The following is a 48,567-nucleotide window of genomic DNA, read 5'->3' as shown; positions in this document are numbered from 1 at the left end:
AGTAGTGGCTGGATTTTCCGGGACGCTCTCGCAGTAGTGGCTGGATTTTCCGGGACGCTCTCGCAGTAGTGGCTGGATTTTCCGGGACGCTCTCGCAGTAGTGGCTGGATTCTCCGGGACGCTCTCGCAGTAGTGGCTGGATTCTCCGGGACGCTCTCGCAGTAGTGGTCAGAAATTTGCGGACGCTATCGCGAGAGCGTTCGGAAAAAACTAGCCATTGCTGCGAGAGGGTCGGGGAAAAACTGACCACTACTGCGAGAGCGTCGGAAGGGCTACTGCATGCTGAATTGGTATTCGGCTGGGACGTCTTCGCCGGGGCACACCTCACGCCACAGGTCAGTCAGGGAGTTCACGCCCTCGCGCAGATCGGCCACCTCAACACCCGCCTTGAGGATGGCCGCGGCGGCGGCGCTGTCACCCGTTCGGGCATGGGCCAGGGCCGTCAGGAATCTGACCCGCCCCAGCGCGGACAGGGACTGCGGTGCCCGGCCAGCCAACGCCAGTGCCAACTCCGGGTTGCCGTTGTCCACGGCCATGGTCATGGCCTCCACGAGAAGCCAGCGATCATCGGCCTCCAGTGCACATGCGCTACTAAATTGAGCCAGGCCGCCGGCGGTATCGCCCGCAGCCATCAACGCCAAGGCCAGCCCGCGCAGGGCCAACTTCCGGCTGCGGGGACTGAGCGGAGACCCTGATCTCTGGGATCCGGCCAGAACGTTGCGATACAGCTCCGCAACAACCGCCAGGTCCTCGGCGCTGGCCGAAGCCCGCGCGTGGACCATGACTGCATGGTGGAAGGCCGCCTCGGCGCTGGCGTTGCGGCCGGCCGCGAGCAGGTCCTCCCAGTCGAGGCCGCGCACAAAGGACCCGGCACCACCAAAGGGCTGTCCGGATGCGTCGGAGGCGGAAGCCTCAAAGGGCTTTTCCACGATGCCTTCGTTGTTCTTGAGCAGCGCCAGCCACGGCTCCTGATCGGCAGTAAGGGTCTCCGGCGCAAACGGGGTCCCGGACTCATCCAACCAGTCCATCGTGGCGTGCCGGCGGCGCACCGCCTCCAGGGCACCCCAGCCACTGCCGGCCACGACCAAATCCGTCGGCGGCAGATCTGCCCAGCGTCCGGCGTCGGACAGGGCATCCGCGATGGCGGCCTCGGAAACCAGAGCCTCGACGCGCTTCGCCCCGTGGGTCACGGCATCATCCCAGGGACCGGCCGCGAGCACGGGATCAAGGGCGGCGTTGCCGTAGGCTTCCACCCACTGCCAGCTGGCGCCGGCGGGCATGGGCACGTGCTCAAACTGGGTTTGGGCCAGCCCGGCCTGGATTTCCGCGTAGTGGCGCGGCTCCCCGGAGACCGTGGGCGTGAGCCATTCCTGCCAGCGGTGCCCGCCCACGCTCTCACCCCAGATGAACAGCTTCCGGCCGCGCAGCTGGACGGAAGACACCAGCGCCAGCCCGTCCCCTTCGCCGTCGGCGGCAACCTCCCAGCGGCGCTCCTGCGGCGCGATGTCGAAGAAGAAGTCGGCGGCCTGGGCGTTGTTGACGGGCCAGGTGGCATCCTTGCCGTGGAAATGGGTGGCATCCACGCGGGTCATGGAGCCGTCGTAGTCGGTGGCGTAGGATTCCTTCGCGGGGGCAATCACGCGCGTGGCGGGAGTCTGCGGGACGGCCGCGTTGGTCCACCAGTACATGGGCACGGTTTTGTCATTCGGGTTCTGGATGCGAACCGCCACGAACACCACGGGCGAATCTTCCGGCAGCCATGCGTCAATCTGGAACACCACCTCACGCAGCCTGTCAAACTCCCACATACGCAGCACGTCCTGCCCATCGGGCGTTCGCACAATCGCAGAATGCAGGGGCGCGCTCGAGGTGGGCGAGTGCCCGCGTGTGCCAATGTTGTATTCAATCCCGCCCGCAAACCAGGCGTTGCGCAGGGCCAGGTTGCCGAACATGATGCGGTCCTGGGTATGCAGCAGTTCCTTGCCCGTGGCCTTGTCGGTGAGCTCCCAGAGCCGGCCACCAAGTTGCGGCAGGAACAGGGCCCGGACATGCTTATTTTCCTGTACGACGGCGGTTAGTTCAGTGGGGCTGACATCCCGGGTGTAGCTCTCCTGCATGGGATAGGGATAGATGTTGTTCACCTTTCCCCAGCCCACTCCCGCGGCCACCTCTTCCGGGATGCCCTCGCCCACCGTATACGGCGGCTCCAGCAACGGCTGAACGGACGGCATAGGCGAATCCGGACCCAGTTCGGCCAGTTCAATCACGCGGGTGGTGAGCGTCAGGGTGGAAGTCATGCGGGGATCCTGTTCCGGGTTGGGTTCGGTGGCGGGCGCATTGGTTCGGCGGCCCACCAGTGGTTGAAAGGAGCCTACCGGGTTTTGCTGCTTTGTGGGTGCTGCAGCCTTACATCAAGCACATTGCATCAAAACCTGGTCCCGTGCGTCCGGGTATGCGGCGCCGATAGAATTGCCAGCAGGCCCTAACCACCGCCGCACCGTCCAGCGGCATCGAAGCTTTGAAATGGAGAACCTGGTGAACCAATCCGCCTTCCCCCAGCTGCGCCTGAACGTCTCCGCGCTTGAGCGCAACATCAGCACCATGGCCGCGTGGTGCCGGAACAGGAATGTGGTCCTGGCCCCGCACGTGAAAACCACCATGTCCGCACCCATCATTGAGCGCCAGCTTGCCGCCGGCGCCGTCGGGGTGACCGTGGCAACTGTGGACCAGGTCCACACAGTCCTGGCGTGGGGGCACCGGAACGTATTCGTCGCCAACCAGGTGGTGGACGGTTACGGCCTGGGCCGGATCAGGGCGTGGCTGGTGGCTGACCCGGCCCAAAAAATCAGCATTTTCGCCGATTCCGTGGCCGCCGTGGCCGTGGCAGCATCCGTTTTTCAGGGCAGCAGCCGGCCCCTGGACATGTTGATTGATGTGGGCACCTTGGCCGGGCGGACCGGCGTGCGCTCCCTCGGCGAGGCGCGCGAGGTGGCCGCGGCCATCACGGCGGCGCCCGGACTGAGGCTGGTGGGTGTTGCCGGCTACGAGGGCGTGGTGCCCAATTCGCGCGACGCCATCAACCTGGACGCCGTGGACCACCATTGCCAGCTGGTCCACGATATTTACCTTGACCTGGCCGCGCAGTATGAAACGCCCGCCCCGATCTTCTCCATGGGCGGTTCGGCTTTTCCGGACCGCGTGATTGAGTTCCTGCCCTCCGACGCCGATGTTCCCGGCACCGTCAATGTCCTGCGGTCTGGCTGCTACGCCACGCATGACCACGGCACCTATGCGGGCGTCAATCCCATCCCCGGGCTCACCGCCGCGCTGACCATCCGCGCGCTGGTAGTCTCGGCGCCCGAGGATGGCCTGGTGGTGGCGGGTGCCGGCAAGCGGGATCTGCCGTACGACGCCGGCCTGCCGCCTTTCCTGGCCGCGTACACCGCCGCCGGGGATCTGTTGCCCGCGGCCACGGCGAAGGTGCACAAGCTGTTCGACCACCACGCAGTGCTGCTGGGCGCCGAGGGCTTGGCCGTGACGAACATTGTGGAACTGGGCATCTCCCACCCGTGTTCGGCCTTCGACCGCTGGCCGGAGTACCTCGTCACGGATGACGCGGGCGCTGTGGTTGATCTCTGGCGCACCGATTTCCACCGGGAATCCATCGGCGGGTAGCCGGCCGGGCTATGGGTTGCGCCGGGCCACCAACGTCACCACCGTGGCCCGGCCAATCGCGGCACTGACCGCGACCCCTGCAGCAATGGCCAAACTGCCAGGCTCAAACTCAGCCTCGGCGAGCACGAACGCAGCGGCGGACGTGACAGCACCCATGACCAGCGCAAACGCCACGACGTGGAGCCATTGCGCACGGACCCGCCGCAGCGGCCAGGCAAGCAGGATTGCCAACGGCAGGCCCACGATCGCTGCGACGGGGAAGCCATAGATCAGCGCGAAGGGCAGCAGGTACCCGCCGGAAACCAGATCCCCGGAGCTGACACCAGTGACCACCGTCAGGCCCAGGCAGAACACAAAGAACGTCACGAACCAACCAATCAGCACCGCCGGGGCGCCGTAGCGCATGCGAAAGCACTCGGGCGGCACCAGTTCGACCGCGGGGACAGTGTTGGCCTCGTTGCTCATCAAACTACCTCCTTAGTGTTCCCCGCAGCGCTGCGCCCGTTGATGTCCGCGAGCGCGCTGGCAAGGTCCGGGTGCAGCCAGGTGAATCCGGCGGCCTGCAGCGTGCCGGAAGAGACCCAGCGGCTCTTGAGCACCAGCTCTGTCTCGGTGCGGATGAATACCGCGCCAATCATCAGCAGCCACGCCGGCGTGGGCAGCCCGAATGGCACCCGGTTTGCCGCACGCACGGCTGCCATCAGCTCCGCGTTGCTCACCACCTCGGGAGCGGCGATGTTGACAGGCCCGGTGATCTCGCGGTGTTCGTGGAGGAATAGGACTGCCCTAAACAGGTCCTCGACGTGAATCCAACTGTACTTCTGCTGGCCATCGCCCATCCGGCCGCCCAGACCGAGGCGGGCCAAGTTGTTGAAGGGACGCATGACACCGCCGCCCGGTCCCATGGCAATGGTGATGCGCAGGGGAATCTTGCGGGTGTGCGGGGTGTGGGCCGCTGCGAGCGTTTCCTCCCAACCCCGCGCCACGTCCACGGAAAAGCCTGAGCCGAGTTCGCCGTCGTCCTCGTTTTGCGCACGGTCCCGGGCATCCCGGTAGATGGTCCCGGTGCTGGCGTTGAACCAGTCCCGCGGCGGGCGGCTGCACGCGGCCACGGCACGGCCCAGCTCGGCGGTGGTGTCCACGCGCGATCGGATGATTTCAGCCTTATTGGCCGGGGTGTAGCGGCAGGAGACCGACTTTCCGGCCAGGTTGATCAGCAGATCGGCACCGTCCAACACCCCGGTCATTGCGGCGGTATTGCCCCAGAGTGCGTCACCGCAGCGGCCAATGGTGCGGACCCGCCACCCGGCCGCGGAAAAATAGCCGCGAAAGTGGGTGCCGATGAATCCGGATGCCCCGGCGATGACAACGGTTTTCATGACTGCACCTTGGCCTTGAGCGCCAGCGCTTCCTCCACCAGCGGCCTCACCACGGGCAACCTAGAAAAGGACACCAACTTGGCGATCAGGGGCGCAGCCCCATCGATCAGGGTGCGCGTGCGGCGCTGCTGTGCGGAGGTGTCGTAAACCCAGAACAGCACCACACCCATGTAGGCCAGCCACAGCAGTTCAGGCAGCTGCTGTCGGAGGAACTGGGGCACCTTTGTGCCGTCAATGACATCACAGAAAAGTCCGACGGCGTTCTCCCGGGCTTCCCTTGACGCCTCACCAAAAGGACTCAGGGCAGAGCTCGGCGGGAGTGCGCTGGACATGAAGGCGCCGCCGAAGTCGTGGTACGGAGTCAGCGCGTCCACCCCGGCGTGGAGGGCGGCCTTGAGCCTGTCCGCCAAACCGGTGACCCCATTCATGGCCACGGCCGCGGCCGCGCGCTGCTCGGCCACTGACTCCCGGTACAGCTCCAGCACCAGCTCGTCCTTGGACGCGTAGTAGTAGTAGGCGCTGCCCAGTGAGACACCTGCCTCGGCAGCGATGGCCCGCATGGTGGTCTTGGCGAATCCCTTGGCTCGAAACATGCCCAAAGCAGTATCCAAAACCAGGGCCCTGGTTTGAGCGCTCTTGCTATCCATAGCCGAATCCCCCTTTTTGAACGTGTTCAATTATGAGTAAAGCACTCTTTTTGAACATGTTCAACAATGAGTCCGGTTTCGTTCCCTTTCGGGTCACTGCCAGGTCAGGTGCGGGCGGAAGTCTCAGGCTTTCTTGATAACACTTTCTTTGAGATTCTCGTTCTGGATGGAGTCAAGGATCGCGTCGTATTGCTTCGTGAGCAGCAGCTTCGCCTTCGAGTCGACCTTTTCGTTGACGATTTGCTTCTGCAGATCCACAGCACGGTCGAGCATGGCCATATCCGAGTAAGCGGTGAAAACTTTCTCAGTGAGATCTGGAAGTTTGGCATCCCTGTCGCGATTAAGGAACTTGGCTGCGAGATCCGCGGTCACTGCTGCGGGCTTCCATTTCTTCAAGTCGTCGTTCTTGGCACCGTGGGCCTTGACGAGCACATAGGGCCATGGTCCGCGAACCTCATCGCCAGCCTTAAAAGTCCAGCCGTCGCCGTCCCACTCGCCGCTCTTGGCGTGCCGCAGGACTTGATGGCGAGCATCGACATAGAAGTCATTGCCTTTCACTTCCATGAATTTCTTTGGGCCAGAACGGGCGTTGGCCGGCCCTTGGCTCGAAGTGTAGCCGGAGGCCATGCGGTTTTCTGTACCGGACTTCGCCACCAGGTTTTCCTCCGTGAGCAACACGAAACCCGCCTTCTGGACAGGAAAGCCCGGATCGAAGATGGAAAGCGCCCAGTCCATGCTTGTCAACTCTGTTCCGTCGATCCGCTCGTCTAGAAGCGCGATGGTGAGGTCGGCACCTGCTCCGACAACACCTACGATGGCTTGAGCACTGGCCGCCCCTACGGGACCGCCGACAGCTAGGCCGCCGATGAGGATGGGGAGTCTGACAATGTTCGTGGCAGCTTTGGCCCAAGCTTCGACAACATCTTCCGGGAAATAGTCGAACTTCAACTTTACCGAGATGGAAAGGAGAGTAGCGGACTCCGCCGGAGAGTAGTAGATTACTCGATTGCCGGTGCCGTTGTTGAGAGCCACGAATTCCTGCGATTCAACTCCCTCGCCCCACCAGTTCATCGCGAACACGGCGCCAGCAGGCGCGTCAGGATCCCTCACTGTGGACATGACGAGCAACTGGCCACTTTCTCGCTCGGTCTGTCCAACATAAACTGACACCAGTTCCACCTTCAACGGATTGCCAATTCCGATCGGATCGAACTCCACGATGGCATCGCCCCCGGCGATGGCAATGCCCTTGACGTCGACGTCAACCTGAAATGCAACATTGTGTGCTCGTTGCAATTCGACGTTGTGAGCTTTGGATTTCATCCCGTACTCCTTCGTTTCCAGTGGTCTTTGGCAAATGGTAGTCCTGCACCCGGTCCAGGACAAGAGCACGGGATGACCTCCTGTTGGACGCCCGCAGCTGTGCAAGACTAGGCAGCATGTCGGCATCATGGCTCGAACCCTTCATTGCGCCGGGACGCGCCCTGCGCCGGGTCGACGGCGGCCTGCTGTCAGCGCTCGAGGCAGACGACCCCGGGTCCCCCTATGACGGCCGGGCGGCCCTGTACGACCGCGTCATCGGCTCCCGCCTGTACAACCGGCTCGTGTGGGGTTCCTCGCCGCGGTCCTATGCCACGTTTGCGGCCACGGCTGCCGCCAGCGGCCACGGCCCCCTGCTTGATGTGGGCTGCGGGAGTGCCGTCTTCACGGCAGCCGTCTACACCAGCACCGACCGTCCGCTGATACTGCTGGACAGATCTTTGGGCATGCTGGGCCGCGCGGCACAACGCCTGGGGACTGGCGGTTCCGGGGCCGACGGGGTTGCGTTCATGCAAGCCGATTTGTTCGATCTGCCGTTTGCCCCGCAGCAGTTTCAAACGGTGGCGAGCTTTGGCATGCTGCATCTCTTCGATGACCTCACCAACACCCTAGATGTCCTGAAATCACAGGTTTCCCCGGGCGGTTCGCTCTATGCCACCTCTCTGGTCGGCGAGACCGCCAGGGGACGGCGCACCCTGGCCTTACTGCACCGCACAGGAGAAGTGGCCGCCCCGCGCACCGAGCACGAGCTGGCCGCGGCTGCGCACCAAGTCTTGGGACCGGCGTCGTCCATCCACCGCCAAGGGTCCATGGCATTCCTGAGCTGGAGTTCCTGAGCACTCCAGCATGAACCCGCGCCCCTTGTGTCCGCAGGCAAGCCGCGTTAGGTTCAAAAGCACACCCGTTCTGCCCCAACTGGAAGGCAACCCCATGGCTTACATCGCTGTCGGAACTGAAAATAGCACCCCCATTGAGCTTTACTACGAGGATCAGGGGTCCGGCCAGCCGGTGGTGCTGATTCACGGCTACCCCCTCAACGGACACAGCTGGGAGCGCACAACACGTGAACTGCTCGACGCCGGCTACCGCGTCATCACCTACGACCGCCGCGGCTTCGGCCAGTCAAGCAAGGTTGCCGTGGGCTACGACTATGACACCTTCGCGGCTGATCTGAACACAATCCTGGAGACCCTCGATCTGGAGAACACCATTTTGGTGGGATTCTCCATGGGCACCGGCGAGCTGGCGCGCTATGTGGCCACGTTCGGCCACGCACGCGTTGCGAAGCTGGCCTTCCTGGCCTCACTTGAGCCGTTCCTGGTGGCGCGGGAGGACAACCCCGACGGCGTCCCGCAGGAGGTCTTCGACGGCATTGCCAGCAAGGCCAAGGAGGACCGCTTTGCCTGGTTCACTGGATTCTTCAACGATTTCTACAATCTGGGCGACAACCTGGGCACCCGGATCAGCCAGGAGGCCGTGACTGCCAGCTGGAACGTCGCCATCTCGAGCGCACCCGTTGCCGCCTACGCCGTGGTTCCGGCGTGGATCGAGGATTTCCGTGGCGACGTGAAAGCCGTCCGTGCCAGCGGTGTGCCGGCACTGATCCTGCACGGCACGGCGGACAACATCCTGCCCATCGACGCCACCGCCCGCCGTTTCCGCACAGCCCTGCCGGGGGCCGACTATGTGGAAATTGACGGCGCTCCCCACGGTTTGCTGTGGACCCATGCCGAGGAAGTCAACGCGGCGCTACTGGTGTTCCTGCGCAAGTAGCCGGATCCGCACCCTCGCCTCAGGGGGCGGTGGCGCGGTCCCCAACGCTGGCGATGACCAGCTGCTGGTTACCACCGGCCCAACTGACTAAGAGCAGCGGGCCTGCGCCGGGTATTTCGGCTTCACCCAGCGCCCTGTTGAGCAGTAGCGTCATGGGCCCCACCGGGAGAGACGTGACACCTCCAGCTGTGTCAGGCGCGCCCAAGTCCAGTGCAGGCAGTTCGACGTCGGATGCTCCCGTGCTGCTGAGCTGGGCGGTTTCGGGCAGGGTTTCCATTTTCCCGTCCGTTTCCCGGAATTGCGCGGCCTGCGGCTTGCCGCTCAGCAGGGCCGCGGCGAGCTCAGCCACATACACCGGGTCACCGGTAGCGTCGTAGACCCAGCGGTGGCCCAGAACCGAATGCTCCATGGTGCCCACCAGAAATTCCTCGGCTCCAGCCAAGGGCGCGCCGCGGTAGGTCAGTGGGACTTGGTATACCTGGCTGCCGGCACCCACCAGCTGGGTCTCAATGCCCACCTCGCCGTCCGGGTCATCAAAGCGGAAGGACCCCAGCCGCACCAACGCGGAATCACCGCCGCCGAACCATGCCTGCAGCGGAAGCCAAACCGCCAGGAGTTCCATCTTGCTGGGCCGCAGTTCGGCCGCGTATACGATCGCCATGGCCTCAGTCTATTGCGGCCCGGCCCAACCCGCCTCGCGAACGTACAGTTAATGCCGATGTTCCGGAGAAACATCGGCATTAACTGTACGTTCGCGAGGCGGTTGCGAGGCGGTTGCGAGGCGCCGGGTGCTTAGAGGTCCAGGTGGGTGGGCCCGAACATCTTCAACAGCACGTCAACCACCACCACATTGGGACCGTCAGCGGCGAAGCCCTCCTTGAGCGCCTCCCCCACATCCTCGGCCTTCACACGCTTGGCCGGCACTCCAAAGGCTTCCGCCAACTTCACGAAGTCGGGGCGGGCCAACTCGGTGTGCGTGGCCTTGCCGAAGGTGTCGATCATGTATTCACGCAGGATGCCGTAGCCGCCGTCGTCCACAATGAGCCAGGTGACCGGCGCATTGTGCTGCTTGGCGGTGGCCAACTCCGAGATGGAGTACATGGAGGAACCGTCACCGGCAACGGCCAGCACCCGGGACGGCTTGCCTTGGCTTTGCAGGCCAAGTGCTCCGCCGATGGCCGCGGGGAAGCCGTATCCCAGTCCGCCGGCGCCCTGGGCGGAGTGGAATTCGCCGTCCTTGGCGTCCCAGCAGCTCCAGCCCCAGTAGGCGGAGATGGTCATGTCCCAGAAGGTCTGCATGTCGGCGGGCACAGCGTCGCGGATGTCGGCCATGAACTTGCGCTCAAGGCCCAGATCCTGGTCATCCAGTCGCGCCTGCACCTTAGCGAGGGTTTCCGCCACAACGGTCTGCGGGGTGGCACCGTGCCACTGTGCCGTTTCGGCAAAGGGTTCGGTCAACGCCGCATCAAGCATGCTGAGCGCCTGTCCGGCGTCGGCCCTGATGCCCAGTGCGGGGCGGTTGGATTCGAGGACGCGGGGTTCGGCGTCGATCTGGATGATGCGCCCGCGCGGCTCCATGGTGAAGTAGTTGCTGGAGACCTCACCCAGCGAGGATCCAATGACCACCAGCACGTCGGCGTCCTCAAGAACCTCGGTGACGTACCTGTCCTCCACCCACGATTGCAGGGAGAGTTCATGGTTCCAGGGGAAGGCGCCGTTGCCGCCGGGTGTGCAGACCACGGGGGCGTTGAGCTTTTCGGCCAGTGACAGCAGCGAAGCGTGGGCGCGACCTCGCCGGACGCCGCCGCCAGCCACAATGGCCGGGCGCTTGGCAGCCGAGAGCCACTTCACGGCCTCCCGCACCAATTCAACCCGCGGCGGGTTGTCGAAAGGCTCCGCCAGGGCATCCTCGACGGCGGGCACAAAGATGGGATCCAGCAGCACGTTTTGCGGCACTTCGAGCCAGACAGGGCCCTGCGGGGAGGAAACCGCTTCCGTCCACGCATCCTGGATGGCGGAGGGAATGCCCGAGGCGTGCTGGATGAGGCGCTGGCTCTTGGTCACGTTGGCTGCCGATGCCTTCTGGTCATCGAGCTGGTGCAGCATGCCCTTGCGGCGGGCGCCCAGGCCCTCCAGCGGGATCTGGCTGGCCACAACAATCATGGGCACGCCGGTCGCGTAGGCTTCCTGCAGGCCGGCCAGGGCCGTCAGGGCACCGGGGCCGGTGGACAGGAACAGCACGCCCACTTCGCCGGTTGCACGGGAGTAGCCGTCGGCGGAGAACGCCGAGTTGTTCTCCACGCGGGAGGAAATGAAGTGCAGGGGGGAACGGCTCAGGGCGTCAAACAAGCCCAGGGCATGCTGGCCGGGGATACCAAAAACAGTCTTGGCACCGAGTGCAGCGAGGGTCTCCACCACAAGGTCGCCACCGTTGCGCTGAACGTCAGTCATTAGTTTCCGCCTTCGGTGACGTTGGACGACGGCGCGAAGCCAGCTGGCCGGCGTCGTCCTTCAGCATCAAGGGCTTGGGCAGCGTAGCCGTTCGGGGCGCCGAAGCGGTCCCCCGGCACAAAGTTGTCCGCCATCAGGGTCACCAGTTCGTAGCCAACGTGGCTGGCGGCGATGCCAGTCATCTCGGCGTGGTCGTAGGCCGGGGCCACTTCCACGATGTCGGCGCCCACCAAGTTCATGCCGCGGAAACCGCGAATGATCTCAATGAGTTCGCGGCTCGTGATGCCGCCGGCCTCCGGGGTGCCGGTGCCGGGGGCGTGCGCCGGGTCCAGCACGTCAATGTCCACGGAAATGTAAAGCGGGCGGTTGCCGATCCGGTCGCGGATCTTCGCAACGGTTTCCAGCACGCCCTGGTAGTAGACGTCAGCGGCGGTGACAATGCCAAAGCCGAAGCGGTGGTCGTCGTCCAGGTCCTTCTTGCCGTACAGCGGGCCGCGGGTGCCCACGTGGGAGATGGCCTCGGTGTCCAGGATGCCTTCCTCGACGGCGCGGCGGAAGGGGGTACCGTGCGTGTATTCGGCGCCGAAGTAGGTGTCCCAAGTGTCCAGGTGCGCATCAAAGTGGAGCATGGCCACGGGCTCGCCGGCACGCTCGGCGGCGGCACGCAGCAGCGGCAGGGCAATGGTGTGGTCGCCACCGATGGTCAGCAGCTTGGCGCCGCCTGCCGTCAGGTCCAGCGCATTTTGCTGGATGGTTTCAATGGCTTCGTTAATATTGAACGGGTTGACGGCCATGTCGCCGGCGTCGGCCACCTGGCAGTTTTCAAACGGCGAAACGTCCCAGGCCGGGTTGTACGGGCGCAGCAACCGTGAAGCCTCGCGCACGTGGTTGGCGCCGAAGCGGGCCCCCGGGCGGTAGGAGACGCCGCTGTCGAAGGGGACCCCGACGACGGCCACATCGGCCTTGGCGACCTGGTCCAGGCGCGGCAGGCGCGCGTACGTTGCGGCGCCGGCGTAGCGCGGAATCCGGGAGGAGTCGATGGGGCCTAGGTTCCCGTTGGCCTCAATACGGAGCTCTTTCATGGACATCCTCTTTTCATTCTGTACTGGTGTCATTCGCGTTTTTGCCAGGGAGTAGACGTGGGTCACATCCAAGCGGTTGTTCACCATAGTACAACTGATGTTGCCTAATGGGAACCATTTGTTTCCTCTGGGATACATTCCCCCACCTCCGGGTGTGACACGCATCCCACCGCGATCCTTACGCGTAAAGATTTCGTCAAGACCCGGGCCTTTGCTCCACCGCCGGGGCTAATCTCTATAAGCTGCCAATGAAAGGCGCCTCAACGAAAGGCCCATGCGTGACATCGCTTGCAAAAGCTCCTGCCGAACCCGGGGACAACGGGAAGCCCCGCGGCAAGGCCGCCATGCGTCAGTGGCTGCTCGAGGGCATGCCGGAAAGTTCGGGCAAACGCCAGGGACCGCACGGGCGCCCCGCCGCCGACCACAAGCGCCATTCGTGGTGGCAGGTCATGTGCCTGACGGGCCTGGACTACTTCTCCACCCTTGGCTACCAGCCAGCCATAGCCGCTCTGGCCGCTGGCGTGCTGGCACCGTTGGCCACCATTGTGCTGGTTGCTGTCACGCTGCTGGGTGCCCTGCCCGTGTACAAGCGGGTTGCCCGGGAAAGCCCGCACGGCGCCGGGTCCATCGCCATGCTCGAGCGGCTACTCCCGCGCTGGTGGGGCAAACTGTTTGTCCTGGCGCTGCTGGGCTTTGCCGCCACCGACTTCATGATCACCATTACCCTTTCCGCCGCCGACGCCACGGCGCACGTCATAGAAAACCCCTTCGCCCCAGACTTCCTGCAGGGGCACAACATAGGCATCACCCTATTCCTGATTGCCGGGCTCGCGGCCGTGTTCCTGCGCGGATTCAAGGAGGCCATGAGCATTGCCGTAGCACTTGTGGCGGTCTTCCTCACGCTCAACCTTGTGGTCATTTCGGTGGCCCTGGCCAAAGTCACCCAGAGCCCCCTACTCACAGCCGACTGGTGGGGCGCCCTGACCACCCAGCACGGTAGCCCCTTCATGGTCATTGCCGTGGCCCTGCTGGTGTTCCCGCGTCTGGCGCTGGGCCTGTCCGGCTTTGAAACGGGCGTGGCCGTGATGCCGCAGATCAAGGGCCGCTACAGCGACACGGAGAAGAATCCGGAAGGCCGCATCAAGGGCGCCCACAGGCTGCTCACCACGGCGGCACTGATCATGAGCACCTTCCTCATCACCTCCTCACTGGCCACCACCATCCTGATTCCGGCCGCCGAATTCCAGCCCGGAGGGGAGGCCAACGGGCGCGCTCTGGCGTTCCTAGCCCACGAACTCCTCGGCGAAGGCTTCGGCACCATCTACGACATCAGCACCATCGCCATCCTCTGGTTTGCCGGAGCCAGCGCCATGGCCGGCCTGTTGAACCTGGTGCCGCGCTACCTGCCCCGCTTTGGCATGGCCCCCGAATGGGCGTCCGCCGTCCGCCCCCTAGTACTGGTGTTTACCGTCATCGCCGTGGTGATCACCATTCTCTTCAAGGCCGACGTCGATGCCCAGGGAGGTGCCTACGCCACGGGCGTTCTGGTGCTCATCACTTCTGCGGCCATTGCTGTGACCCTGTCCGCCAAACGCAAGGGCGAGAAGGCGAAGGTGATTGGTTTTGGCGCAGTGTCGCTGGCGTTTATCTACACTACGGTGGCGAATTCCATTGAGCGCCCCGACGGCTTGAAGATCGCAGGGTTCTTCATTCTGGGCATTGTGGTGGTGAGCCTGCTTTCGCGGGTGCGCCGCGCCTTTGAATTGCGCGCCACCTACATCCGCATGGATGAGGCTGCCATGAACTTTGTGGCCGCCGTGGATGAAGGCACCATCCGGATCATTTCGCACGACCCCAAGACCCGCAGCGCAGCAGCCTACCGGCGCAAGCTCTCCCACGCCGCGCAGGTCAACGAGATTGGTGACCCGCGGGAGGTGCTGTTCATGGAAGTCATTGTGGATGACTCCTCAGATTTTGAAACAGCCCTGGAGGTTCGCGGCATTACCCGGCACGGCTTCAAGATCTTAGAGGTCCACTCCTCCAACGTGCCCAACACCATTGCCGCAGTCCTGCTGCACATCCGCGACGCCACGGGGCTGATCCCACACATCTACTTCCGCTGGAACGAGGGCAACCCCATCGCCAACCTGCTGAAGTTCTTGTTCATTGGCGAGGGCGAAATAGCGCCGGTCACCAGGGAGGTGCTGCGTGAGGCCGAGCCGGATCTGACGCAGCGGCCCTGGGTTCATGTGGGTTAGCTGCTGCTGGATCCGGAAGCCGCTGGAACCAGTATCCACAGCGCCTCCACCGGCTGGGCCGTGCGGTTTTCCCAGCTATGGGGTTCCCGTCCGGGGAAGGACAGCGTGTCCCCCGCCGTCAGGTCATAGGATTCTTGGGTCATGCGCAGAGTCAGCTCACCGCTGATGATGTGCAGGACATCCACGTCGCAGTCCACCGCGTAGAGTTCAGCTTCGCCACGACCGTAGGGTTCAATGGTGGCGGCAAGAATTTGCAAGCGCCGTTCGGAGCGCGATGTCAGCAGGCGCTCAACAATGCCTTCGCCACCCAGGGAGATCCGCGGGCCTTCACCTTTTCGGGTCAGGTGGGTTTCCGGCACTGCGAAGAGTTCGCCGATGGAGATCGAGAGTACCTGGCACAGTGTAACCAGTGAGGCAACACTGGGTGAGGTGAGGTCCCGCTCCACCCGGCTAAGGAATCCCTTGGTCAGCCCCGTGGCGTCGGCCACCTGCTCAATGGTCAGCCTTTGGTCTTGGCGTGCGGCCCTAATCCGTGACCCGATGGCCACGGGATTCGTGCTCGGTTCCAGGGGCAAAGCTTTCATGGCGGCTCCTCACAACACGGCCAGCCGGCAAGATTTTCAAGCGGCACATTGACTGTAACTACCATCACAGTTTAGCCTAATAGACAACAAATGTTGCTTTACGGGCAATAATTACTCGGGGCATTCCCCTACTACTTCACACACTGGAGCATCTCGTGGACTTAAACGTCGCCATAGTTGTCATATATTTGGTGGCCATGCTGGCCTTTGGTTGGTGGGGAAAATCGCGCACTAAGAATAACAGCGACTTCCTCGTCGCCGGACGCCGGCTGGGCCCCTTCCTCTACACCGGAACCATGGCCGCCGTCGTCCTCGGTGGCGCTTCCACAGTGGGAGGTGTGGGGCTTGGCTACAAGTTCGGCATCTCCGGCATGTGGCTGGTTGTGGCCATCGGTGTTGGCGTGCTCTTGCTGAGCCTGCTGTTCGCACCCACCATCCAAAAGCTCAAGATCTACACGGTCTCGCAAATGCTGAGCCTGCGCTACGGCCAGGAGACCACCAAGATCTCCGGCATCGTCATGCTGGCGTACACCATCATGATCTCGGCAACCTCCACCGGCGCCTACGCCACCATCTTTGTGGTGCTGTTCGGCTGGGACAGGTGGCTGGCCATCGCAGTGGGTGGCGCCATCGTGCTGCTGTACTCGACCATTGGCGGCATGTGGTCCATCACCTTGGCCGACCAGGTCCAGTTTGTCATCAAGACCGTGGGTATCTTCTTCCTCATGCTTCCCTTCGCCTGGAACGCAGCCGGCGGCTTGGGCGGCATCAAGGAGCGTGTTGACGCGAGCTTCTTCCAGTGGGACGGCATCGGCGTCCAGACCATCATCACGTACTTTGTGGTTTACACCCTGGGCCTTCTCATCGGCCAGGACATCTGGCAGCGCGTGTTCACCGCCCGCGACCCCCAGGTGGCCCGTTGGGGCGGCGCCACCGCCGGCATCTACTGCATCCTCTACGGTGTGGCTGGCGCCCTGATCGGTATGGCCGCCTACGTGGCTCTGCCCACCATTGACGTCGCCAACCTCGGCAAGGACGTTGTCTACGCGGAGGTCGCCACCCAGCTCCTGCCCATGGGCATCGGCGGCATCGTCATGGCCGCTGCCGTCGCCGCCATGATGTCCACAGCATCAGGCTCACTCATTGCCGCAGCAACCGTTGCCCGCAAGGATGTTGTGCCCTTCGTGGCCAGCTGGTTCGGCAAGACGATCGACACCTCCGACACCGAAAACCCGGAGCACGACGTCAACGCCAACCGTTGGTACGTGCTGATCCTGGGCGTGCTGGTCGTGTTGATCTCCATTGTTGTCAACGACGTGGTGTTCGCCCTGACCATCGCCTACGACATCCTGGTGGGCGGCCTCCTGGTTGCCATCATCGGTGGCCTGGCCTGGCGCCGCGGAACCGGCCTGGGCGCCGCCTGGTCCATGTCTGTGGGCTGCGTGGTGACAGTGGTCCTGCTGGTCCTGTACGCCACCAACGTCATCCACAGCGTTGACGGCATCTACGCCAACGAACCCATCTACTACGGCTTGGGTGCCTCGCTGCTGGTTTACGTGGTTGTCTCCCTGCTGACACCCGTCACGCCGGCCCACATCCGCAAGGCCTGGGACGACCGCCTGGCAGCCGCAGCCACGGATTCCAACCCGGAAGATGTGCCTGCGCAGCTGCAGAAGTAGCCTCCGTTTTTCCAACTGACCCGCAGAAATCGACGAAAAATGCGTTTTTGACGCGATTTTCGTCGATTTCTGCGGGTCAGTTTTGCTTTAAGGTGCGACGGCGGGGGGTGGAGGAAGGTATGACACCCCCCCCCACCCCCGTACGTTTTGGGAGTAATGTGAGGGACAGCTTCAAGAGATGCGATGCCAAGCTCCGACTGGTCGCACGCCAACCCCATGTTCACAGGGTGGCTCGGATGAGGAAGCGGCCGGCGGTGACTGGATCCGCGGGCAAGAGCAATCACAAAGGCCCCGCCATGACTTTCATCTCCGTTGCCCCTGCACAGCGCGCCAAGACCCCCACCAACCCCCACGGCATTCCGGTTCTGCCCGCCGTGGACGTGAATCTGGGCACCGTCAACTTCTTCACCCCGGCCGGGCACCGCGCCTACTTCTCCGCTGACCCAGTTCTGCTGGTGGAAGCCCTGGCGACGGCTGTTCGGCCCGCGCACTGGATCGCCGAGCTCGGAACGCTGGTGGTCACGGTGGCGCAGACGGGTTCGCGCGCTGGCCGCCGGCTGGGCTTCAAGCTCGACCGCTACTGACTGCACCCACAGGGCCTACTCGATCGTGGCGATGATGGCGCCCTGAGCCACTTCGTCACCCTCCTGGACCCGCCAGCACAAGGTGCCGGCTGAGGGGGCGTTGATCTCGGCGTCGAACTTCTCGATCGTGACCTCGGCGATGACCTGGTAGGCGACCACGGTGCTGCCGTCGGGCGCGCGCCATTGAATAAGGACGCCGCAGTCCTGCGGGTCCCCCGTCATCATCGGAAACTGGACTTCCATGCTCGACGCCGCCTTCCGGTCCGCGGCCGCACTGTGCGCCGCCGCTAAGACTAGAGCCTATGCGAGTTCGCCGGTGCGGGGAATGCCAAGAATGGCGATTGAAGTGGCGGCCACGTTGCGGCACACCTAAAATTTTTCGCTAGGGGAACCGGCCGAAAAACCGCTGAAATCCGGGCTACAGTAGGGGCTGAGCCGAGGAGATCCCCAGTGTCAACAAGCAATCCGAGCCCCGCGCAAATCAAGCGCTGGCGCCAATATCTGGCCGACGAGCGAGCCGAGGCCGCCGTCTACCGTGACCTGGCCAGTCGCCGCACCGGCGAGGAAAAAACCATCCTGACGGCCTTGGCCGCTGCCGAGGGCAGGCATGAGCAGCATTGGCTGAACCTGCTGGGCGAGCATGCCAACCCGCCCCTACGCCCGTCATTGCGCAACCAGCTCTTGGGATTGCTGGCGCGGCGTTTTGGCTCGGTGTTTGTCTTAGCACTGGCCCAACGGGCTGAGTCCAGATCCCCCTACGCCACCGACGCCGACGCCACGGACGCCATGGCAGCCGATGAATCCATCCACGAAGAGGTCATTCGGGGCTTGGCCGCCCGTGGCCGCAACAGGCTTTCCGGTTCCTTCCGGGCAGCCGTTTTTGGTGCCAACGACGGCCTTGTCAGTAACCTTTCCCTGGTCATGGGCATGGCCGCCACCGGTGTGGGCAGCCAGGTGGTGTTGTTCAGCGGCATTGCCGGCCTGCTGGCTGGAGCCTTGTCCATGGGTGCCGGGGAATTTGTTTCGGTTCGCTCCCAACGCGAGTTGCTGGATGCCTCCCAGCCCACCCAGATCACACTCTCCGCCGCCGCTTCGCTGGACCTGGAAAACAATGAACTGGTGCTGGTCTACCTGGCCCGCGGCATGTCCCGCGAAGTGGCCGAGCACAGGGCCGCCGAACGCATGGGCCAGTTCAGCTGCGACTGCGATCCCAGCTTGTCACTGCAGCCCGATCAGTTTGAAGCGGCCGACAGCCACGAAACCCTGGGCACCGCCTGGGGAGCCGCCGGATCCAGTTTCTGCTTCTTTGCCTCCGGAGCCATCATCCCCATCCTGCCGTTCCTGTTTGGTATGACGGGCATGGGCGCCTTGGTGCTGTCCTGCGTTTTGGTGGGCATTGCGCTCCTGGGCACGGGCGCGGTGGTTGGCCTGCTGTCGGGGGCGTCGCCGCTGTGGCGTGGCCTGCGCCAGCTCGCGATCGGCATGGGCGCAGCGGCAGCAACCTACATCCTGGGACTGGTCTTCGGCACAGTTGTGGGTTAGCCTCCCTCCACAACTGGCCCGCAGAAAACGCCGAGAATCACTTCCAAACCCGCGATTTTCGGCGTTTTCTGCGGGCTACTTCTAGGTGGTGGCGAGGAGGGCGCAGGCTTCTTCCACTGAATCCACCACATGGAGCATGCCGTCCATGGCCCGCCCCTTCGCGAGGGCAGCCAACAGGGGCACGACGGGCAGCTCGTTTTCCCAGTAGCTGCGCCCCACAAGGATCATCGGGGCCACGGCGGTTTCGGCCGCATAGTAGTTTTCGCAGGCGTCCTGGAAGATCTCTTGAACGGTCCCGGCCGCCCCTGGCAGAAACACAATTCCGCCGCCCGAACGGTCGAGCAAAACGGCTTCGCGGAGGGCGTTGGTGAAGTACTTGGCAATCTTCGTGGCGAACAAGTTGGGCGGTTCGTGGCCGTAGAACCACGTGGGAATGCCTAACGTCTGGGCGCCGTCCGGATACGCCTGAACCACCGCATACGCGGCCCGGGCCCAGTCACTGACCGAGGGCCGGAAGCCGGGGACGGCAGCCAAGGAGGACAGGGCACGCGCCAGGGTCCCGGCGTCGTACGGGGAAAGATAGGCACCCAGATTCGCGGCCTCCATGGCACCGGGCCCACCGCCGGTTGCCACGAGGAAGCCGGCCCGGCTCAGCGCGCGCCCCAACTGCGCAGCCTGCGCGTACTGGGCGCTCCCCCGCGCCGCCGCATGGCCGCCCATGACGCCCACTACCGGCTGGTCCTGACGCCCCAGAAATTCGTCAAGGGCGTCGGAAATGGCGTGGTCATGCATGGCCGTGGCAAGGGTGGCGTGCAGGGCGGGCGCATGGCCGGCCTGCATGCTCCACTGGTAAATCCGGGCGTCCGGCACGCTTTCATACTGTGCCGCAGCGATCCCCTCGAAGAGTTCGGCGCCCGTGTACAGATGCCCGCGGTACGGGTTGAACGGGATGTGCGGCAGCGTGGGGAAGATCAGGGCACCGCGACTGCGCAGCAATTCCTCCACGCCCTGGGCAAAGGTGCAGCCCATGAAAATGGCACCCGAGGCCCGCAGCTGCACCAATTGGGCGGACCGTTCCCTCAAGTCCACGGATTGAAAGTGCCACCCGTGCATGGATTTGGCGCCGCGTGCCAGCAACGCATCAAAGCGTTCCAACTCTTCAATCTCAACATTGCGGGCACGGGGTGCAGGAGGCGCGTTCACGAACCCAGCCTAGCGGCCGAGGGGCCCCGAAAGTCGCGAAGCGGCTTGTGGGGAGGCCGGGAGGCGCTAGCGGCCGAGGGGCCCCGAAAGTCGCGAAGCTGATTACCGCCTAGTCTGGAACCCAGAGATTCCATGTTCGACGCCGCCCCCTGGCTGAGCGCCGACCCCACCTTCAGGAGCACCCGTGCAGGAAATCACCCCCACCGACATTTTGGCCGCCGACCCGGATGTTCAGATCATCGATGTCCGCGAAGAAGCCGAGCTGGCAACGGGCATGATCGAGGACGCCGTCCATATTCCGTCTGGCGAGGTGCTGGCCCGTGTTGGCGAGCTCGACGCGTCACGGCGCATCATTGCGGTCTGCCATGGCGGGGGCCGCAGCGGCCGGGTGGCGCAGGCGCTGACAGATCTCGGCTACAACGCCGACACCCTCACCGGTGGGATGACCGGCTGGGAGGCCGAAGGGCTGCCCATGGTGCCGGTTCAGTAGAACCAGCTGCGGGCCGCGGGGGCTGTTGTGGACATTTGCGGCAGGTACGGACAAGGCGGGGGCTGTTGTGGACATTCGCCCGTGGGTCGACCGCAGGCGTTTGTCCACAACAGCCCCCGTAACATTTCTAGCCGTTGAACTGGGCCGGGTGCGGGCCCGTGCGACCGTCGCGCTCAAGGGAATCCAGCGAGGAAAGCTCCGTGGCGGACAGCTGGAAGTCCAGAATGTCCAGATTTTCAGCAATGCGGGTCGGGGTCACCGACTTGGGGATAATGACGCGGCCCTGCTGCAGGTGCCAGCGCAGGATGACCTGCGCCGAGGTGCGCCCATGAGTTGCCGCAATGGCCACCACCGCAGGATCCCCCAGCACGGCGCCCTGCGCCAGCGGGCTCCAGGCCTCGGTGGCAATGCCGTGGGCTGCGTTGAATGCCGCAATGTCGCGCTGCTGCAGGGCCGGGTGCAACTCAATCTGGTTGACCGCAGGCACCGTGCCACCAAGGTCAATGAGCTTCTCCACGTGCTCGGGCAGGAAATTCGAGACGCCAATGGCGCGCACCTTCCCTGCCGCCAGCAGGGCCTCCAGGGCCTGCCACGACTCCACATACAGCTCCGTTGCAGGCGCCGGCCAGTGAATCAGGTACAGATCGAGATAGTCCAGACCCAGTTTGGCCAGGCTGACATCAAACGCAGCCAAGGTTTGCTCGAAGCCGAGATCGGCGATCCAGACCTTGGAGGTGACGAACAGTTCCTCGCGCGGCAGTCCGGAGGCTGCCAGGGCACGCCCCACACCTTCCTCATTGCCGTAGATGGCGGCCGTGTCGATGCTCCGGTAACCCGCAGCGAGCGCCGCCGCCACAGCCTGCTCGGTTTCGGCGTCGGGCACCTGAAACACGCCATAGCCAATCTGGGGCATGGCCACGCCGTTGTTGAGGGAAATGGTGGGGATGGAATTCATGCTGTTCTCCTAGTGTGGTGAGGTGTTAGAAGTTGGAAAGTTCGACGTCGGCCAGTTGGCTGACGGGGGCAAGCTTGCGCCCGGTCGCGGCGGCGTAGGCCATGACTATGACGGCAAGGGCCGTGAGCCCGGCACCGGCCCAGATGGGTGAGGTGTACCCGAGCCCGGCCGTGATGGTGACCCCGCCCAGCCAGGCGCCCAGGGCGTTGCCCAGGTTGAACGCGCCAATGTTGGCTCCGGAGGCGAGGGTCGGTGCGTCGGAAGCGTATTTCATGACCCGCATCTGCAGGCCGGGCACGGTGGCGAAGCCAAATCCGCCCATGAGGAACAGGGACGCGATGGTCATGACCTGGCTGGTGGCGGTCAGGGCAAAGACGGCCAGGATGACCACCAGAACGGAGAGGACCAGCAGCAGGGTCTTGTCCACGTTCCTGTCAGCTGCCTTGCCGCCCAGCGTGTTGCCGACGAACAGGCCCACTCCGAAGAGGATGAGCAACCACGGCACGGTGGTGGCCGCGAAGCCCGTGACGTTGGTTAACGTGAACGCGATGTAGGTGAATGCGCCAAACATGCCGCCGTAGCCAAGCACCGTGACCGAGATCGACAGCCACACTTGTTTGGACTTGAAGGCGCGCAGCTCCCCGCGCAGACCGGCACCGCGTTCATGCTTGAGGTTCGGAACCAAGACCAAGATGCCGATCAGTGCAATGACGCCGATGGCCGTGATGGCCCAGAACATTGAGCGCCAGCCGGCGTACTGTCCCAGCAGCGTTCCGAACGGAACGCCCAGCACGTTGGCGGCTGTGAGGCCAGTGAACATGATGGCAATGGCTCCGGCCTTCTTGCTGGGGGCCACCATGTCTGCGGCCACCACTGCACCAATACCGAAGAATGCACCGTGACACAGGGCAGCGATGACGCGCCCCATCATCATGGTGGTGTAGTCAGGTGCCATGGCAGAGGTCATGTTCCCCACAATGAACAGGACCATCAGGCCGGCCAGAACGGGCTTGCGGGGAAGCTTGGTGACGGCGGCTGTCAGGAGCAGGGCGCCGATGACAACGCTGAGGGCGTACCCGGAGATGAGCCAGCCGGCCGTGGCCTCGCTGACCGAGAAGTCCGCCGCGACTTCGGGGAGCAACCCCATGATGACGAACTCGGTGAGTCCAATGCCGAACCCTCCTAGGGCTAGCGCTATCAGGCCGAGGGGCATGATTCTCCTTCTGAGGGGCTTGGGTAAAAGAAATATGAAGCGTAAGCTAGTAGTTGCAGGCGCTGCATAAATTGTTGCACACGCAAATATGCCGCGCAAGCAACTAAATTGCTTTTGTGCTGCATTGCACATTTCCCGTGAAAGGAATCCGCCCATGGGCATCAGGGACGACGCCGTTCAAATTCGCGCCCAGGGGTGGCGGACGCTGGCCGCGCTCCATGGCTTGATCGAGGCAAGCATGGAGAAGGCCTTGAGCAACGCCGCGCAGCTTTCAGTGGTGGAATACACCGTTCTGGACGCCCTGAGTCGGCAGGACGGCTGGCATATGCGCATGCAGCAGCTGGGCCGGGCCACGGCGTTGAGCCCCAGCGCCACAACGCGACTGGTCAACCGGCTTGAGGACCGCGGGCTGCTGACGCGCATCCTCTGCGCCGACGATCGCCGCGGGATCTACACGGAACTGACGGCAGCCGGATCGGAGCTGCTGGACACGGCACGCCCCGTCCACAACGAAGCGCTGGAGTGCGCCCTGGCCGAGGCAGCACTGTTGCCAGAACTGGCCCCGCTGGTTCAGGCGCTCCCCCAGCTTCACGCCGCGGTACCTGCCACGTAGTGCGCCAAGGTAGCCGCAACAGTCCCCGCCCAGCAGGCCCCAACCATTGCTCCCCCACCTTTAGGGTGCTTGGATGGATCCATGGAGCGCACAGTGCAGGCGGACTATCTTGTGGTGGGCGCTGGCGCCACGGGCATGGCGTTCACCGACGCGCTGATTGACCACACGAACGCACGGGTGGCCGTGGTGGATCGTCGCCACGGGGTTGGCGGACACTGGCTCGACGCCTACCCGTTTGTCCGCCTGCACCAAGCCTCCGCCTTCTATGGCGTGGCCTCCACGCTGCTCGGTGGCGGCCGGGTGCAGCGCCACGGACCTGAGGCCGGGCTGCACGAGCGGGCCGATGCCCCGGAGATCTGTTCCTACTACTCCCACCTTCTGGCCAACCGCCTGCTGGAGTCCGGCCGGGTTGAGTTCCTGGCCAACAGCGACTACACGGCGGATCGCCGGATCCGCTCACGTATCTCCGGACAGCAGTTCACTGTCCCGCCGCATTGCCGGATTGTCGACGCGCGGTACCTCGCCCCCAGCATCCCGGCCGACACGCCGCCGCCGTTCGAGGTGGCATCCGGGGCCCGCGTAATTCCTGTCAACGGCCTGGCCCGCCTGGCCGAGGCAGCCAGCCAGTACGTTGTGGTGGGTTCAGGCAAGACGGCAACAGATGCCTGCCTGTGGCTGCTGGCCCATGGCGTGGACGCATCGCAGATCGTCTGGGTGCGCCCGCGGGATCCGTGGATGCTCAACCGGGCGGTAGTTCAGCCAAATCCTGCGGTGGTCCTCGGCATGGCCGCGGACATCATGGAGGCGGCCGGGACCGCCACATCGCTGGAGAATCTGTTCCTAGGCCTGGAAGATGCCGGCATCATGGTCCGCATTGACCGCACCGTTACACCCACCATGGCGAAGACACCAACCCTGGCCATGTGGGAGCTGGAGCAACTGCGCAGCATTGAGCACGTGGTGCGGCTGGGGCATGTCCGGCTGGTTGAGCGGGGACGCATCACCCTCGCGGAAGGATCGGTCGCTATAGCCAGGGATGCGATCGTGGTGCATTGTGCGGCGTCCGGATTGCAGTACCCGCCCAGCATCCCCATCTGGGGACCCTCGGCGATCACGCTGCAACCCATCCGGGCCGGTTTTCCCTGCTTCGGGGCGGCCCTGGCCGGGTATGTGGAAGCTACGCGGAACGACGACGCCGAGAAGAACCGGCTGTGTCCACCAACGCCGTATCCCAATTCGCTGACTGACTGGGCACGAATGAACCTATTGGGCACCCGCGCCACCATGTCGTTTGGATCCCAACCCGACATCAAGGAATGGGCCGACGGCGTGGCCCTCAACCCGGCACGGGTCCCGCCGGAGCAGGACAGGTCCCCGGAATTGAATGGTGTCCTGGCACGCCTAAAGGTCCAGGTACCCCGTGGACTGGCGGCACTGGCCGAACTCATCTAGCTCCCTTTCGCCGAGTCAGACCGAAGCCCGCGAACGCGCTGTGGCGCAACGTCTGATTCGGCGGCTGTCGGTCTGACTCGGCGAAAGGATCGCGAACAGGCACCGGCGTGGGCACAAAAAAGCGCGGCCGCCACACCAGCAAAGGTGCAGCGGCCACGCTTTCAGGGTGGCGCCAAGGCGCGCTAGGACGTGCTTAGAGGGCTGCGAAAACTTCGCGCAGCAGTGCAGCGGTCTCGGACGGCGTCTTGCCGACCTTCACGCCGGCAGCCTCGAGGGCTTCCTTCTTGGCCTGTGCGGTTCCTGCGGAGCCGGAGACGATGGCGCCGGCGTGGCCCATGGTCTTGCCCTCGGGAGCCGTGAAGCCTGCAACGTAACCAACAACGGGCTTGGTGACGTGGGCCTTGATGTAGTCGGCTGCGCGCTCTTCAGCGTCGCCACCAATCTCACCAATCATGACGATGGCCTTGGTCTCCGGGTCAGCCTCGAACGCAGCGAGTGCGTCGATGTGCGTGGTGCCGATGACGGGGTCGCCACCGATGCCGATCGCGGTGGAGAAGCCCAGGTCGCGCAGCTCAAACATCATCTGGTACGTCAGGGTGCCGGACTTGGAAACCAAGCCGATCGGGCCCTTCTGGGTGATGTTGTTCGGCGTGATGCCAACCAGTGCTTCGCCGGGGGTGATGATGCCGGGGCAGTTCGGGCCGATGATGCGGGTGATCTGCTCACCGTTAGCGTCAACCTTGGACTGGGCCAAGGCCCAGAACTCGGCAGCGTCCTGAACCGGCACGCCTTCGGTGATGACAACAACCAGCGGAACGCCGGCTTCAATGGCCTCAACAACAGCATCCTTGGTGAATGCCGGGGGGACAAACACGATGGAAACGTCGGCGCCGGTGGCTGCAACAGCCTCGGACACTGCGCCGAAGACGGGCAGTTCAACGTCGCCGTGAACAACAGTGGTGCCGGCCTTGCGTGCGTTCACGCCGCCAACAACCTGGGTGCCAGCCTTGAGCATCAGGGCTGTGTGCTTGGTGCCTTCGCCGCCGGTGATGCCCTGGACGATGACCTTGGAGTCTTTATTCAAGAAGATAGACATAGTTTCGCGAACCTCTACTTTGCTGCGTGGGCGAGTTCGGCAGCCTTGTCGGCGCCCTCGTCCATCGTGGCGGCCAGGGTGACCAACGGGTGGTTGGCTTCGTTGAGGATGCGACGGCCTTCTTCAACGTTGTTGCCGTCGAGACGGACAACGAGGGGCTTGTTCGCAGCTGAACCGAGCTCGGCCAGTGCGCCAACAATGCCCTTGGCAACAGCGTCACAGGCGGTGATGCCACCGAAGACGTTAACAAAGACGCTCTTGACCTGGGGGTCGTTGAGGATGACGTCCAAACCAGCGGCCATGACCTCTGCGGATGCTCCACCACCAATGTCCAGGAAGTTGGCGGGCTTGACGCCGCCGTGGTTTTCGCCGGCGTAGGCAACAACATCCAGCGTGGACATGACCAGGCCGGCACCGTTGCCGATGACGCCCACTTCGCCGTCGAGCTTGACGTAGTTCAAGTCCGCAGCCTTGGCCTTGGCCTCCAACGGGTCAGCCGCAGCGGCGTCTTCGAGGGCTACGTGGTGCGGGTGACGGAAGTCGGCGTTCTCATCAAGAGAAACCTTGCCGTCCAAGGCAACAATGTCGCCGGCGCCGGTGCGAACCAGCGGGTTGACCTCAACCAGGGTTGCGTCTTCCTTGACGAAGACGTCCCACAGTTTGATGATCGCGGCGGCAACCTTGGGAGCGAGCTCCGCGGAGAAGCCTGCAGCGGCGACGATCTCGTCGGCCTTGGCCGCATCGATGCCCACGGCGGGGTCAACGGCGACCTTTGCCAGGGCTTCGGGGCGCTCGACTGCGAGTTCTTCGATCTCCATGCCACCTTCTACCGAGCACATGGCCAGGTAGTTGCGGTTGGCGCGGTCCAGCAGCACGGAGAAGTAGAACTCCTCGGCGATGTCTGCACCCTGGGCGATCATGACCGTGTTAACGGTGTGACCCTTGATGTCCATGCCCAGGATGTCAGAGGCGTACTTGAACGCTTCGTCAGCGGTTTTTGCAACCTTGACGCCGCCGGCCTTGCCGCGGCCACCGACCTTTACCTGTGCCTTGACGACTGTGACGCCGCCAATCTTCTCGGCTGCTGCCTTTGCTTCTTCAGGGGTGTGCGCCACGATGCCGGCCAACACGGGAACGCCGTGAGCCTCAAACATGTCGCGCGCCTGGTATTCAAACAGGTCCACGGATTGGTGTCCTTCTACGTCGAAGTAGTGATTTCGAGGGGCGTTGACCCCTTCCACACATTACCGCGTCGTTGTCAAAGCACATACTTGGCCAATTCACCACAGTCTTAACGGGTTATTCACCTCACAATGCGCCCCTTTTGGCGCACGACGGCGTTACTTTCCTAACGTTTTTGCCCCGGCGGCCGCCTCGATGATGTCCGCGGCGGCTGCGCACCCGTCCACCGCCTCGAACTGGCGGCGCATGTCGTGCGCCCTGTCACGCCAGCTTGGATCGGCAAGGACAGTGTCCACAGCCTTGGCGATGGCGTCCGAGGAGGGGGCATCGGTCCTCAGGTTGATCCCCACCCCGGCGTATTCAATCCGCGCATTGACGTCATTCTTGCCCTCATTGATGCCGGCCGCCACCACGGGTACCCCGTGCGAAAGGCTCAGCAGCACGCCGCCGAATCCTCCGTTTGTGACGAAGACGTCGGTCCGCGGGAAAACCGCTTCAAAGTCCACAAAGTCCTCCACCACAATGTTGGCCCCCGGATACCGCTGCCGGAGTTCCTGCGTGCCGGCACCGCCCGTGGCCACCACCACCAGCACGTCCCGGCCCTGAAGCGCCTCCAGGGCCGGGACGATGAGCTTATTGGGGTCCTTGTTGTCCACCGTCCCCTGGGTCACCACCACTGTCCGGGCAAAGCCCTCCGGCAGGTGAACCCCGGCAGCCGCGCCGGCCCGACGGTACGGAAGCAGCGCACCCACGTACTTGACCTTGGGGTTGGTCTTGCTGCGGGGAAAGTCGAGGGAGGCGGTGCCGGTTTGAATCACGGCGCTGGAGAACAGGTACGCCTCATCGGTGAAGCGGCGGTCCCTGGGTGTGTGCAGGCCATAGTTTTCCAGCTGCCTGACGTAGCTGCTGCGCGCCGGCTTCTCCACCACCGTTTTGGACAGCAGCCGGGCCCCGGCGTGCAGCAGCCGTTGGGCCCTGTCGCGCGCGGGCAGGAACCCAAAGAACAGGGGCGGAACCCACGGATCGCTCTCCATATTGCCGATGGCCACAAAGCTGACCACCGGCTTGTGGAGCAGGGCGGAGACCAGACGTTGGATGAACATGGAACTGTCCATGACCAGCACGTCGAAGGCGTACCCGGCATGGATCTCGCGGATATCCTCAAAAAAGCTGCTCACGTTACTGGCGAAAATCTTCTCCCCGTCAAAACGGATGGCCATGGGGCCCTTGAGCCTTGCCCGCTGCGGATACAGCTCGTTGAGATTATCCGCTGTGTGTTCCACCGCCCTGACAAAGGGAAAGTGACGCACGTCGAGCTCCGCCAGTTTCCCGGCCAAATCGTGTCCCGTGTAAAACGCAACGTCATGCCCGGCGCCCTTGAGGGCCATGGCGATTCCGGTCATGGGATTGAAATGCCCGGCAATTGCCTGGCTGGCCAAAAGAACCTTCACGTCGATGCACCTGCCCGTCGCAGGGCCGCCAGCCCTGCTCTGAAGCGGCGGCCGTATTCCCCGATTTTACGCCCGCGAACACGGGGCAACAATGGTCACAACCAGGCCGGGGTTCACTACCTTTACGACGCTGGGTCCCCGACTTTGGCGTCTTAGCCCGCCGGAGCGGACGGAGATGAAGCGTGTCCGGGGCCAAAGAGTTGGTAAGTGTCGGCGGCCAGGAAAAAACCCAGCCCGCTGGCCAGATTGGCGCACGCGACGCCGTCGTCCAGGGGCGCACAGCGGTACCCCTGAGATTCCATGGCTACCCCCGGCAGCAGCACGGGGATGCTGCCCATGACCTGGTTGACGGTTCCGCCGGGGCCAAACGCTGCCTCCACGGCCGTTACGCCCGCCCGGCAGCCGCCGTAGCTGGCCTTCTCGGGCAGCAAGGTGGCAACTCCGCCCAGGTAGCCAACGTTGCTTCCGGCGCAGTTGTCCTGCACATCGGCGTCCGCAACCAGGGGGTAGCTGGCCATTTGGCAGTTCACCGCGGGGATGGTTGGCGCAGCGGCGTTGGCGGTGTCGTTGAAGTTGTTGGGCTCCCACGGCTGGTTTAGGTGCCCGGACCGTGAGGTGGTGAAAACGCAGGCGATGCTGCGTGATTCGGTGACGAATTGCGGCAGGCCGGTGGGGTCCGCGTCCCGAGTGGGCTGTGCCACGGGCGCGGCCTTGAGCCTGTCAACGTAGCTCAGTGGCGCAGTGGGGGTGGCCGTGGGGGTCGCTGCGCCGACCGGCACGGTGATGCAACCGGCCAGGGCCAGCGCCGCAGCTGTTGCCAGCACGCACCAGAACGCAGTGGGGCGGGCGGCCATCCGGCTGGGCTTGTTCATGGAACAAGCTTGCAGCATTGATGGCCGTCCGCCCAATTGTGCACCGGATGCCGGGACGGCAGCCTGTGGCTAGCCGTGGTTGCGCCTGCGCCTGAGCCCCATCGCCATGAGTCCAAGTGTCAGCGCACCAACGCCTCCTCCGATCAGCCATGCTGTCCCCGATGTTCCGGTGACGGCCAGCGTGCCGTTTCCGGTCTTTCCGGGTGTTGTGGGTGACGGGCTCGCGGTCGCGGGCTTGGCCGGCAGCGACGGCGTGGCCGAGGGGCTCGGCGTGGCTGCCGGGACAATTTTCAGTGCCACGCTTGCCTCACTGGTGGAGCCGTAGGCGTCGGTGATGGTCAGGGCGATCTGGAAGTCGCCGGACACCGTGGGAGTCCCGCTCAGCATGCCGCTGCTGCTCAGGGCCAGTCCTGCCGGCAGGCTGCCAGCGGGAGCAGCGGCGCGCGCCATCCGCGCACCCGTGCCAGCCAGGGCGAAGGTGTACGGTGCTGTGCCGCCGCTGGCCGTGAGCTGGACAGTGAATGTTTTCGCGGCCTGAACCTGGGGCAGCGTGCCTGTCAGCGTCAGGGGCACCGACGGCACCTCCACCGTGTAGTCCCGGCTGGCGGTGACGGGAAGAGGATCGTTGGCGGTGCCCTCGTCAGTGGTGGTGACGGTGAACTCGACTCTGCCCACCGCCGTGGGGGTGCCGGAAATGATGCCCGTATCTTCCGCCAGGGCCAGTCCTGTAGGCAAATTGCCTGCCGTGACGGAGTAGCTGAACGAACCGATGCCGCCGGCAGATGCCAGCTGCGCCGAGTATGCACGTCCGGCCGCCGGGACCGGCAACGTCTCCGGCCCCAGGACAACTGCTGCCGGAATGGTGGTCAGCGTGTACGCCTTGCTGCCCGGGAAGCCGCCGGCATCCTTGGCCGTGACGGTGAAGCCGGAGCTGCCATGTACGGTGGGCGTTCCGGAGAGCCCGCCGTCTGTTGCCAAGACCAGGCCGGCAGGCAGGGTGCCTGCCGTGATGGCAAAGGTGTAGGGGCCCGTACCGCCGCTGGCCGTGAGCTGCTGTGAGTAGCTGCTGCCGGTTTGAGCTCCTGGGAGGTCATCCGGTGCCACAACAACCAGCGGAGCCACCGTCAGGGAGGCCGTGCCGTTGCTGCTGGAACCGTAAACGTCCGTCAGGGTGACGTCCAGCTCGTAGTCACCGGCAAGCGAGGGGGTTCCCGTCAGGAGCCCGTTGGCGGCGAGGGACAGACCCGCAGGCAGTGTTGCCTGGGGCTGCAAGGCGAAGGTGTAGGGACCCGTGCCACCTGTTCCCGCCAGTGCGCCCGAGTAGCTGCTGCCAACGTGCGCCTGCGGCAGGGTGCCCAGCAACTCCAGCGGAACCGAGGGCACCACCAGCGTGTAGGCCTTGCTTGCCGTGACCACGGGGACATCATTGAGCGTGGCTGTGTCGGTTGCCGTGACGGTGAACGCGTAGTTGCCGACCGCCGTCGGGGTTCCGGAGATGAGCCCGGCAGCCAAGGCCAGTCCCGGCGGCAGGCTGCCCTCGGAGATGGCAAAGGTGAACGGTCCAATGCCGCCCGAAGCTGTCAGTTGCGCCGAGTAGGCGCTGCCGGCGTCCGGGGCTGGCAGCGTTACCGGCCCCACAACCACTGCGGCCGGCTTCACGGCTACTGTGTAGGACGTGGTGCCGGGGAAGTTGCCGGCGTCTTTGGCCGTGACGGTAAAGGTGGAGCTGCCGTGCACCGTGGGGGTTCCCGTGAGTGCACCGTTGGCTGCCAGGGACAGGCCGGCCGGCAGCGTTCCTGCGGTGACGGTGAAGGCGTAGGGAGCCGTTCCGCCGCTGGCTGTGAGCTGCTGTGAGTAGCTGCTGCCGGTCTGGCCGCCGGGGAGGGTGGCCGGAGTGACAGCAATGAGCGGGGCAATGGTCAAGGATCCGGTGAGGTTGCTGATGGAACCGTAGACATCAGTCACCTTCACGGCGACGTCGAAGGTGCCAGCCAGCGTGGGGGTTCCCGTCAGGAGCCCGTTGGCGGCCAAGGACAATCCGGCCGGCAGCGTTTTCAGGGGCTGCATGACGAAGGCGTAAGGGCCCGTTCCACCGCTTGCGGCCAGAGCGCCCGTGTAGGGGCTGCCCACGTGGGCCTGGGGCAGCTGCCCCACCAGCTGGAGCGGAACCGAGGGCACCACCAGGGTGTAATCGCGCGCCACCTTCACCGGATTGGGGCCTGCCGTGGCCACATCGGTTGAGGTGACGGTGAAGCCGTAGCTGCCCACCGCCGTCGGGGTTCCGGAGATGAGACCCGTGTCCGTGTTCAGCGTCAGGCCCGTGGGCAAGCTGGCGGAGGTGATGGCGTAGTTGAATGTCCCATAACCGCCTGTGGTGGCCAGCTGTGCCGAATAGGCGTCACCGGCTGCGGGGGTGGGCAGGGTTGCCGGGCCCAGGACCAGTGCAGCCGGCGTGCTGAACAGGCTGTACGCCCGGCCGCCCGTGAAGCCATAGCTGTCCGTGGCGGTGATGCTGAAGTTCCGGGTGCCGGGGGCAGTTGGCGTTCCCGCCAGCTTGCCCGCCGCCGTCAGGGTCAGCCCTGGCGGCAATGATCCGGCGGTCACAGCGAACGTGTGGGGTGCGGTCCCGCCTGTTGCAATGACATCCACGGAGTAGCCCATACCAACGTTGGCGCCCGGCAGGGTGAGTGGCGCAATCGTGATGGACGGTGCGGCAATGGTGATGGTGTAGTTCGTGGAATTGTTCAAGGTGCGCCCGTCCACCACTCTGATGGCCACGCGGAAGGTACCGGCCGCTGTTGGCGTGCCGCTGAGCAAACCTGCACTCGACAGGCTTATGCCCGCAGGCAGCACGCCGGACAGGACGGAAAAGGTGTAGGGTGCCACACCGGTTGCCCCGCTGAGCTGCTGGGAGTAGGCAGTGCCAGCCGTTCCACCCGGCACGGTGGCCGGAGTGATGGTGGGCATTGTGGGGGCAGCAACGCTCAGCTGGTAGTCCTTGAGGCCGCTGTAGGGTCCGCCCCCCGTGGTGCTGTCCGTGACGCTGACGGTGAAGTTGTAAGTCCCGGGAGTAACTGTGGTTGTCCCGGATAGGGTCCCATCGGTCGCCAGCGTGATCCCGCTAGGCAGCGTGCCACTTGACTTTGCATAGGTGTACGGGCCCACGCCTCCGCTGACGGTCAAATCAACGGAATAGGGGCTGTACGCAGTCGCTCCGGGAATGGTGGCAGGAGCAAAGGAAAAGGTTGGCCGGCCCATGAAAAACGGGAATTCCCAGACGCTTTCCCGGCCACGCGAGTCTGTGAGTTTCAGCCCGGGGAGGACACCACCACCCGCGGTGGCTGTGCCCGAAATCAAGCCATCGCTGGTCATGGTGATACCGGCAGGCCAAGCACCCGAGGCCAGCTCGAAGGTAAAAGGCCCCACCCCGTTCGCACCAGTCAATTGCAGCGAGTACGGTATCCCCACCACACCGCTGGGCAGCTGCCTGGGGAGGATAACGGGAAGTTGAGGTTCAGCAATTGTGCCGCTATACGTCCTGGTACCCGCGTACGGGCCGGCGCCTGTGCTGCTGTCCGTGGCCTGCACGGTAAATGAGTACGCACCGGCAGTCGTGGGCATTCCGGAAAAAACTCCGCCGCTGGAAAAAGCAAGCCCCGCGGGCAGACTTCCTGCAGAGATGGAATACGAGTAAGGAGCTGTTCCGTTCAACCCAGCGAGTGTTGCAGTAAAGGGTTCAAGGGCTTGCATGGCTGGCAGGGTTGTCGGCGAAACGGAGACGTTTGCGGCAAGCACCGTCAGAGAATAGGCCCGAGCGCCGCTGAAACCATTGGCATCGGTGGCCCTGACAGTGAAGTTGAACGTGCCACCAGCAGTGGCCCTGCCGCTGAGGACTCCAGCGGAGCTCACGCTCAAGCCAGCGGGCAGGGCACCTGCTGTCACCGCGTAGCTGTACGGGCCAATGGCCCCAGATGCCGAGATTCCTTGGCTATATTGCACCCCAACCCGTGCGGCCAGCAAGGAGGCGGGCGCAACAACAATGGAGGGGGCCGCAATGCCCACCCCCAGGCTCTTGGTGGCGGTCCTGCCCTGTGCATCGGTGACTGTCACGGCTACTGTAAACGGCCCGGAGTTCGTGGGCGTTCCCGAGATGACTCCGGCCGCGGACATGCTGAGCCCGGCGGGAAGCCCCGTGGCGCTGAAGCTCAGGGGCGTTGTTCCGCCACTCGCGGCAACTGCGCTGCTGTACGCAGTTCCATACGCGCCCTGCGGAAGCGAAGTGGTGGTGATGGCCGGAGGGGCCGCCTCGGGGGCCACCGGCTCCAGGGAAACCGTGCCTCTGTTGGAGGTGAGGGAAACCGTGGCACTGACTCCGGCCCCAGGGCTGTCACTGGCCAAGACCAGATACCAAGGCGTAACCGGGAAGCCTGCCATTTCGCCATCGCTAAACCCAAAAGTGGTGATTTTTTCTACCCCGGCCTGCTGGCTCCACCCGACGTCATAGCAATTGGTACCTGGATCCGTTGGCGAGAAAGATCCCTGATACAGCATTCCTGTCACAGCAGCTGAACTCTTGATGTTCAGCGAAAAGTTCACCTGCCCGCTTCCACCGCCCTCATAGGTGAAACCAACCTTGACTGCGCTGTAATGCGCTGTGGTGCCAGAAACTGTGCAGGTTCCCGGATTCAGACGCTTCGCGGTCGGCGAGGCCGAGGTGATGGTTACGGCTGAGGAGCTACTGTCGGCCTGCGCAGGCAAGGCGACCACCCCCACCGATGTGAGGCTTAGCAGCAGGGCCAGCAAAATGCCCATGACGGAGGTGGTGCGGAGACGCGAGACCATGACGTTCCTTGCGGTTATTTGGTTATTTTCAATCAGCCTATGCGGCGTATCAACCCACCAACTATAGACCTGGGTCCCCTATTCGAGCTTCACCACGGGCGCGTACCGCAGCAGGAGCCGCTTCTCACCAATGCTGAAGCGCACCTTGGCCACGGTTTTGTCCCCTACCCCGGTGACTTCCAGGACAGTGCCGTCGCCAAAGGAGGTGTGGTTGACCTTGTCCCCCACGCTGACGGAGATCACTTCCTTTTGCGGCTGGACCCTCCCGGCCGCCGTGCGGGCGGAAATGCTGGGCGGCAGGATGCCGGAATCCCGGCCACCCACGGCAGAGCCGGCACCCCAGGACGAGCCCGAGTAGCGGCTGCTGCCAAAGTCTCCTGCTGGCGGGGCAACCCGTGCCGTGCCTTCGCGCTTCCACTCGATGAGTTCCGCCGGAACCTCGTCGATGAACTGGCTGGGCGGGTTGTACTGGCTCTGCCCCCACAGGCTGCGCACCTCGGAGCGTGTCAGGTACAGGCGCTTGCGGGCGCGAGTCAGGCCTACATAGGCCAAACGCCGCTCCTCCGCGAGCTCTTTGGGATCAGTTGCCGAGCGCGAATGCGGGAACAAACCGTGTTCCATGCCGGTCAGGAACACCACCGGGAATTCCAGGCCCTTGGCCGTGTGCAGCGTCATCAGTGTGACAACACCCAGCCGCTTTGCCTCGGCCACCGCGGCAGCCGCCTCCGCCTCGGAGCCGCCGGGGGCGTCGGGGATCTGGTCGGCATCAGCCACCAGCGATACCTGCTCCAGGAACTCGCCCAGGGTGCCTTCGGGATTTTCCTGCCCAAATTCACGCACGACGGCGAGCAGCTCGGCCAGGTTTTCCACGCGGGACTCATCCTGCGGATCGGTGCTGTTGCGCAGGGCCGCCAAGTAGCCGCTCTGCTCCAGAACAGCTTCCAGAGCCGTGGCCGGGCTGCCGGTGGCCGCCACCTCGCCCAGGTCCGCCATCATTTTCGCGAACGCATTGACCGCGTTGAGGGAGCGGGAGGCGATGCCGGGCGCTTCCTCGGCCCGGGCCAGGGCGGCGGAGAAGGAGATTCGTTCCCGTTCGGCCAAGGCCGCCACAGCGCCCTCCGCGCGGTCACCGATCCCGCGCTTGGGTTCGTTGAGAATCCTGCGCAAGTTCACGTCGTCGTCCGGGTTAACCAGGGCGCGCAGGTAGGCCAGGGCGTCCTTGATCTCCTTGCGCTCGTAGAAACGCGTGCCGCCCACCACGCGGTACGGCAGGCCCACGCGGACCAGGATGTCCTCGATGGCACGGGACTGGGCGTTGGTGCGGTAGAAAATGGCCACATCGCCGGGACGGATGTCCGTCTCGTCCTGGAGCCGGTCAATCTCCTTGGCGATGAAGCGGGCTTCCTCGTGCTCGGACTCGGCCACGTAGCCCACGATCTTCTCGCCGTCGCCCTCGGCCGTCCACAGCCGCTTCTCGCGGCGGTTCGGGTTCCGGGAGATCACGGCGTTGGCGGCGCTGAGAATGTTCTGGGTGGAACGGTAGTTCTGCTCCAGCTTGATGGTGTCCGCGGACGGGTAGTCCTGCTCAAACTCCACAATGTTGCGGATGTCGGCGCCGCGGAAGGCATAGATGGACTGGTCGGAGTCGCCCACCACCGTCAGCTCGGCCGGGGCAATGCCGCTGGCATCGGCGGCATCGGTGCCCACAATTTCCTTGACCAGCGCGTATTGCGCATGGTTGGTGTCCTGGTACTCATCCACCAGGACGTGGCGGAAACGGCGCCGGTAGTATTCGGCAACGCCGGGGAAGGCCCGGAACATGTAGACGGTCTGGGCAATGAGATCGTCGAAGTCCATGGCGTTGGCCTGGCGCAGGCGCTGCGCATAGCCCTTGTAGACCTCCGCCACGGCGGCGGCGAAGGGCTCGTTGAAGTTGGTGTTCATGGAGTTCTCATCCTCATCGATGAGCTCATTCTTCAACGCCGAGATCTTGTGCATCATGGCCTTGGGCGCAAACTTCTTCGGATCCAGCTCCAGGCCCTTGGCCACCAGCGTGATCAGGCGCAGCGAATCCGCCGAATCGTAGATCGAGAAGTTGGAGTTCAGCCCAATGACCTTCGCCTCGCGGCGCAAAATCCGCACGCACGAGGAGTGGAAGGTGGAGATCCACATGGACTTCGCGGCGTCACCAATAAGCGCCTCAATGCGCTCACGCATTTCCGCCGCGGCCTTGTTGGTGAAGGTGATGGCCAAGATTTGGCCCGGATGCGCCTGGCCCGTGGCCAGCAAATATGCGATCCTGTGGCTGAGCACCCGGGTCTTGCCCGAGCCAGCACCCGCCACGATCAACAGGGGCGCGCCGGTGTGCACCACGGCGGCTTCCTGCTGCGGATTCATACCCTCAAGCAGCCCGTCCGGATCCGGCCACTGCCGGGCAGCAGCAACGGGTGCGGCACCGTAGCGCTCATCGCGCTGGGCATCGTTCGGGTCATCGCGCTGGTCATCGTTCGGGAATGGCTGGGGCGGTGTTGGCAACCCCGCGTCACCAAATTCGGGCGCGTCAGCACCGGGATCGTCCTGCTCAAAGGGCTGCCACACGGGCAGCCCGGCACCAATGCCGGGCGTAGATTTGGGCTTTTGCGGGTAAGGGTCAAACAACATATCCATGGTGACATCCAGTCTAGTTGCCCCCGCTGACAATCCCACGCCCGCCCACAGCTCCTCATCCCCAGCCGCTCCCACACGGGTCCGTTAGAGCACACCCGATTCCAGCGCAGCCCTGAGCTGGGCCACTGCCGCAGCCGGCCCCGCCATGAACCAGTCAAGACCATTGACGCGGACGACGCCGGTGTCCCCGCCTGCCGCCGCAACGATCCCCTTGCCCGGGAGCCAGTCCCAGGACGGGCAACTGTGCTGGAACCACACACCCAACTCCCCCTGGGCCACCCGGGCCAGCTCGCAGGATCCCGATCCGAGCATGCGCAGCGTGGCCGGGAGCTCCGCCGCCTGCTGCCAGGGCACGGCTGCCCTGGGTTGTGCCAGCCAGGTGGGGTGCAGGTAGGTGCCCGCGGAGAGTTCAGCCAGCCCGTGGCGTTCATCAACGTGTATGGCTTGGCCGTTGAGGGTTGCGGGGCAGGCCGAGCCGCCCAGCCACAGCTTGTCTTCCTGGTGTTGGTAGACAGCACCCACCAGCACCTCAGCGTCACTGAGCGTGTCCGGCGTCGTACTTGAATGGGCAGGCGGCCGGGCTAGGGCAAGGGCCGCGCACCAGTACGCGGATCCGCTGGCGAAGTTGAAGGTTCCATCCACCGGGTCGATGACCCAGACGCGGCCGGAGGTGCCGGTAAAGCTGGCACCTTCCTCGCCCACAATGGAATCGTTGGGGCGGGCGCGGCGCAATTGGGTGAGGATGTAGTCCTCCGCGGCCAGATCGGCGGCAGTGACAAAGTCGGAGGCGTTGCTCTTGATCCGGCCGCCGTCGCGCAACTCATTCAAGCCTTCGGCGCGGATGGAGTGGGCCAGCGTTGCCGCGTGGCGCAGCAACTTCGACGCCAATTCGATGTCGTTGAGCGCGGGGTCCAGTTCGGTTGCCATGGCACCAGCCTAATCTGGGCGATAATGGTTTCATGGCTAAAACTCCCGCTCAACGTGCCGCTAAACACGGCGAGGCCGCTACTCCGTCCAGCGTCCCCGTGATTAATTCCAGCACCGCGCGTTCGCCGCAGAAGGCGCAGAACAACGCGAATCTGCTGCTGATTGCCGGCTCCGTGGCGAGTTTGTTCCTGTTCTGGTACTTCCATTTACTGACGTTGAACCAGATGACAGACCTGTCCGGCGGCCTGGCCATGCCCGATTCCATGATTTTCGGCTTTGACGTTGCCCACATTGAGGCGTTGCGGGCGGGCATGGATTCCGACGCCATGGGCCAGCTGCAATTTGTCCACAAGACCGCCGGAACCCTGTTCCCGCTAGTGTTTGCCCTCAGCGCCCTGACGTTGATTGCCATCAACGTGGCACAAAAGTCCGTGCGCCGCGTGTTGTGGGTGTTCCCCATCCTGTTTGCAGTGGTCCAGCTGTGGGCCAACATCGCCATTGACAACATGCTCGGCGCCGAAAAACTTGATCCCTCAGCTGTGTCGCTGGCCTCGGCCTTGGTCAGTGCAAGCTGGTTCCTGCTGGTGCTCTCCATGGCCGGACTGGGTGTGGCATTGTTCCTGGGCCGGAAGAAAAAGGCCGTTCCCACCGCAGACCAATAGGCACCTGAGCGACACTCGTTTTTTGCTTGCTTGCCAGTTCCGCTAGGCTTGGTGACGCGCCTCTGTAGTCCAATGGATAAGACAGCCCTCTCCTAAAGGGCAAATCCGGGTTCGATCCCCGGCGGGGGCACTCTTTTCTCCCGCAAGGCCCATGCTGGCGCTGGTTTTTGAGCGGCCAGTTTCCTTGCGGCTGTGAACGGTGAGGATCGTGCAATGGGCGCTGGCACAGCTGCACGCGGAGTGACAGTCTCCATCACGGCATCGGTCCTGTTTGCCGTGATCTTCCTCCTCGCCGGTCTCCTGCCCGACTGGGGTGCCGAAGAAATCTTTGGTTGGCGCATTGTGCTGACTCTCGCCACGCTCGCCTGCATCCTGCCGTTTCTTGGCTCGGCCCGTGCCGAGATCGGCACCCTGCTGACGCGTGTTCGACGTCGTCCGGCTCTCCTGCTGCTGGGCGCCCTGGCGGCATCGCTGGTGGGTGTGCAGCTGTGGCTATTTATGTGGGCGCCACTGAACAACATGGCGCTGTCAGTGTCCTTCGGCTACTTCCTGCTGCCGCTGACCATGGTGCTGGCCGGCCGGGTGTTCTTTGCCGACAAGCTCAGCGTGCTGCGCACACTTGCCGTCGGCGCTGCCGCATTGGGTGTGGCCCATGAAGCGTTGGCGGCCGGCGGCCTGGCCTGGCCCACAGTGGTGGTTTGCCTGGGCTACCCCGTGTACTTTGTTCTGCGGCGCAAGATCGGCTTCGACAACCTGCCAGCTTTTGCCGCCGAACTCCTGTTCCTGTTGCCACTGGGCCTCTATTTCATCCTGACCGGACCACACGGTTTTTCTGCCGGCGGGCCGGGAAACCTTGACGGCATTTGGGTGGCCTGGGCCATCGGGGTGCTGGGCGGGATCGCCATGGCCCTCTACCTCCTGGCCAGCAAGTGGCTGCCGCTGTCCCTGTTTGGCCTGCTCAGCTACGTGGAACCCGTGCTGCTCGTTGCCGTTTCCTGGATTTTGGGCGAAACACTCGGCTGGTCGTCCCTGCTGACGTACGGGCCCATCCTGCTGGCCTTGATGTTGCTGGCCCTCGACGGACGCCGCGGAGCACTGCGCTAAGCCGCCCGCCACCACGCTGATGGCCCCGCCGTCCTGCCTGCTGCCTGTCCTGCCTGCTGAACGTACAGTTAATGCCGATCCGGAAGCGCAACATCGGCATTAACTGTACGTTCAGCAGGCAGGCAGGCGGGACGGGCGAGATTTTTGGGCTGCGGCGTTCGTTAGGATCGAAGGCGTGAAGAATGTTCTGAAGGTTTCAGCAGTTTGCGTCTACGACCCCGCCGGCAGGCTGCTGACGGTCCGCAAGGCCGGCACAGCCAAGTTCATGCATCCCGGCGGCAAGCCGGAGCCCGGCGAGAGCGCGGCCCAGGCAGCCGTCCGCGAATTGGCTGAGGAAGTGGGCATCGATATTGACGCGGCCGCCCTGGAACTCATGGGTGTTTGGCACGGCACGGCCGCCAACGAATCCAACACCGACATCGAGGCCACTGTCTTCACGGCGCCAGGCAGCTGGGATGCGGCCGCCATCCATCCCACGGCCGAAATTGCTGAGCTGCGCTGGATGGATGTTGCGGGAGCTGCGGACTTTGACGACCTGGCACCGCTGTTAACCGAGTTCGTCCTCCCCCGCTTGAACAGCAACTGACAATAGAACCAAAACTGACCCGCAGAAAACGCCGAAAAATCGCGAATTTTCGCGTTTTTTCGGCGTTTTCTGCGGGTCAGTTCACTGTCGGGGAGCGCGGGGCGCCGCTATTTCTCCTCGGCCTCTGCCACCGCGGCCACAGCTTGGGCAAACTGGGTTTCGTGCAGTTCGGCGTAGCGTCCGCCGCGGACGATCAGCTCGTCGTGGGTGCCCTGCTCCACGATGCGCCCCGCTTCCAACACCAAAATGGCGTCCGCGGACCGAATCGTGGAGAGCCGGTGCGCAATGACCAACGCTGTGCGCCCTTCCAGAGCTTCGCCCAAGGCGGCCTGAACGGCAACCTCGTTCGTGGAGTCCAGGGCGGCGGTGGCCTCGTCCAAAATCACCACGGCGGGCTGCACCAACAGCAGTCGGGCAATGGTCAGTCGCTGGCGCTCACCACCGGAAAGCCGGTAGCCGCGCTCCCCCACCACTGTGTCCAGCCCGTCCGGCAGCGCCTCCGCGAACGCCGAGAGACGCGCCCTCTTCAGCACGTCCCAAATTTCCGCATCCGTTGCCGTGGGCTTGGCCAGGCGCAGATTGGAGCGGATCGATTCGTGGAACAGGTGCCCGTCCTGGGTGACCATGCCCACCCCGGCGCGGAGACCGTCAAAGGTGAGGTCACGCACGTCCACGCCGCCAATGCGCACGGTGCCGGAATCGACGTCGTACAGGCGCGAAAGCAGTTGCGCAATGGTCGACTTGCCGGCGCCCGAGGACCCCACCAGGGCAATGGTCTGTCCCGGCTCGGCGCGGAAGGAAATCCCATGCAGGACCTGCTCTCCGCCGCGAGTGTCCAACACGGCCACGTCCTCCAACGAAGCCAGCGAAACCTTGTCTGCTGACGGGTAGGCGAACGTCACGTCGGAGAATTCAATGCTCAGCGGCCCGGCGGGAACCGAGGAGGCCGTGGGCTTTTCGGCAATTAGCGGCGTCAAATCAAGGATCTCAAACACCCTGTCAAAGCTGACCAGCGCGCTCATGATGTCCACCCGGGCGTTGGCTAGGGCGGTGAGCGGAGCGTAGAGGCGGGTCAGCAGCAGGGCCAGCACGACGACGTCGCCCGCGTTGAGTGCCCCATCGATGGCGAGGGTGCCGCCCAGGCCATACACGAGCGCAAGCGCCAGGGAAGAAACCAGCATGAGCGCCGTGAAGAACACGAACTGCATGACGGCCGTGCGCACACCAATGTCGCGGACCCGGTTGGCGCGGGCAGCAAATTCGCGTGATTCCTCCGCGGGGCGGCCAAACAGCTTCACCAGCGTGGCGCCAGGGGCGGAGAACCGCTCCGTCATCTGGGTGCTCATGTCGGCATTCAGGTCCGCCGCTTCACGGCGCAGCCCGGCCAGGCGGCGGCCAAAACGGCGGGCCGGCATCAGGAAAATGGGCAGCAGCACCAGCGCCAGCAGGGTCACCAGCCAAGAGGTGTTCAGCATGACAATCAAGGTCAAAACCAGCTGCACCGAGTTGGACACAATGCCGGAAAGGGTGCCGGAGAACGCCTGCTGGGCGCCGATCACGTCATTGTTGAGCCGGCTCACCAGGGCGCCCGTGCGGGTCCTGGTGAAGAACGCAATGGGCATGCGCTGTACATGGTCAAAAACGGCCGTGCGCAGATCCAGGATGACGCTTTCACCCAGGTTCGCCGAGATCCACCGAATCACCAGGGACAGCCCGGCGTCCAAAACCGCCACAATGGCAATCAGGACGGCCAGCCGCACCACCACGTCGACGGCGGTCTTGGCCACGATCGCATCGACCACCTGGCCGGCAAGCACCGGCGTCGCCACGGCCAGCGCCGCCGAAAATACTGACAGAACCACAAAGATCAGCAGTTTCCGGCTATACGGCTTGGCGAAGCGGATAGTCCGGCGCAAGGTGTCTTCCGAGATTCCGCCATTGCTCTTGTCCGAGCGCATGGAACTCCATAGTGAGCTCCAGGCGGCGCCTTCCATACTCATGCGTGTAGTCCTTAATCCTTAAGAGGGCAAGCTACCAGCCTAATCCTCCATGCGGCGCCAAGGGAATTCCCGGCTCCGTGATTCCGCCGAACATTCCGCCCAGTCTGCAGGCCGCAGGAAACCTGCCTTGTCACCGGCTACCTCAAATAGTCACTGTGAGTCAATTCACGTTCTTAACAATCACGTAACATGATGAAATATTGCCTCTTGTTTTGAGGTTTAGCAATGGTAGCGTCCACTTATGGGCCGTCCGTGGCCCAACAACTTCGCGGGCACTCGAACCTGCACAGCAAAGGAACATAGAAATGAATCGTCGGAGCTTTGGACTCGTTGGCTTACTCGCTGCAGCATCGATTGCCCTCGCTGCCTGCGGCGGCGCGGCAACCACTGGCGCCAGCGCTTCCGGCGGCGACACCTCGCTGAGCCAGGTCAAGGATGCCGGCGAGATCGTGTTCGCCACGGAGGGCACCTATAAGCCGTTCTCCTTCCACGAGGGTGGCGCCGGCGCGCTCACCGGGTACGACGTCGAGGTTGCCACGGCTGTCGCTGCCAAGCTGGGCGTCAAGGCCAAGTTCGAAGAAACCCAGTTTGATTCCATCTTTGCCGGGCTGGAGGCCAAGCGTTTCGACGCCATCGCCAACCAGGTCTCCGCGAACCCCACGCGCCAGGAAAAGTACGAGCTGTCCACTCCCTACACGGTGTCGCAGGGTGTCATTGTGGTCAAGGACGGCACCACCAACATCAACTCTTTTGCTGACCTAAAGGGCAAGACCACAGCCCAGTCACTGACCAGCAACTGGTACACCCTGGCCACCGAAAGCGGCGCCAAGGTGGAGGCCGTGGAGGGCTGGGCACAATCGGTGACGCTGCTCAAGGATGACCGCGTCAACGCCATCGTCAATGACAAGCTGACCTTCCTGGACTACCAGGTGACCAACCCCAACTCGGGGCTGAAGATTGCCGCCACCACCAAGGAATCCTCCGAATCTGTCTTTGCCTTCCGCAAGGGTTCGGTGGCCTTGACCACAGCAGTCAATACGGCCCTGGCCGATCTCACGACTGACGGCACGTTGGCCACGTTGAGCGAAAAGTACTTCGGCCAGGATGTCAGCAAGTAGCCCGGCGCGGCGCCGTACCCCAGCAGACCGGCGTCGTGGCCACGGGCTAGAGTTCAGCCATGGACTTTAATTTGTTTTGGAGTTCCCTTGGACCCCTCCTTTTGGGGGCCATCCAAGGCACTATTCCGCTGGCGCTGGCCTCATTTGCGCTGGGCCTGCTCATTGCCCTTGTCGTGGCGGTGATGCGCATCAGCACCAACAAGCTGGCCAACGGCGTGGGCCGGGTCTATGTCTCGCTCATCCGCGGCACTCCCCTGCTGGTTCAGCTGTTCGTGATCTTTTACGGGCTGCCCGCCGTGGGCGTGAAGATCGATCCCTGGCCCAGCGCCATCATCGCCTTCTCGCTCAATGTGGGCGGTTACGCCGCCGAGGTCATTCGCGCAGCCATCCTTTCGGTGCCCCAGGGGCAGTGGGAGGCCGGGCACATGATCGGCATGTCGCGCAACCAGACACTGCTGCGCATCATCCTGCCGCAGGCCGCACGCGTTTCGGTGCCGCCGCTGTCCAACACGTTCATTTCACTCGTCAAGGACACCTCGCTGGCGTCCTTGATCCTCGTCACCGAAATGTTCAAGGTGGCCCAGCAGATCGCGGCCTTCAGCCAGGAATTCATGTTGCTCTACATTGAGGCGGCCATGATCTACTGGCTGATCTGCCTGGTTTTGTCCGCCGCCCAGACACGCGTGGAAAAGAGGTTGGACCGTTATGTCGCCCACTGAAACAGTTCTTCAGGTTCGCGGATTGAGCAAGTCCTTCGGCAGCAACACTGTGTTGCGCGGCATTGACCTTGAGGTGCCCCGCGGCAAGGTGGTGGCCCTGATCGGCCCCTCGGGTTCCGGCAAGACTACCGTACTGCGCTCGCTCAATGGTTTGGAGATGCCCGACGCCGGATCCGTCACCGTGGGTGCCAGCGGCGGCTCCGGTGCCGCCAACGCCAGTGCCGGCGTCAGCACCGGCGTCGAACCTCAACGGCCGTCGCTGACCCTTGACTTCGGCGCCAAAGTCAGCCCCAAGGAGGTCGCCGCGCTGCGCGACCGCAGCGCCATGGTGTTCCAGCACTACAACCTGTTCCCGCACATGACCGTGCTGCAAAACGTCACCGAGGGCCCGGTGCGGGTACAAAAGCGTGCGCGGGCAGAGGTTGTGGCGGAGGCCGATGCCCTGCTCAGGCGCGTGGGCCTGTTCGAGAAACGCGATTCCTACCCCTTTGAGCTCTCCGGCGGGCAACAGCAGCGTGTGGGCATTGTCCGGGCGCTGGCGCTGAAGCCGCAGCTGTTGCTCTTCGACGAGCCCACCTCGGCCCTTGACCCGGAGCTGGTGGACGACGTTCTGGCCGTCATCAAGGAGCTGGCGGACGAGGGCTGGACCATGGTCATCGTGACCCATGAGTTGGCCTTTGCCCGCCAAACGGCCGACGAGGTCGTCTTCATGGACGGCGGCGTGGTGGTGGAGCGCGGACCGGCCAGCCAGGTGCTGCGCAACCCGCAAGAAGAACGAACCCAGCAGTTCATTCGCCGGCTCCTGCACGAAATCTAGCCCCACCCCCGGGTCTATGACGCGGTTGTTGCCTTGGAAGGCGCTTACTTTCGCCGTTTTGATGCAATAACTGCGTCAAAGATCCGGGAGGGGTGGGTGGCGTCCTTGCCTAAGCGATCCGCCCCGCGTGCGTGTAAACGTTCAGGGCGTTGCCACGGCTGAATCCCACAAGCGTCACCCCGGCACTGTGCGCCAGTTCCACGGCCAGGGATGATGGCGCGCTCACGGCCGCGAGCACCGGAACGCCCGCCATCGCCGCCTTTTGAACCAGCTCGAATGAGGCCCGCCCGGACACCTGCAAGATGGTGTTGGAGAGGGGCAGTTGCTTGTCTCGGAACGCTGCGCCAATGACCTTATCCACGGCGTTGTGCCGCCCCACGTCCTCGCGGACGGAGAGGAGCTCGCCGTCGGGCGCGAACAGGCCTGCCGCGTGGACGCCGCCCGTCTTTTCAAACAATTTCTGCTGCTCACGCAGGGTGTCCGGCAGCCCGGCCAGCACGCCGGCAGAAATCAGTGGCTCCGCAACAGCAACGGCCATGCCGTGGTGTGAGGACTTCCGGACGGCATCGATGGACGCGGTGCCGCAGATCCCGCAGGCGCTGGAGGTTGTCACATGGCGTTGGGCTGCCGGCAGCGGCATGGCCACGTCGGGGCGCAGCTGGGCTTCAACAACGTTGAAGGTCTGCACGCCGTTCTCGTCCTCGCCGGCGCAAAACCTCAGCGAAATGAGCTGTTCGGGCTCAAAGATAATGCCCTCGGAGACCAGGAAGCCGGCCACCAAATCAAAGTCGTCGCCCGGTGTTCGCATGGTGACGCTGAAGGAATCATGCCCCAGCCGAATCTCCAACGGCTCCTCCACGGCAAGGGCTTCCTCACGCACCACCCTGCGGCCGCCGGCAATATCAATTCTGGTGGCCTTGACCCGTTGGACTAGTCGTCCCATTCCATCCTCCAAAAAGCAATAACGTCTAAGATCAGACTAGATGCTCCACGGTGAAGGGACCCTCATGGCCAGCAAAGCGCCCCAGGAAAACATTGACGAGGCACAACTGCGCGTTGGCGGCGTGCAGAAGAAGGCGGTGGGCATCCCCGGCGTGGTGCACGCCTTGGAGGTCTCCTTGAAGCAGATGGGGCCATTTCGAAGCGCCCAGGCGCTGCTGAAAATCAATCAAAAGGACGGCTTCGACTGCCCAGGCTGTGCCTGGCCGGAGGAAGACAAACGGCACAAGGCCGAGTTTTGCGAGAACGGCGCCAAGGCTGTCGCCGAAGAGGCCACCAAGCGGCGCGTTCCGCCGCAATTCTTCGCCGAACACAGCGTCAGCGAACTGCACCAGTGGGACGATTTCCGGCTGGGCCAGCAGGGCCGGCTCACCGATCCGATGTACCTGGCGGAGGGCAGCGAGCACTATGTGCCCGTTACCTGGGACCGGGCACTGGGGCTGCTCGCCGACGAACTCAAGGCACTCAAGGATCCCAATGAGGCCATTTTCTACACCTCCGGCCGCACCTCCAACGAGGCTGCGTTTTTGTATCAGCTCATGGTGCGCGGCCTGGGCACCAACAACCTGCCCGACTGTTCCAACATGTGCCATGAATCCAGCGGATCGGCCTTGACGGAAACCATCGGGATTGGCAAGGGGTCGGTCTCGCTGGAGGACATTTACCAGGCCGAGTTGATCTTGGTCGCCGGGCAAAACCCTGGCACCAACCACCCCCGCATGCTCTCCGCCTTAGAAAAGGCCAAGAAGAACGGGGCCGCCATAGTGGCGATCAACCCGCTCCCCGAGGCAGGGCTGATGCGCTTTGAAAACCCGCAAACCGTGCGCGGCCTGGTGGGCGGGGGCACGGCCCTCGCCGACGACTTCCTGCAGATCAAGCTCGGCGGGGACCAGGCCTTGTTTCAGGGTTTGGGCAAATTCCTGTTGGAGGAACAACGCCGGCCAGGCTCCGAGCACGCCGGCCGGGTGTTTGACACCGCCTTCATCGATGCCCACACAACAGGCCTTGGCGACTACCTGGCGCAGCTCGAAGCCGTGACCTGGGCGGAAATTGTCACCGCTTCAGGCCTGAGCGAGGAACAGATCCGGGCCACCGGCGCGCGGTTGCTGGCAGCCAAGGCCACAGTTGTGTGCTGGGCCATGGGCCTGACCCAGCACAAGCATTCCGTGGCCATGCTCCGCGATGTGGTCAATCTGCTGCTCCTGCAGGGCAACATTGGCAAGCCCGGCGCCGGCGTGTGCCCGGTCCGCGGCCATTCCAATGTCCAGGGCGACCGGACCATGGGCATTTTTGAGCGCATGCCCGGAAAATTCCTCGACGCACTCGACGCCGAGTTCTCCTTCGCCGCACCACGCGCCCACGGCTTTGACACCGTGGCTGCCATCGAGGCCATGCGAGACGGCAAGGCCGGGGTCTTCGTGGGGATGGGCGGCAATTTTGTGCGCGCCACCCCGGACTCGTCCGTCACCGAAAAGGCGCTGGGCAACCTGTCACTGACAGTGCAAATTTCCACCAAGCTGAACAAGTCGCACCTGGTCACGGGCAAGCAGGCACTGATTCTGCCCACGCTGGGCCGCACCGAGCGTGACGCCCAGGCCGGCGGCGACCAACGCGTCACGGTTGAGGACTCCATGAGCGCCGTGCACGCCTCGCGCGGGCGGCTGGCCCCGGCGTCGAACAATCTGCTCTCCGAGGTGGCCATTGTGTGCCGACTCGCCGCGCTGCTTTTTGAGACGGACGACGGCGGCACCCGCCCCGGCTCGCCCCTCGCCGACTGGACCGCACTGGCCGGGGACTACGCCCTGATCCGGCAGCACATTGCCGCCGTCGTGCCAGGCTTTGAGGATTTTGAGGTCAAGATTGAGCAGCCTGGCGGGTTTGTTTTGCCGCACGGTCCGCGCGACTCCCGCTCCTTTAATACCGCGTCGGGGTTGGCCCACTTCACCGCCAATCTACTGGAGTATCCCAAGGTCCCGGCTGGCCGGCTGCTCCTGCAGACCCTGCGCTCCCACGACCAGTACAACACCACCATCTACGGCAAGGATGATCGGTACCGCGGCATTAAGAATGGGCGCCGGGTGGTCTTTGTGAACCAAAAGGACCTGGATTCCCTGGGAATTGCCGACGGCGCCATGGTGGATCTGGTCTCGGAATGGAAGGACGGCGTTGACCGCCGGGCCCCCGACTTCCGGGTGGTGGCCTACTCCACCCCGGTGGGCTGCGCCGCGGCCTACTACCCGGAGACCAACGTCCTGGTGCCGCTCGATTCCACGGCCGATATCAGCGGCACCCCCACCTCCAAGTCGGTGCTCATCCGGCTGGAGCCCGCCAGCTAGTCCGTCGGTTGAACAAGTTGAGGCGGCCGAGCGGCCGAGCAAGCTGAGTCGGGTGGACGAGTTGAGGCAGTTGAGCAAGTTGAGGCGGTTGAACTAGCCGAGGCAGTTGAGCAAGCTGAGTCGGCCGACGCGGTTGAACTAGCCCAGGCAGGCGCCGACCCTTCCGCTTCCCTCTTCCGACGCTGATATGTCGGAAGGTTTGTCAAGGGGCGTAGGTATGCGGCTCCCAACTTTCTTTGTTGGGGGCCGTCGGGTGGGTGCCGTCCGGGTGTGGTGGTTGTGCTGGCTA

The 48,567-nt window shown here is 64.0% G+C and carries 39 protein-coding genes, 1 tRNA gene and 1 riboswitch; of the genes, 18 read left to right on the top strand and 22 right to left on the bottom strand.

Annotated elements, in window-relative coordinates; genetic code table 11:
* Positions 1-272 precede the first annotated feature (272 nt).
* Entirely contained in the window at positions 273-2,297 is a 2,025-nt protein-coding gene (locus tag ACX80Q_RS14735; RefSeq protein WP_459331284.1) for a DUF5107 domain-containing protein, read from the bottom strand.
* 238 nt (positions 2,298-2,535) lie between these two features.
* Here ACX80Q_RS14735 and ACX80Q_RS14730 point away from each other — a divergent pair, with 238 nt between their 5' ends.
* The gene (locus ACX80Q_RS14730; RefSeq protein WP_459331283.1) at positions 2,536-3,675 is read left to right on the top strand and encodes an alanine racemase; all 1,140 of its coding nucleotides are present in this window, start codon (positions 2,536-2,538) and stop codon (positions 3,673-3,675) included.
* Positions 3,676-3,684: 9 nt separating this feature from the next.
* On the opposite strand, the gene ACX80Q_RS14725 is transcribed toward ACX80Q_RS14730, so the two are convergent.
* The 4 genes from ACX80Q_RS14725 to ACX80Q_RS14710 form a co-directional block, all read right to left on the bottom strand.
* Entirely contained in the window at positions 3,685-4,140 is a 456-nt protein-coding gene (locus tag ACX80Q_RS14725) for a hypothetical protein (RefSeq protein ID WP_459331282.1), read from the bottom strand.
* Positions 4,140-5,054, bottom strand: coding sequence for a TIGR01777 family oxidoreductase (locus ACX80Q_RS14720; protein ID WP_459331281.1), 915 nt, complete (start codon positions 5,052-5,054; stop codon positions 4,140-4,142). The genes ACX80Q_RS14725 and ACX80Q_RS14720 overlap by 1 nt, the downstream gene beginning before the upstream one ends.
* Positions 5,051-5,701 carry a TetR family transcriptional regulator gene (locus tag ACX80Q_RS14715; RefSeq protein ID WP_459331280.1) on the bottom strand — a complete coding sequence of 217 codons (651 nt, stop codon included), beginning with the start codon at positions 5,699-5,701 and terminating at the stop codon, positions 5,051-5,053. Before ACX80Q_RS14715 ends, ACX80Q_RS14720 begins: the two co-directional genes overlap by 4 nt.
* A gap of 123 nt (positions 5,702-5,824) precedes the next feature.
* Positions 5,825-7,024, bottom strand: a complete 1,200-nt coding sequence (locus ACX80Q_RS14710; protein ID WP_459331279.1) for a hypothetical protein — start codon at positions 7,022-7,024, stop codon at positions 5,825-5,827.
* 116 nt (positions 7,025-7,140) lie between these two features.
* On the opposite strand from ACX80Q_RS14710, the gene ACX80Q_RS14705 reads away from it, so the two are divergent.
* Together ACX80Q_RS14705 and ACX80Q_RS14700 are read left to right on the top strand one after the other, a co-directional pair.
* Complete coding sequence (locus tag ACX80Q_RS14705; RefSeq protein WP_459331278.1) at positions 7,141-7,857, top strand: class I SAM-dependent methyltransferase; 717 nt, start codon at positions 7,141-7,143, stop codon at positions 7,855-7,857.
* Between the two features lie 94 nt (positions 7,858-7,951).
* Positions 7,952-8,794: an alpha/beta fold hydrolase gene (locus tag ACX80Q_RS14700; protein ID WP_459331277.1), complete on the top strand. Its 843-nt coding sequence runs from the start codon at positions 7,952-7,954 to the stop codon at positions 8,792-8,794.
* Positions 8,795-8,813: 19 nt separating this feature from the next.
* Here the strand turns inward: ACX80Q_RS14700 and ACX80Q_RS14695 are convergent, their stop codons facing one another.
* The 3 genes from ACX80Q_RS14695 to speB form a co-directional block, all read right to left on the bottom strand.
* The gene (locus tag ACX80Q_RS14695) at positions 8,814-9,455 is read right to left on the bottom strand and encodes a CG0192-related protein (protein ID WP_459331276.1); all 642 of its coding nucleotides are present in this window, start codon (positions 9,453-9,455) and stop codon (positions 8,814-8,816) included.
* A 131-nt stretch (positions 9,456-9,586) separates the two neighbouring features.
* Positions 9,587-11,245 (bottom strand): thiamine pyrophosphate-binding protein, encoded by a 1,659-nt coding sequence (locus ACX80Q_RS14690; protein WP_459331275.1) that lies wholly within the window; start codon positions 11,243-11,245, stop codon positions 9,587-9,589.
* Positions 11,245-12,327, bottom strand: a complete 1,083-nt coding sequence (speB, locus tag ACX80Q_RS14685; RefSeq protein ID WP_459331274.1) for an agmatinase — start codon at positions 12,325-12,327, stop codon at positions 11,245-11,247. Before speB ends, ACX80Q_RS14690 begins: the two co-directional genes overlap by 1 nt.
* A gap of 278 nt (positions 12,328-12,605) precedes the next feature.
* Between speB and ACX80Q_RS14680 the strand changes: the two genes are divergently transcribed.
* A complete protein-coding gene (locus ACX80Q_RS14680; RefSeq protein WP_459331273.1) occupies positions 12,606-14,585 on the top strand; it encodes an APC family permease in 1,980 nt (659 codons plus the stop codon).
* On the opposite strand, the gene ACX80Q_RS14675 is transcribed toward ACX80Q_RS14680, so the two are convergent.
* On the bottom strand, positions 14,582-15,169 hold the full coding sequence (locus ACX80Q_RS14675) for a helix-turn-helix domain-containing protein (protein ID WP_459331272.1): 588 nt from the start codon (positions 15,167-15,169) through the stop codon (positions 14,582-14,584). The genes ACX80Q_RS14680 and ACX80Q_RS14675 overlap by 4 nt on opposite strands.
* A 197-nt stretch (positions 15,170-15,366) precedes the next feature.
* On the opposite strand from ACX80Q_RS14675, the gene ACX80Q_RS14670 reads away from it, so the two are divergent.
* Both ACX80Q_RS14670 and ACX80Q_RS14665 read left to right on the top strand, forming a co-directional pair.
* The gene (locus ACX80Q_RS14670) at positions 15,367-16,848 is read left to right on the top strand and encodes a sodium:solute symporter family protein (protein WP_459331285.1); all 1,482 of its coding nucleotides are present in this window, start codon (positions 15,367-15,369) and stop codon (positions 16,846-16,848) included.
* A 169-nt stretch (positions 16,849-17,017) separates the two neighbouring features.
* A riboswitch (SAM riboswitch) is annotated at positions 17,018-17,131 on the top strand.
* A gap of 13 nt (positions 17,132-17,144) precedes the next feature.
* Entirely contained in the window at positions 17,145-17,432 is a 288-nt protein-coding gene (locus tag ACX80Q_RS14665) for a hypothetical protein (protein ID WP_459331271.1), read from the top strand.
* Positions 17,433-17,447: 15 nt separating this feature from the next.
* Here ACX80Q_RS14665 and ACX80Q_RS14660 read toward each other — a convergent pair whose 3' ends face one another.
* Positions 17,448-17,675 carry a biotin/lipoyl-containing protein gene (locus ACX80Q_RS14660; RefSeq protein WP_459331270.1) on the bottom strand — a complete coding sequence of 76 codons (228 nt, stop codon included), beginning with the start codon at positions 17,673-17,675 and terminating at the stop codon, positions 17,448-17,450.
* A gap of 207 nt (positions 17,676-17,882) precedes the next feature.
* Between ACX80Q_RS14660 and ACX80Q_RS14655 the strand changes: the two genes are divergently transcribed.
* Complete coding sequence (locus ACX80Q_RS14655; RefSeq protein WP_459331269.1) at positions 17,883-18,974, top strand: VIT1/CCC1 transporter family protein; 1,092 nt, start codon at positions 17,883-17,885, stop codon at positions 18,972-18,974.
* A gap of 81 nt (positions 18,975-19,055) precedes the next feature.
* On the opposite strand, the gene ACX80Q_RS14650 is transcribed toward ACX80Q_RS14655, so the two are convergent.
* Entirely contained in the window at positions 19,056-20,177 is a 1,122-nt protein-coding gene (locus ACX80Q_RS14650; RefSeq protein ID WP_459331268.1) for an LOG family protein, read from the bottom strand.
* A 184-nt stretch (positions 20,178-20,361) separates the two neighbouring features.
* Here ACX80Q_RS14650 and ACX80Q_RS14645 point away from each other — a divergent pair, with 184 nt between their 5' ends.
* Complete coding sequence (locus ACX80Q_RS14645) at positions 20,362-20,667, top strand: rhodanese-like domain-containing protein (protein ID WP_459331267.1); 306 nt, start codon at positions 20,362-20,364, stop codon at positions 20,665-20,667.
* Positions 20,668-20,794: 127 nt separating this feature from the next.
* Here ACX80Q_RS14645 and ACX80Q_RS14640 read toward each other — a convergent pair whose 3' ends face one another.
* Together ACX80Q_RS14640 and ACX80Q_RS14635 are read right to left on the bottom strand one after the other, a co-directional pair.
* Positions 20,795-21,622, bottom strand: a complete 828-nt coding sequence (locus ACX80Q_RS14640; protein ID WP_459331266.1) for an aldo/keto reductase — start codon at positions 21,620-21,622, stop codon at positions 20,795-20,797.
* 25 nt (positions 21,623-21,647) lie between these two features.
* Positions 21,648-22,835, bottom strand: coding sequence for an MFS transporter (locus tag ACX80Q_RS14635; RefSeq protein WP_459331265.1), 1,188 nt, complete (start codon positions 22,833-22,835; stop codon positions 21,648-21,650).
* Between the two features lie 154 nt (positions 22,836-22,989).
* On the opposite strand from ACX80Q_RS14635, the gene ACX80Q_RS14630 reads away from it, so the two are divergent.
* On the top strand, positions 22,990-23,448 hold the full coding sequence (locus tag ACX80Q_RS14630; RefSeq protein ID WP_459331264.1) for a MarR family winged helix-turn-helix transcriptional regulator: 459 nt from the start codon (positions 22,990-22,992) through the stop codon (positions 23,446-23,448).
* Between the two features lie 81 nt (positions 23,449-23,529).
* A complete protein-coding gene (locus ACX80Q_RS14625; RefSeq protein WP_459331263.1) occupies positions 23,530-24,900 on the top strand; it encodes an NAD(P)-binding protein in 1,371 nt (456 codons plus the stop codon).
* Between the two features lie 193 nt (positions 24,901-25,093).
* Here the strand turns inward: ACX80Q_RS14625 and sucD are convergent, their stop codons facing one another.
* The 7 genes from sucD to ACX80Q_RS14590 all read right to left on the bottom strand — a co-directional run bounded on the left by sucD (position 25,094) and on the right by ACX80Q_RS14590 (position 37,937).
* Positions 25,094-25,996 (bottom strand): succinate--CoA ligase subunit alpha, encoded by a 903-nt coding sequence (gene sucD / locus ACX80Q_RS14620; protein WP_459331262.1) that lies wholly within the window; start codon positions 25,994-25,996, stop codon positions 25,094-25,096.
* A gap of 14 nt (positions 25,997-26,010) precedes the next feature.
* Positions 26,011-27,180 (bottom strand): ADP-forming succinate--CoA ligase subunit beta, encoded by a 1,170-nt coding sequence (gene sucC / locus ACX80Q_RS14615; RefSeq protein WP_459331261.1) that lies wholly within the window; start codon positions 27,178-27,180, stop codon positions 26,011-26,013.
* Between the two features lie 156 nt (positions 27,181-27,336).
* Complete coding sequence (locus ACX80Q_RS14610) at positions 27,337-28,629, bottom strand: glycosyltransferase (RefSeq protein ID WP_459331260.1); 1,293 nt, start codon at positions 28,627-28,629, stop codon at positions 27,337-27,339.
* A gap of 152 nt (positions 28,630-28,781) precedes the next feature.
* Entirely contained in the window at positions 28,782-29,501 is a 720-nt protein-coding gene (locus ACX80Q_RS14605) for a hypothetical protein (protein ID WP_459331259.1), read from the bottom strand.
* Between the two features lie 69 nt (positions 29,502-29,570).
* The gene (locus ACX80Q_RS14600) at positions 29,571-34,343 is read right to left on the bottom strand and encodes a beta strand repeat-containing protein (RefSeq protein ID WP_459331258.1); all 4,773 of its coding nucleotides are present in this window, start codon (positions 34,341-34,343) and stop codon (positions 29,571-29,573) included.
* Between the two features lie 78 nt (positions 34,344-34,421).
* Positions 34,422-37,010, bottom strand: a complete 2,589-nt coding sequence (gene pcrA, locus ACX80Q_RS14595; protein ID WP_459331257.1) for a DNA helicase PcrA — start codon at positions 37,008-37,010, stop codon at positions 34,422-34,424.
* 84 nt (positions 37,011-37,094) lie between these two features.
* A complete protein-coding gene (locus ACX80Q_RS14590; protein ID WP_459331256.1) occupies positions 37,095-37,937 on the bottom strand; it encodes an inositol monophosphatase family protein in 843 nt (280 codons plus the stop codon).
* A 32-nt stretch (positions 37,938-37,969) separates the two neighbouring features.
* Between ACX80Q_RS14590 and ACX80Q_RS14585 the strand changes: the two genes are divergently transcribed.
* From ACX80Q_RS14585 to ACX80Q_RS14570, 4 genes are all read left to right on the top strand, one after another.
* The gene (locus tag ACX80Q_RS14585; RefSeq protein WP_459331255.1) at positions 37,970-38,599 is read left to right on the top strand and encodes a hypothetical protein; all 630 of its coding nucleotides are present in this window, start codon (positions 37,970-37,972) and stop codon (positions 38,597-38,599) included.
* Between the two features lie 58 nt (positions 38,600-38,657).
* Positions 38,658-38,729 (top strand) — tRNA-Arg (locus tag ACX80Q_RS14580).
* Positions 38,730-38,812: 83 nt separating this feature from the next.
* Positions 38,813-39,703, top strand: a complete 891-nt coding sequence (gene rarD, locus ACX80Q_RS14575) for an EamA family transporter RarD (RefSeq protein WP_459331254.1) — start codon at positions 38,813-38,815, stop codon at positions 39,701-39,703.
* Between the two features lie 175 nt (positions 39,704-39,878).
* Positions 39,879-40,289 (top strand): NUDIX hydrolase, encoded by a 411-nt coding sequence (locus tag ACX80Q_RS14570; protein ID WP_459331253.1) that lies wholly within the window; start codon positions 39,879-39,881, stop codon positions 40,287-40,289.
* 107 nt (positions 40,290-40,396) lie between these two features.
* Here the strand turns inward: ACX80Q_RS14570 and ACX80Q_RS14565 are convergent, their stop codons facing one another.
* Positions 40,397-42,289 (bottom strand): ABC transporter ATP-binding protein, encoded by a 1,893-nt coding sequence (locus tag ACX80Q_RS14565; protein ID WP_459331252.1) that lies wholly within the window; start codon positions 42,287-42,289, stop codon positions 40,397-40,399.
* Between the two features lie 305 nt (positions 42,290-42,594).
* Between ACX80Q_RS14565 and ACX80Q_RS14560 the strand changes: the two genes are divergently transcribed.
* The 3 genes from ACX80Q_RS14560 to ACX80Q_RS14550 are packed head-to-tail and all read left to right on the top strand — an operon-like array spanning position 42,595 to position 44,943.
* Positions 42,595-43,407 carry a transporter substrate-binding domain-containing protein gene (locus ACX80Q_RS14560; protein ID WP_459331251.1) on the top strand — a complete coding sequence of 271 codons (813 nt, stop codon included), beginning with the start codon at positions 42,595-42,597 and terminating at the stop codon, positions 43,405-43,407.
* Positions 43,408-43,466: 59 nt separating this feature from the next.
* Positions 43,467-44,126 (top strand): amino acid ABC transporter permease, encoded by a 660-nt coding sequence (locus tag ACX80Q_RS14555; protein ID WP_459331250.1) that lies wholly within the window; start codon positions 43,467-43,469, stop codon positions 44,124-44,126.
* Positions 44,113-44,943: an amino acid ABC transporter ATP-binding protein gene (locus ACX80Q_RS14550; RefSeq protein WP_459331249.1), complete on the top strand. Its 831-nt coding sequence runs from the start codon at positions 44,113-44,115 to the stop codon at positions 44,941-44,943. Before ACX80Q_RS14555 ends, ACX80Q_RS14550 begins: the two co-directional genes overlap by 14 nt.
* A gap of 109 nt (positions 44,944-45,052) precedes the next feature.
* Here the strand turns inward: ACX80Q_RS14550 and fdhD are convergent, their stop codons facing one another.
* Positions 45,053-45,886 (bottom strand): formate dehydrogenase accessory sulfurtransferase FdhD, encoded by an 834-nt coding sequence (gene fdhD, locus ACX80Q_RS14545; RefSeq protein WP_459331248.1) that lies wholly within the window; start codon positions 45,884-45,886, stop codon positions 45,053-45,055.
* 64 nt (positions 45,887-45,950) lie between these two features.
* Here fdhD and ACX80Q_RS14540 point away from each other — a divergent pair, with 64 nt between their 5' ends.
* The gene (locus ACX80Q_RS14540; RefSeq protein WP_459331247.1) at positions 45,951-48,278 is read left to right on the top strand and encodes an FdhF/YdeP family oxidoreductase; all 2,328 of its coding nucleotides are present in this window, start codon (positions 45,951-45,953) and stop codon (positions 48,276-48,278) included.
* The last annotated feature ends 289 nt before the right edge of the window (positions 48,279-48,567 follow it).

It is taken from the genome of Arthrobacter sp. HLT1-20, assembly GCF_054510895.1.
The sequence above is the reverse complement of the archived record's forward strand: the minus strand, read 5'-3'. Positions and strand labels throughout refer to the sequence as shown.

Excerpts from the sequence above, each read along its gene's own strand:
- ACX80Q_RS14625 (WP_459331263.1), top strand. The coding sequence starts at position 23,530 with ATGGAGCGCACAGTGCAGGCGGACTATCTTGTGGTGGGCGCTGGCGCC.
- ACX80Q_RS14705 (WP_459331278.1), top strand. The coding sequence starts at position 7,141 with ATGTCGGCATCATGGCTCGAACCCTTCATTGCGCCGGGACGCGCCCTG.
- rarD (WP_459331254.1), top strand. The coding sequence starts at position 38,813 with ATGGGCGCTGGCACAGCTGCACGCGGAGTGACAGTCTCCATCACGGCA.
- ACX80Q_RS14690 (WP_459331275.1), bottom strand. The coding sequence starts at position 11,245 with ATGACTGACGTTCAGCGCAACGGTGGCGACCTTGTGGTGGAGACCCTC.
- sucD (WP_459331262.1), bottom strand. The coding sequence starts at position 25,996 with ATGTCTATCTTCTTGAATAAAGACTCCAAGGTCATCGTCCAGGGCATC.
- fdhD (WP_459331248.1), bottom strand. The coding sequence starts at position 45,886 with ATGGGACGACTAGTCCAACGGGTCAAGGCCACCAGAATTGATATTGCC.
- ACX80Q_RS14550 (WP_459331249.1), top strand. The coding sequence starts at position 44,113 with ATGTCGCCCACTGAAACAGTTCTTCAGGTTCGCGGATTGAGCAAGTCC.
- ACX80Q_RS14585 (WP_459331255.1), top strand. The coding sequence starts at position 37,970 with ATGGCTAAAACTCCCGCTCAACGTGCCGCTAAACACGGCGAGGCCGCT.
- ACX80Q_RS14635 (WP_459331265.1), bottom strand. The coding sequence starts at position 22,835 with ATGCCCCTCGGCCTGATAGCGCTAGCCCTAGGAGGGTTCGGCATTGGA.
- ACX80Q_RS14700 (WP_459331277.1), top strand. The coding sequence starts at position 7,952 with ATGGCTTACATCGCTGTCGGAACTGAAAATAGCACCCCCATTGAGCTT.
- ACX80Q_RS14720 (WP_459331281.1), bottom strand. The coding sequence starts at position 5,054 with ATGAAAACCGTTGTCATCGCCGGGGCATCCGGATTCATCGGCACCCAC.
- ACX80Q_RS14630 (WP_459331264.1), top strand. The coding sequence starts at position 22,990 with ATGGGCATCAGGGACGACGCCGTTCAAATTCGCGCCCAGGGGTGGCGG.
- ACX80Q_RS14695 (WP_459331276.1), bottom strand. The coding sequence starts at position 9,455 with ATGGCGATCGTATACGCGGCCGAACTGCGGCCCAGCAAGATGGAACTC.
- ACX80Q_RS14540 (WP_459331247.1), top strand. The coding sequence starts at position 45,951 with ATGGCCAGCAAAGCGCCCCAGGAAAACATTGACGAGGCACAACTGCGC.
- ACX80Q_RS14590 (WP_459331256.1), bottom strand. The coding sequence starts at position 37,937 with ATGGCAACCGAACTGGACCCCGCGCTCAACGACATCGAATTGGCGTCG.
- speB (WP_459331274.1), bottom strand. The coding sequence starts at position 12,327 with ATGAAAGAGCTCCGTATTGAGGCCAACGGGAACCTAGGCCCCATCGAC.
- ACX80Q_RS14565 (WP_459331252.1), bottom strand. The coding sequence starts at position 42,289 with ATGAGTATGGAAGGCGCCGCCTGGAGCTCACTATGGAGTTCCATGCGC.
- ACX80Q_RS14600 (WP_459331258.1), bottom strand. The coding sequence starts at position 34,343 with ATGGTCTCGCGTCTCCGCACCACCTCCGTCATGGGCATTTTGCTGGCC.
- ACX80Q_RS14715 (WP_459331280.1), bottom strand. The coding sequence starts at position 5,701 with ATGGATAGCAAGAGCGCTCAAACCAGGGCCCTGGTTTTGGATACTGCT.
- ACX80Q_RS14555 (WP_459331250.1), top strand. The coding sequence starts at position 43,467 with ATGGACTTTAATTTGTTTTGGAGTTCCCTTGGACCCCTCCTTTTGGGG.
- ACX80Q_RS14675 (WP_459331272.1), bottom strand. The coding sequence starts at position 15,169 with ATGAAAGCTTTGCCCCTGGAACCGAGCACGAATCCCGTGGCCATCGGG.
- ACX80Q_RS14710 (WP_459331279.1), bottom strand. The coding sequence starts at position 7,024 with ATGAAATCCAAAGCTCACAACGTCGAATTGCAACGAGCACACAATGTT.
- ACX80Q_RS14725 (WP_459331282.1), bottom strand. The coding sequence starts at position 4,140 with ATGAGCAACGAGGCCAACACTGTCCCCGCGGTCGAACTGGTGCCGCCC.
- pcrA (WP_459331257.1), bottom strand. The coding sequence starts at position 37,010 with ATGGATATGTTGTTTGACCCTTACCCGCAAAAGCCCAAATCTACGCCC.
- ACX80Q_RS14640 (WP_459331266.1), bottom strand. The coding sequence starts at position 21,622 with ATGAATTCCATCCCCACCATTTCCCTCAACAACGGCGTGGCCATGCCC.
- ACX80Q_RS14670 (WP_459331285.1), top strand. The coding sequence starts at position 15,367 with ATGCTGGCCTTTGGTTGGTGGGGAAAATCGCGCACTAAGAATAACAGC.
- ACX80Q_RS14605 (WP_459331259.1), bottom strand. The coding sequence starts at position 29,501 with ATGAACAAGCCCAGCCGGATGGCCGCCCGCCCCACTGCGTTCTGGTGC.
- ACX80Q_RS14660 (WP_459331270.1), bottom strand. The coding sequence starts at position 17,675 with ATGGAAGTCCAGTTTCCGATGATGACGGGGGACCCGCAGGACTGCGGC.
- ACX80Q_RS14560 (WP_459331251.1), top strand. The coding sequence starts at position 42,595 with ATGAATCGTCGGAGCTTTGGACTCGTTGGCTTACTCGCTGCAGCATCG.
- ACX80Q_RS14735 (WP_459331284.1), bottom strand. The coding sequence starts at position 2,297 with ATGACTTCCACCCTGACGCTCACCACCCGCGTGATTGAACTGGCCGAA.
- ACX80Q_RS14665 (WP_459331271.1), top strand. The coding sequence starts at position 17,145 with ATGACTTTCATCTCCGTTGCCCCTGCACAGCGCGCCAAGACCCCCACC.